This is a genomic window from Marinibacterium sp. SX1, from assembly GCF_050389775.1.
Taxonomy (GTDB): Bacteria; Pseudomonadota; Alphaproteobacteria; order Rhodobacterales; family Rhodobacteraceae; genus Marinibacterium.
Genome location: NZ_CP177144.1, coordinates 2742834 through 2796924 on the forward strand (window position 1 = coordinate 2742834; position 54091 = coordinate 2796924).

Sequence of the window (54091 nt, forward strand, 5' to 3'; positions counted from 1 at the left end):
GTGCGCACCAGCGGCCGGGCGGCGGCGGCGGGAATGACCAGCATGGCGCCGATCAGCAGAACGCCGACAACCTTGATGGCCACGGCCACGACGATGGCCAGGGCCAGGGTCAGCACCATGTCCTCGCGCCGGGGATCGAGCCCCGAGGCATGGGCCAGGTCGGGGTTGAGCGTGGCCGTTAGCAGGGCCTGCCAGCGCCAGGTCATCAGGGCCAGGACGGCCAGCGCGCCTCCCCAGATGACGGCCAGGTCGGCGCGGGTGACGGCCAGGATGTCACCAAAGAGATAGCCCATGGGATCGAGCCGGACCGACGGCAGCAGGGCCACGGCGACCAGCCCGGCAGCCAGGGCGGTATGGGCGGCCACGCCCAGCAGGGTATCCATGGCATGGCCCCGGCCCGACAGGACCGACACGGTGCGGGCCATGGCCAGGGCGGTGACCAGGATGGCGGGCATCAGGGGCAGCGAGAAGCCCAGGGCGATGGCCACGCCGAGCACGGCGGCATGCGAGGTGGCCTCGCCGAAATAGGACATGCGCCGCCAGACGACGAAACAGCCCAGCGGCGCCGCGGCCACGCCGACGCCCAGCCCGGCCAGGGCGGCGCGCAGCAGGAAATCGTCGAGCATCAGCGGCCGGTCCCCTTGTTGGCCCCGGTGTCGGTGCCGGTTTCACCCTCGTCGTTGCGGGCGGTGTCGGGGGCGGGTGGAGCCGTGCCGCCCGGGGCATCAACCGGCCCGGTGTCATGGGCCGGCCCGTGGGCGCAACTTTCGTGGGTACAGCCATCCTGGTCATGGGCGTGGCCGGGGGCGTGATCCTGGTCATGATCGTGGCCATGATCGTGGTGGTGATGATGCGAATGTTCATGGCGATAGAGCGCCAGCGTGCCCTGGGTGCCGCTGCCGAACAGGGCCTGGTATTCCGGGGCCGAGGCAACCAGTTCCGGCGCGCCTTCGCAGCAGATATGGCCATTGACGCACAGCACCCGGTCCGACGCGGCCATGACGACATGCAGATCGTGGCTGATCATGACAATGGCACAGCCCAGCTGCCCGCGGATTTCCTCGATCAGCCGGTAGAAGGCCGCGGCGCCGGGCTGGTCGAGGCCCTGGGTGGCCTCGTCGAGCAGCAGCAATTCCGGCCGGGCCAGCAGGGCGCGGGCGAGCAGCACGCGCTGGAACTGGCCGCCCGACAGGCGGGTCATCTGGCGCAGGGCCAGCCCCTCGGCCCCGGTGCGGGCCAGTGCCGCCCGGGCGGTGGTGCGGTCGATCCGGCGGGGCAGCGACAGGAACCGTTCGACGGTCATCGGCAGGGTCGGGTCGATGGCCAGCTTCTGGGGCACGTAGCCGATGCGCAGGCCGGCCTTGCGGGTCAGCTGGCCCCGGGCCGGGCGGATCGCGCCGATCAGCGCGCGCAGCAGCGAGGATTTGCCCGAGCCGTTGGGGCCGACGATGGTGATGATCTCGCCGGGGCGGACATCCAGGTCGACATCGCGCAGCACATCGCGGCCGTCCAGCGACAGGGCCAGCCCGCGGGCCGAGATCAGCGGGGCCGTCGCGCCCGTTGCCGCCCCGTCGCGGCCACGGATTTGGCGCGCCCGGGCGCGATCGCCGGGCGCGGGTGTGCCGGACAGGGCCGGCGCCGCGGTGCCGGCCGCCGTTGCAGGGCTCATGCCGCGCAGGCCGGGCAGAGGCCTTCGACCTCGACCACCATCCGTTCGATGGAAAACCCGGCGTTGCGCGCGGCATCGCCCAGCTGGCCCTGGGCCAGTTCGGTATCGGCTTCGGCCACCAGCCGGCATTCGCGGCAGATCAGGAAGGCCGGCCGATGCGCCCGGCCCAGGTGGGCGCAGGCGATATAGGCATTGAGCAGCTCGATCCGGTGGGCCAGCCCGTTCTTGACCAGGAAATCCAGCGCCCGGTAGGCCACCGGCGGCTGCGAGCCCAGCCCGTCCTCGGCCAGCATGGGCAGGATGTCATAGGCCCCCAGCGCGCGATGTTCGGCCAGCAGGATTTCCAGCACCCGCTGGCGGACCGGCGTGAATTGCAGCCCTTCCTCGGCACAGAGCGCCTGGGCCCGGGCCATGGTGTCGGTGATGCAATGATCGTGGTCGTGGCGGTGAAAGCCGATGGTGGACATGGGTGGGCCGCTCGTCATTGGGGGTTGATATGTTATAACGGTCCGTCTATGGCGACCGCCACCTGTTATATTGTAACCGCTCGGAAATGTCCATGCGCCACGCCCTGTCCGCCGTCCTGTTCCCCGGCCTGTTGGCCTGTGCCACCGGCGCGGCGGCCGATGTGCCGCGGGTGCTGGCCGATATCGCCCCGGTGCAATCGCTGGTGGCGCGGGTGATGCAGGGCGTGGGCACGCCCGACCTGCTGATCCCGCCGGGCGTGTCGGCCCATGACATGGCGCTGCGGCCGTCGCAGGCCCGGGCGTTGTCGCGGGCCGACCTGGTGGTCTGGGTCGGGCCCGAGATGTCGCCCTGGCTGGGGCGGGCGCTGGAGGCCATCGAAGGCCGCGACATGGTGCTGCTGCGGGTGCCGGGCACCCAGCTTTACGACATGCGCGACGAGGCGCTCTTTGCCGGGCTGGCCGAGGATCACGCGGGCCATGTCGAGGGCCATGACGATCAACATGACCATGGCGCGGATGACGACCATGACGCCCATGGCGTGGACGATGGCCACGACGACCACGGCGCCGATGACGACCACGACGCGGGCGACAGCCACGACGCCCATGGCGCGGACGATGGCCACGACGACCACGGCGCGGACGATGGCCGCGACGCCCACGCCCACGGCGGCCACGACCATGCCCATGACGGCACCGACCCCCACGCCTGGCTCGACCCGCTCAATGCCGCGACCTGGATGGGTGCGCTGGCCGAAACCCTGGCGACGCTCGACCCCGACCATGCCGCGCTCTACCGCGAGAACGCCGCGCAAGGGGCGGGCGAGCTGGCCGCCCTGAGCGCGTCGATCGAGGCCCGGCTGGCCCCGGCACGGGCGACCGGGCTGATCGCCTTCCACGATGCCTTCCAGTATTTCGAAGCGCGCTACGGGCTGACCATGGTGGGATCGATCACCCCGGCCGATGACAGCGACCCGGGCCCGGCGCGCATCTCGGCCCTGCGCGATGCCACCCGCGACGGGGCCGTGGCCTGCGCCTTTTCCGAACCCCAGTTCAACCCCGGCCTGTTGCAGGCCGTGACCGAAGAGGCCGGCCTGCCGGTGGCCATCCTCGATCCGCTGGGCTCCGATCTCGACCCCGGGCCGGATCTCTATCCGACCCTGCTGGGCCAGCTGGCCGATGCGGTGGTGGCCTGCGTGGGTGACGACGCGGGCTGAAGCCCCGCAGCGGGCGCCGCGTGCCTGGCTTCAGGCCGGCAGCGGCACATAGGTCGCATCCAGCCGCGAGCGCAGGTAATCAGCCCCGGTGATCGCCGGGTATTTCGGGGCTCCCGTTCCCGGCAGCGCGGCGATCACGCTGTCGGGATTGGGATCGAGGAAAAAGGCGATCGACCGGCGCGGCCGGGGCGGGGGCAGCACCCGGTGGGGCGTCGAGACATAGATGTCGTTGGACCAGCGCGCCAGGCAATCGCCGATATTGACGACAAAGGCCCCGGGCACATGGGGCACATCGGTCCAGTCGCCCCCGCGCGGCTTGACCTGCAGGCCGGGCACGCCGTCGCACATCAGCAGGGTGATCGACCCATAATCGGTATGCGCCCCGGCCCCGATACCCTCACCTCCGGCCGGGTAGGACAGCACCCGCAGGGTGGCCATGGGTGCGGTGAAATGCGGCGCAAAGAACCCCGGTCCCAGGCCCAGATCCTGCTCGAAAGCCGCGTGCAGATCGCAGCCCAGGCGCAGCACGGCATCGTAATAGCCCAGCATGGCCTCGCGGAACCCGGCCTGGTCGGGCCAGACATTCACCCCCCGGAACGGCTCGCCGGCCAGCACGCGCGGATCGTCGGCGGCCAGGTCGAAGCCCACGTTGAACGCCTCCTTGCGATCCATCTGGCCGCTGGTCTCGTCCAGCGCCTCGGAGCCCATGGCCGCCCAGCCGCGATTGTGGGGCGAGCGGCGGATGTCGAGCGGCGTCTTTTCATCGGTCGGCCGGGCAAAGAAGGTCTCGGCCTGGGCAAACACCCGGTCGATCAGGCTGTCGGCGATGCCATGGCCGGTCAGCAGGAAGAACCCGGTGTCGCGGCAGGCCCGGCCCAGCTCGGGCACAAAGGCCTCGGGCGCGGTGGCATGGCGTTGCCAGTCGAGGATGGGAATATCGGTCATGGGCGCGCTCCCTCTGGGCCGGCGATGGGCGGGTGTCCGGCGATCCTGCCCCGCGACGCGCCCGGCGGGCAGGGCCGGGCAGGCGGAAATGGCGGATCGGTCGGGACGGACTTGCCGGGTGATGCTTTTGCGGGCATGTCGCCTGCCGCGCAGGCAGCCGGCGCGGGGGAGCGGGCCGCAGTGTGGCAGGCCAGATTGACGCCCGGGGGGCGGCGCGGGGATGGTCCCGGCGACGACCACAGGGGGTGCGGGATGACCGTGACGACGATTCAGACGGGCAACGGCCCGCGGGCTTTCTTTTCTTCGGGGACCGAGGCCAAGGTGCCGCCCTTCGAGGAAATTCCGATGATCGATTTCGCGCCGATGGACAGCGCCGATCCGGCAGAGAGGGCTCGGGTCGGCGAGGCCGTGCGCAAGGCCTGCACCGAGGTCGGGTTCTTCTATGCCAAGGGCCATGGCATGCCCCAGGCCGTGATCGACGCGACCTTTGACGCGGCGCACCGGTTCTTCGATTTGCCGATGGACGAGAAACAGGCGATCTCGGTCGAGAAATCCGATGCCATGCGAGGCTATACGCCGCTGCTGGGCGAAAACACCGATCCCGACAACAACGGCGACCTGCACGAAGGCTTCGACCTGGCGCTGGACCTGGCCGAGGACGACCCCGACGTGGCGGCCGGGATCTATGGCTATGCGCCCAACCAATGGCCCGACCTGGCCGATTTTCGCGCCCCGCTGATGGCCTATCACGCCGCGGCCCAGGCCGTGGGCCACAAGATCTTCCGGGCCTTCGCCCTGGCGCTGGAACTGCCCGAGGATTTCTTCCTGGGCAAGATTTCCAAGCCCATGGCCCATATGCGCGTGTTGCATTACCCCGACCAGAACGCCGCGGCGGCGGAAAAGCAGATCGGCATCGGGGCGCATTCGGATTACGAATGTTTCACCATCCTGTGCACCGATGAAAAGCCCGCCCTGCAGGTGCTGAACCAGGCCGGCGACTGGATCCAGGCGCCGCCCGTCCCGGGGGCGTTCATCGTCAATGTCGGTGACCTGATGGCGCGCTGGACCAATGATTACTTTCAGTCGACGGTGCACCGGGCGATCAACCAGACGGGCCGGGAACGCTATTCGATCCCGTTCTTCTTCGGCATCGACAGCCAGGAGGTGATCGAGGTGCTGCCAACCTGCCAGACGCCCGAAAACCCGGCCCGGTACCAGCCGATCAGCTGCGGCGATTACGTGCGCTCGCGGTTCGACGCAACCTATGCCCACCGCATCGGCGAGGCCACCGACTGACACCCGCCAGGGGCCGGGGCGGGTGGGGGCCACGGCCTGCGCCGCGCCCGGCCATCGCCGCCGGAGGGCGCAGGCCCGCCGCCGTCCAGCGAACGGGCCGCCACGCAGACCGCCCGGACAAGAGCACCAACAGGAGACGACCCGCATGACCCAGATCCGCCGCCGCCCGGCCCCGGCGCCGACCCGCCGCGCGCTGATGGCCCTGACCATGGCCGCCGCCATGGGCGCCGCGCTGCCCGCCACGGCCTTCGAGATCGACGGCGCGCCCAAGGTGGCCTTCATCTATGCCGCCACCGCCCGCGACGGCGGCTGGAACGAGGCGCTCGACGATGCGCGCCTGATCGTCGAGGACCAGCTTGGCCTCGACATCGCCACCGTCGAAAGCGTGCCCGAGGAAGCAACGGCCCTGAAGAACGCCATCGACCTCTTTGTCGGCCGGGGGTTCAACGTCATCGTGGCCACGGGCTACGGCTATTCCGAAGGCATCCTGGAAGCCGCCTCGCTGCATCCCGATGTGGCCTTCGTGAATGCGTCGGGCGCGACCAACGCGGCCAATCTCGAAGGGTTCTACACGCGCACCTACCAGGGCTGGTACCTGGCCGGCATGGCCGCGGCGGCCACGTCGCAGAGCGGGCAAATCGGCATCGTCGCGGGCTTTCCGGTGGGCGTGGTCAACTGGGACGTCAACGCCTTTGCCCTGGGCGCCCAGGCCATCGACCCCGAGATCGAGACAACGGTGGTCTACACCAATTCCTGGTGGGATCCGGTCAAGGAAGGCGAGGTGGCCCAGGCCATGCTGGACCAGGGCATCGACGTGATCGGCAACAACCTGTCCTCGGCCGCGCCCTTCATCGCCGCCGAAAAGGCCGGGGCGAAATCGGTGGGCTTTCAGCTGGACATGTCGCAGCACGCGCCCAATGGCCATCTGACCTCGGTGGTGTTCCACTGGGACAAGTACCTGCTGCCGACGCTGGCCGGGCTGCAGGACGGATCCTGGGCGCCGTCGGAATGGGGGGCTTTTCCGGGCATGGCCGATGGCACCGTCGGCCTGACCCCGCTGTCCGATGACGTGCCCGCGGATGTCGCCGCGCGCATCGCCGAGACCGCCGCGGCCATCGAGGCCGGCACGTTCGAGGTCTTTGCCGGGCCGGTCGCGGCCCAGGATGGCACGGTGGTCGTGCCCGAGGGCGAGGTGCTGGATGACGGCGGGCTCTGGGGCATGGAATTCCTGGTCGAGGGCGTGACAGGCACGCTGAACTGAAGGATGATCGGCCGGGGCGGCCCAATCTTGCGGGCCCCGGTCTGATCGCGTGGGGCCGGACGATTGCGTCACGTGGCCCCGCACCGGCCTTGACGCCCCCGCACCGGTCTTAACGGCCCGGAGCTGGCCATAACGGCCCCGCAGCGGCCAAGATGGCCCGGCCGACACGGCCAAACCCGGGCCGCACTGTCCTCTGCCGGAACCGGGCGCAGCCAGTCCCGGCTGCCGAAACCGGGCGCCGATGGCACCACCTGACACGGCCCGAAAGACCCGGGCCGTGGCCCGAACCTGACCCATGGCCCGAAAGACCCGCTGACCTTGCAACATCCCGATCCCCGCGCCGCTCCCGGCTTTGATCCCGCGTCGGTCCCCGGCGCGGTTGCGGCGCTGCGCATCTGCGGGGCGTCGAAGTCCTTTGGTGATCACCGCGTGCTGGATGCGGTCGATTTCACCCTAGCCGCCGGCGAGGTGCATGCCCTGCTGGGCGAGAACGGAGCGGGCAAGTCGACGCTGATGAACATCCTGTCGGGGATCTACCGGGCTGATGCCGGGCGGATCGAGATCGACGGGGCGCCGGCCCGGATCGCCGGGCCGGGCGCGGCGGTGGCCCTGGGCATCGGCATGGTTCACCAGAATTTCAAGCTGGTCATGCCCTTCACCGGGCGCGAGAACCTGCACTTGGCCGCCGCCGGCCTGCCGGTGCGGCCCCGGCGGGCCGTTGTCGATGCCCAGATCGCCGCGCTCGTCGACCGGCTGTCGCGCTCGGGGCTGGACGGGGCGCTGGACCGGCCGGTGGCCGCGCTGTCGGTGGCCGAACAGCAGCGGGTCGAGATCCTCAAGGCGCTGTTGCTGGGCGCGCGGATCCTGGTGCTCGACGAGCCGACGGCCGTGCTGACCGATGCCGAGGCCGACGGGCTGCTGGCCCTGGTGCGCGACCTGGCGGCGCAGGGCCATGCGATCATCTTCATCACCCACAAGCTGCGCGAGGTCATGGCCGCGGGCGACCGGGTGTCGGTGCTGCGCCGGGGGCGCATGGTGCTGGCGCGCCGGCCGGTCGAGGATGTCACCCGCGCCGAGCTGTCCCGGGCGATGATCGGCGCGCAGGGCGTGGCCGCCGTGGCCCGGCCCGGGCGGCCCGATCCGGCGTGCGATCAGGCCACGGACCAAGTGCCGGATCGCGGGGACCGTGAAAGGGACGACAACTGGTGCAGGCGCCCCGGAGACCGGGCGCTGCTGGAACTGGAGGGGCTGAGCGTGGCCGAAGGCGGTGCGCGTTATGTCAGCGACGCCCGGCTGGTGCTGCGCCCGGGCGAGATCCACGGGCTGGCCGGAGTGGGTGGCAATGGCCAGCGCGAGCTGGCCGAGGCGATCATGGGGCTGCGCGGGGCGACCGGCGGGCTGCGGCTGGACGGCGCGCCGCTGGACGGGCTGGACGTGGCCGGGCGGCGGGCGCGCGGCCTGCGCTATGTGCCGGCCGACCGCAGCGCCGATGCGCTGGCGCCCAACCTGTCGCTGGCCGAGAACCTCGGCGCCACGGCCCTGCGTGCGGGCGATCACGGGCGGGTGCTGGTCTCGGCCCGGGCCATGCGGGCGCGGGCGGCGGGGCTGATCGGGCGCTTTGCCATTGCCGGGGCCACCGGCGGCGGGCGGCGGCCGGTGCGGCTGTTGTCGGGGGGCAATGCCCAGAAGGTCGTGCTGGCCCGCGAGCTGGACGATGCGGCCCGGCTGATCCTGGCCCATTCGCCGACGCGCGGGCTGGACGTGGCGGCCTGTGCCTTTGTCCATGGCCAGCTGGCCGCGGCGGCGGCGCGCGGGGCGGGGGTGTTGCTGATCTCGGAGGACCTCGAAGAGATCCTGGCCCTGTCGGACCGGATTTCGGTGATCAGCCGCGGCCGCATCGGCACCAGCGCCGACGGCCGGCCCGACCGGGCCAGGATCGGCGAGCTGATGCTGGGCCATGGATAGGGCGATGACCGGACGGGGCTTGGGGCTGTTGCGGCCCGGGACGCCAGGAAACACTGGCGGCCGGGCAAAGGTCGGCGGGTGGTGCAAGGGAAGGAACGGAGGGCCGGCATGTTCGATGCGGTGACATTGGAGCGCAGGGCGGGCGCGGGGCCGGTGCTGAACGCCCTGGGCTACCTGGGCGCGCTGGCGCTGGGTCTGGGCCTGTCGCTGGCCGTGCTGGTGGCCGCCGGGGTGCCGACGGGCGCGCTGTTCGACGAGCTGGTCGTCCAGGTCTTTCTGTCGCCGGCCGGGCTGGCCAGGACGGTGACCATGGCCACGCCGATGATGCTGGGCGCGCTGGCCGCGGCGCTGTGCCTGCGGCTGAAGTTCTGGAACATCGGCATCGAGGGCCAGCTGTGGCTGGGGGCGATCTGTGCCACGGCCGTGGCGCTGAACGACCTGGGCGGGCCGCTCAGGCTGCCGCTGATGATGCTGGCGGCGATGGTTGGCGGGGCGTCCTGGATCCTGCCGGCCGCCTGGCTGAAGATCCGGCTGGGCGTGTCCGAGGTGATCGTGACGCTGCTGATGTCGAACATGGCCTACCTGCTGATGCAGCACCTGCTGTTCGGGCCTTTCGGTGACCCGACGTTCAACTTTCCGACCTCGCCGGTCTTTGATCCGGGCGAGCGGCTGGCCCGGCTGGGCTGGGGCGATGTCAATGCCGGGCTGGCGCTCGCGCTGCTCGCGGTGGCGGTGGCCTCGCTGGCGCTCGGGGCCACGCGCTTCGGCTTCGCCGCGCGCTTTGTGGGCGACAACCCGCGCGCCGCGCGGACGCTTGGCTTTCCTGTGCGCCGGGTGCTGATGGTGTCGATCCTGGCCGGCGGGGCGATGGCCGGGCTGGCCGGGGGCGTGATCGTGGCAGGCACCGAATTCCGCCTGACCCAGGCGGTGGGGCTGAACATGACATTCAACGGCATCGTCATCGCCGCGCTGGCGCGCAACGCGCCGGGCTGGATACCGCTCTGGGCCCTGTTCATCGCCGGGCTGAACGTGGCAGGCGCCTCGCTGAAGGTGTTCTATGGCGTGTCGGAGGGCATCGTGCTGGTGGTGCAGGGGGTGATCCTGTTGGCGCTGGTCACCGGGAGTTTCGTGACGACGTTCCGGCTGCGGATCGGGCGGAGGGCGGTGGCATGACGATGGCGCTGACGGCCTGGCTGGGGGCGATGCCCGGTTTCATGACGCCGCTGCTGCTGGCCGCGCTGGGGCTGATGCTGTGCGAACGGGCCGGGGTGCTGAACCTCGGTGTGGAAGGCGTCATGGCGCTGGGAGCGATGAGCGGGGCGGCGGCGGCGCTGGCCGGCTGGGGCCCGGGCGCGGCGATGGGGGCCGGGGCGCTGGCCGGGCTGGCCGTGTCGCTGCCCTTCATGATCGCCGTGGTGATCTTTCGCGCGCCGCAGATCCCGGCCGGGCTGGCGCTGGCCGCGCTGGCGCTGGGGGCGTCAGCCGCGCTGGGGCGCGCGGCCTCGCACAAGCCCTTTGCCGGGCTCGGAGACCTGAACTGGCCTGCCGGGCTGGCCGAACTGCCGGTCGTGGGGCGGATGCTGTTCCGCCAGGATGCGGTGGTCTACCTGGCGCTGGTCCTGGCCTTGCTGTTGGGCTGGTGGCTGATGCGCACACGGGCCGGGCTGCGGCTCAGGGCGGTGGGCGAAGACCCGGCAACGGCCGATGCGGCGGGGGTCGATGTGCAGCTGGCCCAGCTGGGCGCGCTGGCCGTGGGCAGCCTGCTGATCGGGGCGGCCGGGGCCTATCTGTCGGTCGGCGGGTCGAACATCTGGACCGAAGGCATGGTGGCCGGGCGGGGCTGGATCGCGCTGGCGCTGGTGGTCTTTGCGCAATGGTCGCCGGTCAGGGCGATCGCCGGGGCGGCACTGTTCGGCGGGGCCGAGGCGCTGATCCCGCGGTTGCAGGCCATGGGCGTCGAGGTGCCGGTCTATCTGCTGTCGATGCTGCCCTATGCGCTGACCATCGCCGTTCTGGTGCTGATGGCCTTTTCGAAGCGCGCGCGCCAGGCCGAGCCGGGGTTTCTGGGGCGGGCCTATATCCGGCAGGATCGCTGAGGCGGGATCGTCGGGGTCGGTTTGCCGGGGCCGGGATAACCGGGGAAGGATCGCTGGCTCTGGATCGTCGGGGCCGGGCCGATGCCGGCGGGGTCGCCGGGGAGAGCCGGGAAGAAGGGTGCGAACAGGGGCCGTGTCGGGGGCGGCGCTGACCTCGGGTCCGGCTGGGGGCGGGACCAGTGGCAGATCCGGCGACAGGGGCGGAACCCCGGGCCGATCAGGCCGCGCGGGCCAGGGCCGCGCCGCCGAACCGGGTGGAAAACACCAGCGTCCAGCCGCTGTCGTAATTGCCATGCAGCTCGACGCCATCGGACAGCCTGTCGAACCCGTCATGGACGAGTTCGACGCGGGTGCCGTTGCCCTCGGGCAGGAAGGTCACGGCCACGCGGGTGGCCTCGCCCGGATCGCGCCCGACATACCAGTCGAAGGCCAGCCGCGCGCCCGGGGTCCAGTCGGTGATCGTGGCCCATTCGGCGGTGCTGCCATCGGGCAGGGTTTCATAGATCTTGCCGCCCTCGTGAGGCTCGACCGTGACATCGGCGGCCGGCTCGCCCTGGATCTGGGCGGTCATCGAGAAACTGTCCAGCGGCCACCAGGAGGCCATGCGCGCGGTGAACAGGGTGAAGGCCGCATCGGGGTCGAGCGGCACGGAGAGGGACTTTTCGATCGGGGCGAGGTCCTTTGGCATGGGTCAGTCTTCCTTGTTCTTGCTTGCGTCATGGGCGGCGGCGGCGAATCCGGCAAGGGCATCGTCCCACAGGCCATCAAGATAGGCCCGCAGTGCCTGAACGCCACCGGGCGACAATTGGTAGAGCCGGCGGGTGCCGGCGCGGTGCATGTGCAGAAGGCCGGCATCGGTGAGCACGCGCAGGTGCTGGGACACCGCCGGGCGCGAGACGGGCAGGCCATCGGCCAGCGCGCCGACCGACAGGGCGCCGGGGCGCAGGCGGCCGACGATGGCCCGGCGGGTGGGATCGGCCAGCGCGGCCAGCATGGCTTCGGGGCCGCCGGGCGGGGCGGGGCGGTCAGCCGGCGCGGGGCGGTCGGGGTCCGGTTGGGCGGTGTCGGTCATCACATGCGGTCACTTGCGTTTGAAGGCGGGCCCGCCGGTCAGCCCGGCGGCACCCCGTTCGGGCCGTGCTCCCCGTGCCCTGGCCGTGTTCTTCGGCCCTTGTTCGTCGGCCCGTGTCGGCGCCGTTTCCTGGGCCTGTCCGCGCGATCCGGGGCCTTGCCACGGTGGCGTCAGGGCATGGAGTCACCCGACACGCGGCCAGGGTACGGGCCACGGAACGGCGCCACCAAAAAGTCACCGGGCGGCCCGGCGGGGAGATTGCCCGCATTTCATGCGTTAGTCATGTCTTACGGTAAGTTTCGGCTTACAAAATGTCAACCGCAAGCCGAACTGGCCCTTGAAGCCCCCCGAAGCGGTGACTAACATCGGCTGAACACCAAAGGGCGCCTCTGCCCGCCACATCCAAAGCAGGCCTTTTCCGACATGCGCGATCCGATCGATACCTACATGAACACCCTTGTCCCCATGGTCGTCGAACAGACCAGCCGGGGCGAACGGGCCTATGACATTTTTTCGCGCCTCCTGAAGGAGCGGATCATCTTCATCAACGGGCCGATCCATGACGGCATGAGCCACCTCATCGTGGCCCAGCTGTTGCACCTTGAGGCCGAGAACCCGTCGAAAGAGATCTCGATCTACATCAACAGCCCCGGCGGCGTGGTGACCAGCGGCCTGTCGATTTACGACACAATGCAGTACATCCGGCCGAAATGTTCGACCCTGGTGATCGGCCAGGCCGCGTCGATGGGCTCGGTCCTGCTGGCCGGGGGCGAGGCGGGCATGCGCTTCTCGCTGCCCAACAGCCGCATCATGGTCCACCAGCCGTCCGGCGGGTTCCAGGGCCAGGCCAGCGACATCATGATTCACGCGGCCGAAACGCAGAAACTGAAAGACCGTCTTTACGACATCTATGTCAAACATACGGGCCAGACGAAGAAGGCCGTGGAGAAGGCGCTTGACCGCGACAACTTCATGTCACCCGAAGAGGCCAAGGAATGGGGCCATATCGATGAGATCGTCGATGCCCGGGACAAGGGAACGGACGGTGCCGCCTGATCGGGTGGCATCGGTAAAATTGTGCCTTGAAGCCATGTCGCATGGGGGGCAATTTAAGATTGTGGTGCCCCCCCATGCTGGCCTAAGCTGGCCGGACAGGTGGGCGGAAGTGCAGACGCGGGTACAGGATTGGACAAGCGGCTGCCCGACAGCAGCGGCCGAAAGGTAGACGATGGCGACGAATTCCAGCGGTGACAACAAGAATACGCTCTACTGCAGCTTCTGCGGCAAGAGCCAGCACGAGGTGCGCAAGCTGATCGCCGGTCCGACGGTGTTCATCTGCGACGAATGCGTCGAGCTGTGCATGGACATCATCCGCGAGGAGACAAAGGCCAGCGGCCTGAAATCCTCGGACGGTGTGCCCACGCCCAAGGACATATGCGAAGTTCTTGACGATTATGTGATAGGCCAGGCCACGGCCAAGCGGGTGCTCTCCGTTGCCGTGCACAACCATTACAAGCGTCTGAACCACGCGCAGAAGGCCGGCAACGATATCGAGCTGGCGAAATCCAACATCCTGCTGATCGGCCCGACGGGCTGCGGCAAGACGCTGCTGGCCCAGACGCTGGCGCGGATCCTGGATGTGCCCTTCACGATGGCCGATGCCACCACGCTGACCGAAGCCGGTTACGTGGGCGAGGATGTGGAAAACATCATCCTCAAGCTGCTGCAGGCCAGCGAGTACAACGTCGAACGCGCGCAGCGCGGCATCGTCTATATCGACGAGGTCGACAAGATCACGCGCAAGTCGGAAAACCCCTCGATCACCCGCGACGTGTCGGGCGAGGGCGTGCAGCAGGCGCTGCTCAAGCTGATGGAAGGCACCGTGGCTTCCGTTCCGCCGCAGGGCGGGCGCAAGCATCCGCAGCAGGAATTCCTGCAGGTGGATACCACGAACATCCTGTTCATCTGCGGCGGCGCCTTTGCCGGGCTCGACAAGATCATCGCGCAGCGGGGCAAGGGCTCGGCCATGGGCTTTGGCGCCGATGTGCGCGACAATGACGAACGCGGCGTGGGCGAGATCTTCAAGGATCTCGAACCCGAGGATCTGCTGAAATTCGGCCTGATCCCGGAATTCGTCGGCCGTCTGCCGGTTCTGGCGACGCTGGAAGACCTGGACGAAGACGCGCTGGTCGAGATCCTGACCAAGCCCAAGAACGCCCTGGTCAAGCAATACCAGCGCCTGTTCGAACTGGAAGACACCGAGCTGCAGTTCACCGACGACGCGCTGAGCGCGATTGCCCGCCGGGCGATCGAGCGCAAGACCGGGGCCCGCGGGCTGCGGTCCATCCTCGAGGACATCCTGCTGGACACGATGTTCGATCTGCCGGGGCTGGACAGCGTGACCAAGGTGGTCGTCAACGAAGAGGCGGCCAATTGCGACGCCGCGCCGCTGATGATCCATGCCGAGGAAAAAGGGTCGGCGACGGCGGGCTGATCCGCGCGCAGAACATCAAGAACACGGTCGATGCCCTTGGGGCGTCGGCCTTTTTCTTGGGAGACCGCCATGAGCGTCAGGCATATTTCAACCGGCTCGCCCTTTGAGGCGCGCATCGGTTACTCGCGGGCCGTCGTGGCAGACGGGCTGGTGCATGTGGCCGGCACCACGGGCTACGATTACGCCACGATGACCATGCCCGAACATGTGACCGACCAGTGCCGCAACGCGCTGGCCACCATCGGGCAGGCGCTGGCCGAGGCCGGGTCCGGCCTGGATGACGTGGTGCGGGTGCGCTACATCCTGCCCGACCGGGCCGATTGGGAACCCTGCTGGCCGATCCTGTCGGAGTGTTTCGCCCGGGCGCTGCCCGCCGCCACGGTCTTTTTCGCGGATCTTCAGAACCCGGAAATGAAGATCGAGATAGAGGTGACGGCGCGGGTTCGCTGACCCGTGTCCCCGTGCCCACTGGACCTCGCCGCGCCGATGGGCCATATCCTTAAGTGCAAGATCCCGGAGAGATGCGATGTCCTTCAAGAACAAGCTCGTCCAAGCCCTCACCTGGTGGAACGGCCAGACGGTCGGCACCCAGATCTGGACCGCCCGGCACGGGCAGAAGGTCGGTGAGGACGGGCAGGGCAATGTGTTTTACAAGACCGCCAATGATGCCAAACGCTGGGTGATCTTCAACGGCGATATCGAGGCCACGCGCATCGATCCCGAATGGCATTCCTGGCTGCATCGCACCTCTGACGTGCCGCCCAGCGAACAGCCCCTGGCACACAAGCCCTGGGAAAAACCCCACCAGGAAAACCTGACCGGCACCGCGCTGGCCTATGCGCCCGCGGGCTCGATCCGCCGGGTCGATCCGGTCGAACGTTCCGATTACGAGGCCTGGAGCCCCGAATAATGTCCCATTCCGTGACCGAAATTTCCGTCGGCGCCGTTGTGCTGGCCGCCGCGGTGGGCTTTGCCGCCTATGCCACCCAGACCACCGGCCTGGGCGTGCGGGGCGGCGGCGCCTATGAACTCAGCGCCTCCTTCCGTTCGCTGGAAGGGGTCAGCGTCGGCACCGATGTGCGCCTGGCCGGCGTCAAGCTGGGAACCGTGACCGGCGTGCATCTCGACCCCGAAACCTATCGCGCGCGCACGACCTTCTCGGTGCAGCAGGGCGTCGAAATTCCCGATGACAGCGCCGTGGTGATTTCCTCCGAGGGCCTACTGGGCGGCAATTTTGTCGAGATCATGCCCGGCGGTTCGCCCTTTTTCTACGAGGCCGGCGACGAGGTCACCGATACCCAGGGCGCGGTCAGCCTGATCTCGCTGCTGGTGAAATTCGTGGCGGGCTCGGGGTCGTCCGAGTGATCCGCAGGGCGCTTGCACTGGGCCTGGCTGCCGTGCTGGGCGTCGCTGCGGTGCCCGGCGGGGCGCAGGATTACGCGGCCTCGGGCACCGGGGCCGAATTGCGCGCGCTGGACAAGGTCAGCGGCCAGACCATCGACATCGAAGTGCCCACGGGCCAATCGGCCCAGGCCTTTGGCCTGGTCGTCGAAATGGCCGAATGCCGCTATCCGTCCGACAACCCGACGGGCGATGCCTATGCCTTCCTGGTGATCCGGGGCGAGCGTTCGGAAGAGGCGCTGTTCGCCGGCTGGATGATCGCCTCGTCGCCCGCGCTGAACGCGCTGGACCATGCCCGTTACGATATCTGGGTGATGCGCTGTATCACGTCCTGAGGCGTGGGCACCGCCGGGCCGGTGAAATCCGACTGGCGCATCAGCGCATCGCGCAGCTTGCGGTGATAGCTCGCGCGTGAGATCTCTTCGGCGCCCAACGAGGCCAGGTGATCGGTGACAAATTGCGTGTCGAACAGGGTGAATCCGCCCTGGCGCAGCCGGTCGACCAGGTAGGCCAGCGCGATCTTGGACGCATCGGTGCGGCGCGAGAACATGCTTTCGCCGAAGAAGGCCGCGCCCAGCACCACGCCATAGACCCCGCCGACCAGTTCGTCACCGTCCCAGACTTCGAGCGAATGGGCATGGCCGCTGTCGAAGAGCGACAGGTAATGTGCCCGGATCTCGCCGTTGATCCAGGTTTCCGTCCGATCCGCGCAGCCGTCGACCACGCCGGCGAAATCCGTATTTATATCAATACGGTATTGCGCTTTCTTCAAGCGTCGCGCGAGGCTGCGAGAGATGTGGAACCGGTCCAGGGGAAAGACACCGCGCCGCTTGGGATCGACCCAGAAGATGTCGGGGTCTTCGCGATGTTCGGCCATGGGAAAGATGCCGATGGAATAGCCATGCAGCAAAAGTTCGGGGGTGAGGCTCATGACCTCGGCCCCCCGGCGCCGCCCGCGGGGCGGGCGGCGTGCGTGATCAGCCCTGGGCGCGCTGCGAATCCAGCCACGTTTCGAGCCAATGGATGTTGTAGTCGCCCGACTGAATGTCCGGCTCTTCCAGCAGCGCATCGAACAGCGGCACGGTCGTGTCGACGCCGTCGACGATCAGCTCGCCAAGGGCGCGCTTGAGCCGGGCCAGGGCTTCGTCCCGGTCGCGGCCATGCACGATCAGCTTGCCGATCAGGCTGTCGTAATAGGGCGGGATCGTGTAGCCGGCGTAAAGCGCGCTGTCCATCCGCACGCCCAGCCCGCCGGGCGCGTGATAGACCGACACCCGGCCCGGGCGGGGCGAGAAATCGGGCAGCTTTTCGGCATTGATGCGCACTTCGATCGAATGGCCGCGGATCGACAGGTCGTCCTGGCCGAAGGACATCGGCAGGCCGGCCGCCACGCGGATCTGTTCGCGCACCAGGTCGACATCAAAGATCGATTCGGTGACCGGGTGTTCGACCTGCAGCCGGGTGTTCATCTCGATGAAATAGAACTGGCCGTTTTCATAGAGAAATTCGATCGTGCCGGCGCCGATATAGTTGATCTTGGCCACGGCCTCGGCACAGATCCGGCCGATCTCGGCGCGTTCCTCGGGGGTGATGCAGGGGCCGGGGGCCTCTTCGAAAACCTTCTGGTGGCGCCGCTGCAGCGAACAATCGCGCTCGCCCAGGTGCACCGCCTTGCCCTTGCCATCGCCAAAGACCTGGATCTCGATGTGGCGCGGCGTGGTGAGGTATTTCTCGATATAGACCTCGTCGTTGCCAAAGGCCGCCTTGGCCTCGGCCCGCGCGGTCATGAAGGCGCTTTCGATTTGCTCGGCGCTTTCGGCCACTTTCATGCCCCGGCCGCCGCCGCCGGCGGTGGCCTTGATGATGACCGGATAGCCCATCTCGCCCGCCAGCTTGCGCGCGCTGTCCAGATCGGGCACGCCGCCGTCGGACCCGGGCACGCAGGGCACGCCCAGGGCCTTCATCGTGTCCTTGGCCGTGATCTTGTCACCCATGGTGCGGATGTGGTCGGCGGTGGGGCCGATGAAGGTCAGCCCGTGGTCCTGCACGATCTGCACGAAGGTCGCGTTTTCCGACAGGAAGCCATAGCCCGGGTGGATCGCCTCGGCGCCGGTGACCTCGCAGGCCGACATGATCGCGGGGATCGACAGGTAGGATTGCGGGCCCGGGGGCGGGCCGATGCAGACGCTTTCGTCGGCCATGCGCACATGCATCGCGTCGCTGTCGGCGGTGGAATGCACCGCCACGGTGGCGATGCCCATCTCGCGCGCGGCGCGGATCACGCGCAGGGCGATCTCGCCCCGGTTGGCGATCAGGATCTTGTTGAACATGCCCGCCTCACTCGATGATGACGAGCGGCGAGCCGTATTCGACCGACGCGCCGTCTTCGACGAGGATGCGCTTGACGGTGCCCGAGCGCGGCGCGGGAATGTGGTTCATAGTCTTCATGGCCTCGACGATCAGCAGCGTGTCGCCTTCGGAGACCTGGGCACCCACGGTGACAAAGGACGGCGCGCCCGGTTCGGGCTGCATGTAGACGGTGCCCACCATGGGCGAGGTCACGGCGCCGGGATGCGACGCGGGATCGGAGGCATCCGCGGCCGGTGCGGCCTCGGCGATGGCGGGGGCCGCTGCGGCGGGGGCGGCCGCCGGGGCATAGACCTGTGCCGGTGCGGGGGCCGCGATCGGGGCGGGCTGGGCACGGCTGACCCGGACGGCAAGGCTGTCGTCCTCGCCATAGTCGCGGGTGACCTCCAGCTCGGTCAGGTCGTTCTCTCGCAGAAGCTCTGCCAGGGCCTTGATAAAGGCCACATCCGAGATGTGCGTGTCTTTCGTCATGAATACCCTCAAGCGATATGTTCGGGCGCCGGCCGATAGGGGTTGCCCGCCTGTTGCGGGCTTATAGGCCAAGCTGTCGCCGGTGAAAAGCGTCCCCCCGCAGGGCGCAAGGATGGCGCGACGGGACCCGAAGGCAAGGGGGGCGGGCGGCATGCGGCGGAAATCCGGCACCGGGCGGCGGGGCGGCTTGGTCGGGCGGGGCGGCGCGTGTTAGCGTCGGTGGGCAAGCGACCCCGGGGGAGGAAAACCATGACGATGACGCTGCAGGTGGCCTATCCGGCGACGGAAGGAAGCCGGTTCGATTACGATTATTACTTCGACGTGCACATGAAGCTGGTCGAGGAGCATATGGGCGGGCAGATCCAGGAGGCCTTTGCCAGCCGCGGCGTGTCGGGGCCACCGGGCCAGCCGACGCCGTTTCATGCCATTGCAACCATGACCTTCGCCGACCAGGCGGCGCTGAACGCGGCGCTGGGGGCATCGGGGCCGGTGATGGAAGATATCCCGAATTTTACCGATTCCGTGCCCCTGATCATGATCGGACAGGTGGGCTGAACGTTGTCCCGGACAGGGCAGCTGCGCTGTCGATGGTCGGGGCGAGGCGGGTGAGCTGAGCGATAATCGGGCCAGCGCGGGACGGCTGTTCCGATGTCCGGAGTGAGGCGCGTGGGCTGTGCCGGCGCCTGGGTCGAGGTTGGTGGGCGGAGCGATGACCGGGCCGATGCAGGGCGGCTGTGCCAATGTCCGGGGTGAGGCGCGTGGGCTGTGCTAATGTCCGGGGTGAGGCGCGTGGGCTGTGCCGACGCCCGGGGCGATGCAGGTGGGCGGAGCGATACTCGGGCCGGTGCGGGGAGGCTGTGCCAATATCCGGGCTGAGGCGCGTGGGCTGTGCCGACGCCCGGGGCGATATAGGTGGACTGAGCGATGTTCGAGCCAGAACTGGTGGGGTGAACGGTAACCTGGCCGGGGCAGGTGGGCTGCGCGATATGCGGGCCAGGGCGTTTCGGATGGACCATATCCGGGGCGCAGCGGGAGGCCGGGCTTGTTTCCCCGGCGGCGGCCGGTTTGCGCGGCCGGTTCTCAGGGCGGAGGTTGGTTGCCGAGGCAGGGCCGGTTGCCGGGTCTATGCCGGCGCGGCGCCGGGCGAAAAGGGTGGACCGGCGCGCGGAACGCGCCGGCCCTGCTCTCGCGAGTGGTGTGGCGGATAGGTCAGATGGCCAGGTATTCGGCCCGCAATTCGTCGTTTTCCAGGACCTCGGCGGCGGTGCCGTCAAAGACGATGCCCCCGGTGTCCAGGATCACCGCGCGGTCGGCCAGTTCAAGCGCGCGCACGGCGTTCTGTTCGACGATGATGGTGGTCATGCCCTGTTCCTTGATGTGGATCAGGATCTTTTCGATCTCGTCGACGATGACCGGGGCCAGGCCTTCGTAAGGCTCGTCGAGTAGCAGCACCTTGATGTCGCGGGCGAGGGCCCGGGCGATGGCCAGCATCTGCTGTTCGCCGCCCGACAGCGTCACGCCTTCCTGCTTGCGGCGTTCGCCGAGGCGGGGGAAGAGGCCGTAGAGCCGGTCGAGCGACCAGCCGACGGGCGGGGCGATCTGGGCCAGCTGGAGGTTTTCCTCGACGGTCAGGCCGGGGATGATGCGCCGGTCCTCGGGCACCAGGCCCAGGCCGACGGTGGCGGCCTCGTGGCTTTTCATCTTGTGCAGGGGCTGGTGGTCCAGCCAGATTTCGCCGTGTCGCACCTCGGGATTGTCGAGCCGGGCGATGGAGCGCAGGGTCGTGGTCTTGCCGGCGCCGTTGCGGCCCAGCAGCGCCAGGATCTCGCCTTCGTGGACGTTGAAGGAAATGCCCTGCACGATGTAGCTTTCGCCGTAATAGGCATGCATGTCCCAGACCGACAGGAAGGCCGGGGCGGTGGTGGCCTGGTTGGCGTTCTTGGAGAAATCGGGTTTGACGTTCATCTCTGGTGTCCTCCGGGCTGAAGGAGGATGGGTTGAGACAACCCATCCTACGGGACGGTAGGCGCGGGACGGGGCGCGTTGCCCCATCCCGGCCGGTTCAGGCGCTTTCGCCCAGGTAGGCTTCGCGGACCTTGGGATTGCCGCGGATGTTCTGCGGCTCGTCCTCGACCAGGGGCGTGCCCTGGGCCAGGACAGTGATCCGGTCGGCCAGCGAGAAGACGACATGCATGTCGTGTTCGATGATGGCGATGGTGATGTCGCGCTGGTCCTTGATCTCTTTGAGCAGGTCGATGGTGTTGTTGGTATCGGCCCGGGCCATGCCGGCGGTGGGTTCGTCCAGCAGCAGCAGGCGCGGGTTCTGGCTGAGGCACATGCCGATCTCCAGCCGGCGCTTGTCGCCGCGCGACATGGCCGCGGCGTGCATGTGGCGCTTGTCGGCCATGTTCATGTCGACGAGCATGGCCTCGGCCGTTTCCAGCACGTCCTTCTGTTTCATGAACTGGCTCATGGCGTTGAGTTCGAAGGCGCCGTCGCGGGTGGCGAAACAGGGGATCATCATGTTTTCCAGCACGGTGAGATCGCCGAAGATCTCGGGCGTCTGGAACACCCGGCTGATGCCCATCTGGTTGATCTCGTAAGGCGTGCGGCCCAGGACCGAATGGCCGTCGAACATGACCGAGCCGGTGTCCGGGATCAGCTTGCCGACCAGGCAGTTCAGCAGGGTCGACTTGCCCGCGCCGTTCGGCCCGATGATGGCGTGCACGGTGTTTTCCTGGACCGAGAGGTTGACGTCGGTCAGGGCCTTGAGCCCGCCGAACCGCTTGCTGACGTCCTTGATGTCGAGAATGCCCATGCGCGGTGCTCCTTATTCGGCGGGTTTGGTGGAGGAGGCGGGGGTTTCGTCGTCGGCCGTTTTCCGGCCGCCTCGGATCCAGCGCAGCAGGCGCTGACCGCCTTCGACCAGGCCGCCGGGCAGGAAGATGACAACCAGCATGAACAGGATGCCCAGCGTCAGGTGCCAGCCCTTGCCGATGAACGGGTGGATGACGAAGACCATGGCGTTTTCAAGCCAGTCGGGCATGAAGGCGAACCATTGGTGCAGGACGTTGTCGTTGATCTTCGAGAAGATGTTCTCGAAATACTTGATGAAGCCCGCGCCCAGGATCGGGCCGATCAGCGTGCCGGCGCCCCCGAGGATGGTCATCAGCACAACCTCGCCCGAGGCGGTCCATTGCATCCGCTCGGCCCCGGCCAGGGGATCCATCGAGGCCATCAGCCCGCCGGCCAGCCCGGCATACATGCCCGAGATGACAAAGGCGGCCAGGGTGTAGGGCCGGGTGTTGAGCCCCGTATAGCCCATGCGCTGCTGGTTGGATTTCACCGCGCGCAGCATCAGGCCGAAGGGCGAGCGGAAGATGCGGATGGCCAGGTAGACCACGACCAGCATGACCACGGCACAGAAATAATACCCGGCGTTGAACTGGAAGAGCCAGGGCCCGACATCAAGCTTGTAGGTCGAATTCATCTCGATCCCGAAGAGATGGGGCACGATGGGGGCGTTTTCGCCCATCAGCACCTGGGGATCGTCGGTATAGACCTGAAGCCCGGTTTCACCGTTGGTGATGGGCGTCAGCACCGAATAGGCTAGGGCAAAGGACATCTGGGCAAAGGCCAGCGTCAGGATCGAGAAGTAGATGCCCGAGCGTCGCAGGCTGACATAACCGATGGCCAGGGCAAAGACGCCCGAGACGACGATGGCCAGCAGGATGCCGGGGATGATCGAATAGCCCAGCAACTTGAACATCCAGACCGTGGCATAAGAACCGATGCCCAGGAAGGCGGCATGACCGAAGCTGAGATAGCCGGTCAGGCCGAAGAGGATGTTGAAGCCCACGGCGAAGATCCCGAAGATCACGAAACGCTGCATCAGGTCGGGATAGCCGGCGTTGAACTGGGCCAGGCCCGAGCCTTCGGGGAAGGGGTTGAGGATGAAGGGCGCCAGCAGCGTCAGCACTGCGACGATGAGCAGGAGCGAGGTGTCTTTCTTGTCGAGACCGAACATGGCTTAGTCCTCCATCACGCCTTTGCGCCCCATCAGACCGCGCGGGCGGGTCAGCAGGACGATGATGGCAACGAGGTAGATGATGATCTGGTTGATGCCGGGAATGGTTGTCGTGGCCCAGGTCGTCGAGGCAAAGCTTTCCAGGATGCCCAGCAGGAACCCGGCCAGCACGGCACCGGGCAGCGAGCCCATGCCGCCGACAACGACAACCACGAAGCTGAGCACGAGGAAATCCATGCCCATGTGGTAGTTTGGCGGGTTGATCGGCCCGTACATCACCCCGGCCAGCCCGGCCACGGCCGCGGCCATGCCGAACATGATGGTGAACCGCCGGTCGATGTTGATGCCCAGCATGCCCACGGTTTCACGATCGGCCATGCCGGCCCGGACGACCATGCCGAAGGTCGTGAACTGGAGGAAGGCAAAGACCGCAAAGATGATCACGGCGGCAAAGCAGAAATAGACGATGCGCCAGATCGGGTAGGGCAGGTCGAGCCCGAAGGCCGCGCCGACATTGGCCACGCCCATCAGCGCGTCCGGCGGGGGCGTCTGGATCGGGTTGGCGCCGAACCACAGCTTGATGATCTCTTGCAGCACGATGGCCAGGCCGAAGGTCACCAGGATCTGGTCGGCATGGGGGCGCTTGTAGAAATGCTTGATCAGCCCGCGTTCCATGGCCAGGCCGATCAGGATCATGACCGGGATGGCCAGCAGGATCGACAGGGGCACCGCCCAGTCGATGATCGTGGCGCCCAGCTCGGGCCCGAACCAGGCCTCGACATAAGGTGTCTTGACCTTCAGCGGATTGCCCAGGAAATCGGTCTTGGTCTCGTCGATGGTTTCGAACGACAGGTTCAGCACCCGTTGCAGCGTCACCGCGCAGAAGGCCCCGATCATGAAGAGCGCGCCATGGGCGAAGTTGACCACGCCGAGCGTGCCGAAGATCAGTGTCAGGCCCAGTGCGATCAGCGCATAGGCCGAGCCCTTGTCGAGCCCGTTGAGGACTTGCAGCAGGATGGCGTCCATCATTGCCCCCGTATCTTGTGAATTGGCGACGAGGCGCTCTCCGGCCGGCGGGCCGGAGAGTCACCGATTGCGTCAATGCCTGTATTCCGTGAAGATTCCGTTCCGACCCGCGCAAAAGGCGGACCGGAACGGCCCGGTGACCGGGGCGATCAGGCGCCCGGGTTGCACGACCCGAGGTTGCCGCCGGCAAACATCGGGTGATCGGGGGCGTATTCAACCTGGCCGCGCGGCGTGATTTCCACGATTTCCAGCAGGTCGAATTCCGAGGTCGGGTTTTCCTTGCCCCTCACGACCAGCACGTCCTTGAAGCACTGGTGGTCCTCGGCGCGGTAGAGCGTCGGCCCGTTGCCCAGCCCGTCGAACTCGAACCCTTCCAGGGCCTCGGCCACGGCGCAGGGGTTGAACGACCCGGCGCGGGTAACGGCATCGGCATAGAGCAGGGTCTGCACGTAGCAGGTATGGGCGGCCTGGCTCGGCGGGAAGCCGTACTTGGTGCCAAAGGATTTCACGAAGGTCTTGGACCCGTCGTCGGGCAACGACCAGTGCCAGTTGGTCGAGCCGAAGATGCCCTTGACGTTCTCGCCGGCACCCCGAGCCATCAGGCGCGAATAGAGCGGCACGACGATTTCAAAGTTCTTGCCGTTGACGACCTTGTCGCGCAGGCCGAACTGCACGGCATTGGTCAGCGAGTTGACCATGTTGCCGCCGTAATGGTTCAGCACCAGCACATCCGCGCCCGAGTTCAGGACCGGCGCGATGTAGGACGAGAAATCGGTCGAGGCCAGCGGGGTCAGCACGTTGTTGACGGTTTCCCAGCCAAGCGCCTCGGTGGCGGCGGCGATGGATTCCTGCTGGGTCCAGCCCCAGGTGTAATCGGCCGTCAGGTGATAGGCCTTGCGGTCATTGCCGTAATTCGCGGCCAGCACCGGGGCCAGCGCGGCGCCCGACATGTAACCGTTGAAGAAATGGCGGAACCCGTTGGCTTTCTTGTCCTTTCCGGTGGTGTCGTTGGAATGGGTCAGCCCGGCCATGAAGATCACGCCGGCTTCCTGGCACAGGCCCTGCACGGCAATCGCCACGCCCGAGGACGAGCCGCCGGTGATCATCACCGCGCCGTCCTTCTCGATCATCGACTTGGCCGAGGCCCGGGCCGCGTCCGACTTGGTCTGGGTGTCGCCGGTGACGAACTCGACCTTCTTGCCCAGGATGCCAGTGCCGTCCAGGGCCTTGGACGAGAAGGTGCTCAGCATGCCGCCGTCGCCGCCGCCGTTGAGATGCTCGACGGCCAGTTCATAGGCCCGCAGCTCGTCCGCGCCCTCGTCGGCATATGCTCCGGTTTGCGGAACGTTGAAGCCCAGCGTCACGGTCGAACCGGTCGGTTCGTTGGTGAAAGCCGCGGCGGAGGATGCGGTGAAGATGGTCGGCAGGGCGACGCCGGCACCGGTGACCGCACCGGTCTTGAGGACACCACGACGGGTGACGTTCTGTTTGGACATGTATTCCTCCCTTGCGTGAATTGGGCGGTTCGGCTCCTCTTCCGCGCCGCCCAGGCACGATTGTGCGCCTTCAGTATTTGCACGGTCAGAAAATGACGCAATAAGTCCCTTGAAGGGCAGGAAAATTTTGTAAATAGATAAACAGAAAATCTGCGCGTCTGTAAAAAAGATTATGCTGCGCTGCAGAAAGCCGTTGAGAAGTCGTAGGAAAGGCAAAGGTTAACGATGGCACGGGAATCCCTGACGGGCAGCCGGATCCGCGAACGCCGTTCCATGGCCGGGCTGAAACAGGCCGACCTGGCCCGACAGATCGGCATTTCCGCGTCCTATCTCAACCTCATCGAGCACAACCGCAGGAGAATCGGCGGCAAGTTGCTTGTCAATATCGCCCAGGCGCTCGGGGTCGAGCCGTCGATGCTGACCGAAGGCGCCGAGGCCACGCTGATCGCCACGCTGCGCGAGGCGGCGGCCGATGCCGAGATCACCGCCGAGGAGACCGACCGGGCCGATGAATTCGCCGGGCGCTTCCCGGCCTGGGCCGAGGTGCTGGCCGGGGCGCACCGGCGGATCGCCTCGCTGGAGCGCACCGTGCAGATCCTCAGCGACCGGCTGACCCATGATCCCCATCTCGCGGCCTCGGTGCATGAATTGCTGTCCACGGCCGCGGCGATCCGGTCGACGGCCTCGATCCTGGCCGAGCCCGGCGAGCTGGAGCGGGAATGGCGCGACCGGTTCCACCGAAATCTCAACGAGGACAGCCTGCGGCTGGCCGAAAGCTGCAAGGCGCTGGTCGATTACCTCGATGAAAGCGGGGTGGCCGAAGAACGGCGCGGGGTGCCGCAGGAAGAGCTTGAGGCCTTTGTCGCGGCCAGCGCCTATCATTACCCCGCGCTCGAAGTGGCGGGGGCGCCGGTCGAGGCCTTGGTGCAGGACAGCCGCGAGCTGACCACCGGGGCGGCGCGCCAGATCGCGACGGACATGCTGACCCGCTATGCCGCCGACGCCCGGCGGATGCCGCTTGACCGGATGCGCGAGGCGCTCGACCGGGTGGGCTTCGCGCCCCTGGCCCTGGCCGAGGTCTTTGCCACCGACCTGGCGTCGGTGCTGCGCCGGCTGGCGGCGATGCCCGGCGACGTGCTGCCCGATCCGGCCGGGCTGGTGATCTGCGACGGGGCGGGCAGCCTGTTGTTCCGAAAGCCGGTCGATGGTTTCGCCGTCCCGCGGTTCGGCGCGACCTGTCCGCTCTGGCCGCTGTTCTCGGCCCTGGCCCGGCCCGCCGCGCCGCTGAAACGGCTGCTGACCCAGGAAGGCCGGGGGGCCGCGGTCTTTGATGCCTTTGCCATCTCCCAGCCCGTGGGCCAGCGCGAATTCAACCGCGATCCACTCTACCAGGCGACGATGCTGGTGCGCCGGGTGCCCGGCGGGCGGGCCGAAACCGCGCCCGATCCGGTGGGCAGCACCTGCCGGGTCTGCCCGCGCAGCGGCTGCCCGGCCCGGCGCGAGCCGTCGATCCTGAGCGAAGGGTTTTGACTTATGCCAATGCGGCCGGATAAGTTCCGGGCCAAAATTGGGCGTCAGCCGGGACAACCCGGCCAGCCCGGGGGAGGAGACACGCTGATGAGCCGGCACGTTCTGCTTATCGAGGATGAACCGAACATCATCGAGGCCATCCGATTCCTGCTGTCGCGCGACGGCTGGCGGGTGGATACCCATGCCGATGGCAGCGATGCGGTCGAGGTGATCCGCCGGGTGTCGCCCGACCTGGTGATCCTGGACATGATGCTGCCGGGCAAGAGCGGGATGGACATCCTGGCCGACCTGCGCGCGCTGGCCGATTTCCGCGATCTGCCGGTGCTGATGCTGACGGCCCGGGGCCAGTCGCGCGATCGCGACATGGCCGAACGGGCCGGGGTCAGCCGGTTCATGACCAAGCCGTTTTCCAATGCCGAGGTGCTGAGCGCCGTGCGCGACCTGGTGGCCGAGGCCCCGGGGCCGTGAGCGGGCCGGCGGGGCAAGGCGAAGGAGGCCCCGGACGGCCGGCCGCCGCCGATGGCGAGGCGGCCCCGGCCGGGGCCGATGAGCGGCCCCCGGCCCGTGCGGATGGGCGGGCAGCGACCGGCGCCGATGTGGGGCAGCCGGCCAGCGCGGCTGACCACCCCCCGGCCGCGCAATCCACCCTCGCCACCGACGACCGCCCGCCGGTCACCGCACGGGTCCGCCCGTCGATCTTCCTCGAACGCAGCAGCTACCGTCGCCGCCGCATGATGGATGCCGCGCGCATCCTGCCGATCCTGGGCGCGCTGCTCTTCCTCTTGCCCCTGCTCTGGCCCCAGCCTGATTACGGCGCGGCGGGCGTGCCGGCTTCGCGGGCCTTCATTTATGTCTTCGGCTGCTGGGCCGTGCTGATCCTGGTGGCCGGGCTGCTCAGCCATTCGGCCCGGCGCTGGCAAGACGAGGAAGCCCGCGAACCGGCCACCGGCGGCGGGCTCTGACGGGGCGGGCAGGGCATGGCATCGCTCAACATCCTGATCATCGTCTGCCTGGCCTATGTCGCCCTGCTGTTCACCGTGGCCTTCCTGGCCGACCGCCGGGCCCGGCGCGACAACACGCCCTGGCTGGGCTCGCCGCTGGTCTACACCCTGTCGCTGTCGATCTACTGCACGGCCTGGACGTTCTACGGCGCCGTCGGCTACGCCGCGTCGTCGGGGCTGGAATATGTCACCATCTACATCGGCCCGACCCTGGTCATGATCGGCTGGTGGTGGGGCCTGCGCAAGCTGGTGCGCATCGGGCGCAGCCAGCGGGTCACCTCGATCGCCGACCTGATCTCGGCCCGCTACGGCAAGTCGAACACCCTGGCCGTGCTGGTCACCATCCTGGCCGTCGTGGGCATCACCCCCTACATCGCCCTGCAATTGCAATCGATCACCCTGTCCTTCGGCATCTTCGCCGGCGCCGACGGGATGGATGCGGCCCAGGGCACGGCCCTGCGCGACGTGGCCGGGGGCACGACCTTCTGGGTGGCCGCCGGGCTGGCCGTCTTTGCCATCCTCTTCGGCACCCGCAACCTCGACGTCAACGAACGCCATTACGGCGTGGTCACGGCCGTCGCGCTGGAAGCCGTGGTCAAGCTGATCGCCCTGCTGGCCGTGGGCATCTTTGTCGTCTGGGGCGTGTCCGACGGCCTGGTCGACACGCTGGCCCGCATCGATGCCTCGGAAATCGGCGACTGGCGCATGGATGGCGGGCGCTGGACGACGATCACTTTCCTTGCCGCCGCCGCCTTTGTCTGCCTGCCCAGGATGTTCCAGGTCATGGTTGTCGAAAACGACGACGAACGCCACCTGCAGACCGCGGCCTGGGCCTTTCCGCTCTACCTGCTGCTGATGAGCCTCTTCGTCCTGCCCATCGCCGTGATCGGCCTGGACATCATGCCCGGCGGGGCCAATCCCGACCTCTTCGTCCTGTCGGTGCCCCTGGCCGAAGGCCGGGGCGGGCTGGCCATGCTGTCCTTCCTCGGCGGCTTTTCCTCGGCCACCTCGATGGTCATCGTCGCGGCCATGGCCCTGTCGACCATGGTGTCGAACCACGTGGTCATGCCGATCTGGTTCAGCCTGCGCCGGGGCGGGGCCAGCTTTTCCGGCGACGTGCGCAGCATCGTCCTGCAGGCCCGGCGGATCTCGATCGCCGGGATCATCGCCCTGGGCTATTTCTATTTCAAGCTGTCGGGCGGCGGCGTGGCCCTGGCCTCGATCGGCCTGGTGTCCTTTGCCGGCATCGCCCAGATCCTGCCGGCCCTGGTCGGCGGCATCTTCTGGCGCGGGGCCAGCCGGGCCGGGGCCATGGCCGGGCTGATCGTGGGCTTTGCCGTCTGGCTTTATACCGCCCTTCTGCCCGGCCTGGGCATCGGCGTCATGCCCCACGAGATCGTCTCGGCCGGGCCTTTCGGCATCGCCTGGCTGCGGCCCTATGCGCTCTTCGGCATCTCGGGGCTGGATCCGCTGGTGCATTCCGCCCTGTGGAGCCTGACCCTGAACACGGCCGTCTTCTGCCTGGTCTCGCTCTTTACCTTCCCCTCGCCGCTGGAACGGCTGCAGGGCGCGCAATTCGTCAATGTCTTCGATCATTCCGCCGGCCCGCGCGGCTGGACCCGCTCGGCCGCCCAGAGCGAGGACCTGATGATCATGTCCCAGCGGATCCTGGGCGCCGGCCAGGCCCAGGCCCTGTTCCAGCGCGAGGCCGAGCGCCAGGGCCTGCCCGGCCATCTGCCCGATCCGACGCCCGATTTCCTCAGCCGGCTGGAACGCGAGCTGGGCGGATCGGTCGGCGCGGCCACGGCCCATGCCATGGTCGGCCAGATCGTCGGCGGCTCGTCGGTGTCGGTCGAGGATCTCATGGCCGTGGCCAATGAATCGGCCCAGATCCTGGAATATTCCAACCAGCTCGAAGCCAAGTCGGCCGAGCTGGCCCGCACCGCCCGGCAATTGCGCGAGGCCAACGAGAAACTGACCCAGATCTCGTTGCAGAAGGACGGGTTCCTCAGCCAGGTCAGCCACGAGCTGCGCACGCCGATGACCTCGATCCGGGCGTTTTCCGAGATCCTGCGCGATCACGACGGTCTGCAGGCCGAGGACCAGAAGCGCTATGCCGCGATCATCCTCGACGAGGCCCTGCGCCTGACCCGGCTGCTTGACGACCTGCTCGATCTCAGCGTGCTGGAAAGCGGCCAGGTCAACCTGAACCTGCGCCAGGGCCTGTTGTGCGACGTGCTGGACCAGGCCGCGGCCACCGCCCTGACCGGGGCCGAACGGCCATTGACCGTGCACCGGCGGAGGGCCGACGAACAGGCCGATCTCTATACCGATCTCGACCGTCTGAAGCAGGTTTTCATAAATCTTGTCACGAATGCGCAGAAGTATTGTGACGCATCCAGCCCGACGCTGACGATATCGGTGCACATGATCGGCGGCCGCGTGGCGGTGGATTTCGTCGACAACGGCAGCGGAATCCCGGCTGATGCGCAATCCATGGTCTTCGAGAAATTCGCCCGCGTGGCGGCGGAAAAGGCCGGTGGGGCCGGGCTGGGCCTGTCGATCTGCCGCGAGATCATGACCCGCCTGGGCGGCGACATCGTCTACCTGCCCGATCGCGGCGGCGGGGCGTTCCGCGTGACCCTGCCCAAGATGCTGCAAGTTGCGGCACAATAGGTGGGGTCGGCCAAAGGGTCCGGCTAATCGGCCTGCGGTAATCGGATCGTAACCCTGTGGGGGCTAGGACTGGATCAACTCCGCGGCGGCCTGGTCCGTCGGTGGGGGAATCGTAGGCAGGACAAGGCAGCGGAGTTGGAATGGTGACGGGCGTCAGGCGCAAATTGGCCACCGGACGCGAAGCCGCGGCGCCGGCGGACCTGGCGCTGCTGCGCGCGTTCCGCAAGGCGTTGCCGCGTGTCGCCGACGAGACGTTCGGCCTGGCCCTGTCGCTGATCGGGGCGCATCAGCGGCGCATCGCCCTGGCCGACCTGTCCGAAGGTCTGGAAGACGGCTGGCTGCTGCTCAGCCTGTCGGCCCCGCCAATGGCCCGGGCCGGCGTGCTGATGGATCCGGTGCTGGTCTCGGCCCTGGTCCAGCACCAGACATTGGGCGCCGTGGCCAAGGAGATCTCTCCCGACCGGCGCCTGACCGGCACCGATGCGGCGCTGGCCGCGCCATTGATCGACGATCTGTTGAAAAAGCTGCGCGGGGCCACGCCTTACGCGGCGTTGCGGGTCGAACGGCGGATGCCCGACGTGCGCAGCCTGCTGTTGCCCTTCGATGCCGAAAGCTACCTGCGGGCCGAGCTGACCGTCGACGTGGCGGTGGGAATGCACCAGGGGCGGATGATCTTCCTGCTGCCCGATGCGCCGCCGCCCGAGCCTGACACCGTCGAACGCGAACCCGGCGAGCCGGTGCTGATGAAAGACACCGCCATGGCCGTTCATGCGGAGCTGCGCGCGGTTCTGGCCCGGGTGTCGCTGCCGCTGGATGTGCTCAACGGGTTGCGGCCGGGACAGGTTCTGCCGCTGGCCGAGGCGCGGATGGAAAAGACCGAGCTGGTGTCCATCGACGGTCGCCGCGTGGGTACGGGGCGGCTGGGCCAGGCCGACGGGTTCCGGGCGGTGCGGATCAATCCCCTCGGCCACAAGCCGCCGCCGCTCGAAGACAGTTTCACGGCCCATGGCGGCCGGTCCCCCGGGCGCATGGGCGAGATGGCGGGCCTGGGCGGTGGTCCGGGGGCGGCCATGGGGCCTGGCGACGATCTGGGTGGTTTCGGCGGGGGAGAACCCGGCGGCATCGGTGACCTGGGGATGATGGGTGATGCCGGGCCAGGGGGCGATGCCGGCATGCTGCCGGACCTGGGCGGGCTTGGCGGCGAGGATCCGGTCGACGGATTCTCGACCGAGGATGCCGCGGCCGAGATATCCGAGCTGGCCGGCCTGCCGTCACTGGGCGATGACGGTGGCCTGCCTGACCTGCCGGACCTGCCCGATCTGCCGGACCCGATGAACGAGCTGGCCGAGCCCATGACCGGTCTGCCCGACCTGGATGGCAACGGGCGATAGGCCGGGCAGGGGCAGGGCGAAAGGTGAGGCAACCGCTTGACACGGCATGGCCCCCGCGTTTGTCGCTCAGGGCTCAGGGCTCAGGGCTCAGGGCTCAGGGCTCAGGGCTCAGGGCTCAGGGCTCAGGGCTCAGGGCTCAGGGCTCAGGGCTCAGGGCTCAGGGCTCAGGGCTCAGGGCTCAGGGCTCAGGGCTCAGGGCTCAGGGCTCAGGGCTCAGGGCTCAGGGCTCAGGGCTCAGGGCTCAGGGCTCAGGGCTCAGGGCTTATTTGCGTGCGGCCTCGTGCACATGCGAAAGACTGGCGCGACGGAGCGGAGATTTGATGTGGAGGTACACAGGCAGAATAGATGTGGAAGCGTCTGGTGTGACCGGCTCAAAGCGGTCGCGGGGCCAACGAGGCTCATGGAGCCAAGAGCGCTTAAGGTTCCGGCGGCGACCAAGGATACAATAATCGTCGTGGGCACAACAGCCGTCGTGGGTGCCGCAGAGGTCGCGGATGCAGCAGAGGTCGCGGATGCAACAGAGGTTGCGGATGCAGCAGAGGCCCGGGTGCAACAGAGGCCGTGGATGCAACAGAGGTTGTGGGCGCAACAATCGCCAAGGACCCAACCGCGGTCAGATGACGACGGCCCGAATGTGCCGGGCCCGGGCGTCATCGCGCCGGGCCTCGCGGCAATCGGCTCAGCCCTCCAGGGCGGGGCGCAGCTGTTCCAGGTTGTAGCCGGCCTCGGCCGCCTGGCCCAGGATCTGGTCGGCCGGCATCTCGCCCGCCTGGCCCAGGGCCCAGCAGATCGTCGACCGCGTGCCCGAGGCGCAATAGGCCAGCACCGGGCCGTCCGCATCGTCGATGTAACACCGTTGCAAGGCGACATTCTCGGGCGTCATGGTCTGATGGGTCAGCGGCAGGATCTGGAAATCCAGCCCGGCCTCGCGGGCCGCCGCGGCCATGGCCTCGGCATGGTGGCTGGGCGGAATTTCCGCGTCCGGCCGGTTGCAGATCACGCGCTTGAACCCGGCCTGGGCGATCAGGGGCAGATCGGCCATGTCGATCTGGGGGCTGACACTGTAAGTGTCGGTAATCTTGCGCAATTCCATTCAGGAAGCCTCCGCCAAACGGTCGATCCGAGCCCCGATCGCGGGGGCCGCCCTCATGCCTACCAGCATCGCGGCCATGAAGACAAGGCCACCGGCCCCGCCATAGCCCAGCGAGGCCACCGCCGGCCCCGGGCACAACCCGGCCAACCCCCAGCCCATGCCGAAAAGCACCGATCCCAGCACCAGCCGGTGTCCGATGCGAGGCGCGGGCGGCGGCGGAAAATCGCCCCCGGCCAGGGGCTTGCGCCCGCGGGTCAGCCGCCAGGCCAGAATCATCGGCAAAATCGCCCCGCCCATGACAAAGGCCAGCGTCGGATCCCATTGGCCAAAGACATCCAACCAACCCTGGACCTTGTCGGTATCGGTCATGCTCGACAGGAACAGCCCGGCGCCGAACAGCCCTCCGGCGAGGATCGAGAACACCAAGCGCATCAGATCACCCCCAGAAAATGACGGAACACCACCACGGTCAGCCCGCCGGCCAGGATGTAGAACACGGTGGCCACGATCCCGCGCAGCGAAAAGCGCGAGATGCCGCAGACGCCATGGCCCGAGGTGCAGCCATTTGCGATGCGCGTGCCGATCCCCACCAGCAAGCCGGCCGCGATGATCACTGCCCAGCTTTTTGTCAGGTGGGTGTCTGCCGTCCGCCCGGTCAGCAGGAACAGCACCAGCGGCACGGCGAACATGGCCGCCAGGAAGCCCAGCCGGTCGCGGGCCGTGTTCCGGCCGCTGCCGTCGACCAGCCCGCCGATGATGCCGCTGGCCCCCATGATCCGGCCGACGCCCAGCAGGTAGACCGCCCCGCCCGTGCCGATCAGAAGCCCGCCGAGCAGGCCATAAATCCAGTCAATCTGCATGGATCCGCAAGTCCCTTTCTTGGTCGTCCCCATCTTGCCACCGAGAATCACCAGTCCTGCGGCGCGCACCCGCATCCGCCCGAACCTCGGGGATCAGGCCGCGCGAGTGCCCGGAAAACCGGCAAGAGCCCGCCACCGGCCCGGTTGCGTGGGCCAGCGGCGCAGGTCGGCACCGGCGCGGATCCGCAACAGAAGCGTCGGGATTCTCTGGGTAATACATATACGTATTTTTGAATGTGACACAAGAGCGATACTTCGCTGACCGGAATTGAGGCATGTCAAGGAAGTGTTAGCACCTTAGTCTATATTGCCATGTGACGCGGCCGGGTGAGGGCGCGCGTCGCGTAACCAGGGGAGGACGACATGAGCGATCTGAATAAGGTGGCGCGGGACCTCGAGGTCCGCATCAACGGGGCCACGGCTGCCGGCCGCATTGCCCTTCAGCCCGAGCTGGAAGGGCTCTTGCGCAGGATGGAACGCGACGGCCAGCATGTGCCGGCGCGGCTGCGCAATCTTGACGCGGAACTGGTCAGCGAAGTCATCGAGGCCCGGTTCGACAACGTGCCGCTCTAGGGCGGGCCGACCAGACCCCCAATATCAAGTACCCCCAAGATCATGCATCGCGCCGGCCCTCCGGCGCGATGTTGTCATGACTGGGGGCAGGCCACAGCCGGCAGGTCACAGGGAAGAGGCCCGCGGCAAACTGGAACGGGGCGGGGCGATCAGCCCAGGAAGATGCCCAGGATCACCAGCATCAGCCCGATGACCGACACGAAGAGCGCGCCGAGGTTGTAGGGCAGCACGGCCTGGACCGCCGCACGCAACTCCTCGTCGTCGCTGGTGCGTCGGCGCGCCTGCATCACGCGCAGGATCGACCAGATCAGCCCGGCCAGACCCAGGATCGACAGGGCGGCGCCCGCCCAGACCATCATTTCCATCAGACGCGCCCCCTTCACTGATCGCGACCCGCGGCTAACCGATCGCGGGGCAGGGCGCAAGGCCCGGCCCGCGGGGCTTGCGATACGGGCCGGGGGAGGGTAATCGCGATACGCCATTCATGACAATGCGCCCGAGCAGGCCGGAACCGGCAAACCACAGGCACAACGGAGATCCCGATGGACGAGACCCCGACCGAAGCGAATTACCGCGTGACCGCAGACGAACTGCGCCAGTTCATCGAACGCTACGAACGGCTGGAACAGGAAAAGAAGGATCTGGCCGAGCACCAGAAAGAGGTCATGTCCGAGGCCAAGGCCCGGGGCTATGACACCAAGGTCATGCGCAAGATCATCGCCCTGCGCAAGCGCGACAAGGACGACATCGCCGAGGAAGAGGCGGTGCTTGAGCTCTACAAGGAAGCGCTTGGCATGATGTAAGCTGGGCCGGTCCGCCGCGCCCGCCAGGGGCGCCGGACCGCCCGCCATGCCACACCGTCGCGCGCCGGTCCCCGGGGCGCGACACCGAAGCCTCAGGGCGCGATGACCGTCACGCCCGGGATCTGCCGCACGGCTTCGAAATCGGCGTCGTAGATATCGGTCATTTCCTCGACCAGCGCATCCGACCAGCCGGGCATTTCCAGCTCTTCGATGAGCTCGTCTTCCAGCGCGTATTTTTCCATGAAGATGGCCATGACGCGCCGTTTCTGCTCTTCGGTCATCACCGGGTGATCGGCCAGGTAGGCGCGGAACCGCCGCATGCCCTCGGTCGAGATGATCGCGCCCAGCAGGTCGAAGCTGCCGATGACCTTCTCGCCCTCGGGCAGGCCGGCCATGGCCCGGATGATCGAGCCCCAGATCAGCGGGGTATCCTCGTTGCACCAGACGGTGATCGGGATGGCCGGGTTCAAAACGCGCATGGCGGTGATGCTTTCCGACCAGCGGATGTCGCGCGGATCGACGCCTTCGAGGAAATCGTCCAGCTCTTCGCGCGGCGATTCCCGGTAGATCGCGGGCAGCAGGGTGGCCGGATTGCGCAGGCCCATGAAGATTTCCAGGTCGTCATCGGGAAACAGCCGGCGCATCTGGCTGATCTTTTCCTGGGCATTGGGATAGAGCAGCCCGTCACGCAGGGCGGCACGGGGGGCGCCGAAGAAATGGGCGTTGGACAGGATCATCCGCCCGGCCTTCTCGTCGTCGAGAATGGCATCCAGCAGGACGTCGCGGGCCTCGTCGCGCGGGGTCGTGCCGCGCATGGCGTTCAGCGTGTCCTTGAGCAGCTTCTTGTAGCGCCCGGGCCCGGGCACGGCGACCCCGCGGCGCGAGAAGTCTTCCTTGTTGCGCAGGAGGCATTTGATCAGGCGGTCGTCTTCGGTGAAATGCGCGCCGGTGTGAAGGATGATCTGCATGGCTGCCGATTGGGCCTGACGTGTAAGCGGTGGATTGTCCCGAGGTAATACGTCACCGGGGTCCGGTCAAACCCGTTCGGCTGCCGCGGGCGGCGATGCGCCACGGATTGCGGCTTGCGAAGGCCGTGGTTTCGCAGTATCCGGTCGCCCACGCCCCTATAGCTCAGCTGGTAGAGCAACTGATTTGTAATCAGTAGGTCCGCGGTTCGAGTCCGTGTGGGGGCACCACTCATCATTGATATTATTGAGGAAAATCAGTCTTTAGGCTGATGGTCCCCCATCTGGTCCCCCACGCCGGTGATGAAATCCATCACCTCTTGCACCACAACAAAGGTCAAGCCAGCGCGTTTGTGGAGACGAATGTGCCCCTTTTCCGCCCACCGATAGAGAGTGGCCCGTGAAATTCCGAATGTCTCTTTCGCTTGGCTCGGCCGGCACGTAACTGGTGTGGCCATCAGATCACCCCCAGTGCAGCAGCGCCGAAGATGGCCGCCAGGGTGGCGGGTGCGCCGATGGCCCATGCGATGAGCGCGGCCGTCAGCTGGTCGATGGTCATCATGCTGCGATGTCCTCCATGGCGTGCGCGCTCCATTGTGCCGCGGCTGCGTTCATCATGCCGGGAAAGGACCGGCTGCGCAGTCGCGCCCGATCGGGCCCCGGGGGCATCCGGTGGACGCGGTTCCACCGGCGCCAGTCTTCCGTCCCGCGATCGGGCTCCTCCAGGGGGGCGGTCTCGACCAGCTCAGGCAGTCCGCGCAGATACCAGCCGGTCGCCTTGTAGGCCGGTTCTCCGAACCAGTGCGGCTGAACCATCTGTGGGGCGGGCAAGTCGCTCGGCATCCGGTCCCGAGCGAGGTCGTTCATTTCCGGGTTCTCGATCGCGACCCGCTCAATCGGTGCAGACCAGCAGGCGGTAAAGATGCTGACGCCTTCCTCGAATTCAGCGCGCATGTCCGGCCAGGTGCGTCCCCGCGGCAGCTGCTTCGGAGGCGTCCATTTGCCTGGTCCGCTCATCCAGCGCCGGCCGGAGCGGCACAGGCGTGTGCAGGGCGGATGCATGACGGCCAGCAGGTCCCAGCCTTCTGCCAGGATGCCGTCGCGGATGTCGCACAGAATGTGGCGGTTGTTGCCATCCTCAGCCGGCGCGATATCGCAGGACCAAACGTCGTGGCCGAGAGCGGCGAATGCCCTTCGTGCGATGCCGCTGGTCTCGCAGCCGATCAGGACGCGCATCGAATTCATTCCGCCGCCGCCCGTGGCTGGGCTTGAACCTGCCGAAGCAGGCCCCGAATGCGATCTGCGGCGATCGCGTTGCGGCTTCCCCCGGACAACTTGGCCCGGGTTCGGCATTCCTCAGACAGTTCGACAAGGTCGACCTGGTCGACCACTGTCTTGAGGTCGAGCTTGAGGAAACGCTGGTCCGTTGCAAGAGCTCGAAACCACGCTGTCAGGATTGATCCGCCAAAGAGGGACGGATCGTCTGCGCCATGCTCAGAGTTCTTGAGCGCCGCCAGGCCGGTGGTCACCACGGCGGCTTCGCCCGCCTCCACGGTCTTTGCGATCAGCCTTATGGCGTAGACCTCGCCGGGGAGTTTGGCGGATGCCGTCTTGTTCGACGTCATGAGCGTGCACCCGGCCGCCGAAACCGCCTCGTGCGCATCAACAGCCCAGGCCTCACGTGCTGCAAAGGCGGCTCGGTAGACCTGGAATAGGGTGATGTTCATGACCGTGCCGTTTATGGCGGAGAACGCGGCCGCCTGTTCGGACAGGGTCATCGGAACGACCATGCAGGGAACCTCGCGGATTCCGCATAGCGCGGCTGCATGGGCCCGGTGCTGGCCGTCAATGATTGCGAATTTCCCAGAGCCGGCCGGCGCGACCTGGCAGGCGCCGAACCGTTGCCAAGAGAAGTTGCTGCCGATCTTGGTAATCTGGCGCCAATTGCTGACCAGCAGCGGGCGCTGGTACGTGTCATCGAGGATCAGCCGGCTGACCGGGATCCATCGCAACTCGGGCGGTGGACCTGGGTTGCAGCTCAGTTGCGGCCTGCTGCCAGTGTCGACGGTTCGAACGCTCATGCCGGTCTCCTGTCGGTTGGCCGCGGCGGGGCCGCCGGGGAGGAAAAAGCCCCGCCGCGTCATCCCCGCCCGCTCCTTCTCGGGCGTGGATCTCGGTGTTGGAAAAGGGCCGGGGCCTGGGCCCCGGCCAAGTGGGCCGCTTGCGGGCAGATGTGGGACGCAGCGGCCAGCAGTCTCAGGTGTCGTCGATGACGTCGCGATCGACGGCCCGCCCGCCGACGATGCCGGCGGCGGCATAGGCCGCGCCCGCGGCCGTGGCGAAGAGGATCGAGATCCGGGCCCCGGCCTCGTCCTGGATGACCAGGCGGTGTTCGCCGCCGATCTCCCGGGCTTCGGCCGTCAGTGCCCTGCACATGCTGAACGTGAAGTTCATGCGGCGGCCGGGCGGGCCGCGCGGAAGGCGGCGGTGTTGCGGATCAGGTCGCGGCGGCGCTCGACAGTCTCCTGTTCGGTCGCGAGGCGGGCCCAGGCCAGGATCGCGCCATAGGCGCTGCCGTGGCGGCCGGTCTGGTGGCCGTAGAGGCGCAAGCTTGTGCCCTGTTCGGTTTCGTCCAGGTCCATGGGCTGCCAGCGCAGGATGGCGCGCAGGTCGTCTTCGGTGTGGCCGGCCGAGGCGGCTAGCAGGATGCGCTCGCCCAGATCGTAGGCGCGGCGCTGGCGGCGGGTCGTGGTGGGGTTGGTCATGTTGGGCTCCGTCAGGCGCGGCCGAAGAAGAGCGGCAGGCCGGTCTCTTCCGCTATGCGGGTTGCGATTTGTTCGAAGTAGGCGCGGCGCATGTATTCGACCCTGCGCCAGGCAAAGCCCAGTTGCAGGCCTGCCGGTGTGGGCTTCCAACGAAACAGGCATTCGAGCTGAACGGGTTCTTCGCCATGGTAGAGCGGAATGTTCAGGAAGAAGCTGCGCGGGATGACGATGTCGCCCTTCACGTGCGTCTCGGTTTCGTAGCTGAACGCTCGGTCGCCGTTTTCGAGGCGCGTCTTGGATGAAAATTTGGCGCCCTGACTGGCTTCCAGATCCCTGCTGATCTCGATCATGACGCTGGGTTCGGGGTCGGCGATGTCGACGGCATTCTCCTCCAGGAAGCGGGCAAATTCTTCCTGTGTATGCATCGGGCCTTCGGCCCCGTTCCAGCGGGCGTATTCTTCCGATGCGCGCAACACGAACGTCACCCGGTGGTCATCGTGGCTTGGTGACAGGGGGTTCTCGGCGGCGTTGTGGTGGTGCCAGTCAAGCCGGGCCGTGATCGCGCCGCTGTCATTGTCTGCGATCAGCACCGAATTGTCCGAGCGGAACCGGTTGATGTAGGCGATGGCCGATTCCGCCTTGTCGACCGTCACGCTTTGGCTGATTTGCGGCGGCAATGCATAGTCATCCTCGATGACCTGGGCGGTGAACCCGCGCGGCAGCATGAGGATCTTGTTTCCGTTGTGCCCGTCGACGACGGGGGCGGACACGCGGGCGGCTTCCAGCGCGGCGTCCAAGGCCCGGACTGGGTGCGCGGCAGCGGCGGTGCTTGCATGGTCTTCCATGGGTTGGCTCCTCTTGGTCATTCGGCTGCCCTCTCGCGGCTGCCGATGTAGTCTTCGATGTCGGTTTGGTTCGGGTCGGATCGGCTCAAGCGGCCGTGATTGGCCCAGTAGATGCCGGTACCGATCGCGCGGGCCGGCACCTTCACCGTCACGGTCGGATTGATCTCGATCTGGCCGGCCTTGTTGACCGAGACCGCCATGTTCATCGTCAGGCTCCCCTTGCCGCCGCGCTCTTCCAGCGCGTCGACCAGCTCGGCGAGGCGGTCGTCGGCTTCGGAGATCAGCGCGCCGCGACGGAACGACTGCAGGAAGGTCAGAAAGTTGAGGTCTTCGGGTTTCGCCATGTCGGTCTCCCATCGGGTTTGCCGCGAGCTGCCCGGCGTCTTCGGCGGCTCCGTACCTGACGGCACACTAAGTTCACAAAAACTGGACTGTCAACAAAAATGTCCAGAAATATTGGACTTTGACTGAGCTTGAGGCGAATCCATCTGCGCTCAGGGCCGGAGTGGCGTGTGAGCTTGGCGGCCTCGTTTGGCCCCTTAAGTCGTTGGGTGTGGGTGGATGGGGTGGGAAACAATGCCCGGGGGGCTGTGTGATAGTTCACACTGGCAACTAAAAGCGCTCCGCCCGAGGTTGCGGCGAAGCGCTTTGCTCTACCTTGCACGTATTAAGGAAGGTCACCGATTGTTGTTTTGGGGGGAGATTGATGTCTAAAATTACAATGATTTTGGTTAGGGGTGCTGTCTTTCTCGATGTCGATCTGAACTGGATTTTCGATCCCATTCATCGTTGGCGCGCTGGAGGGCGTCAAACAGTCTTTCTTGGACGTCGCCGGGCAGCTGGGCGACGTCGCCGTTCATCATGAAGTTAAAGTCGATGCGATAAGCCCGATATAGGTGGGTCATGACATCTCTGTTCGGGTAGCTAATCCCGTTTTCGGCGTTGCTATAGACGGTTTTCGATACGCCGCATTCTTTGGCAATTTCCTGGGCTTGCTTCCCGGTAAAAAGGCGGGCCGCGCGCAGGCGGATGGCGCAGGCTGCGAGGCCTGTGTCTGATGTCCTGGCTAGGCGCGTCATGGTCTCGAAGTGCATGTCAGGCTTATACCTGTGATCCAAAAAACTTGAACTGCCGTCGGTCTGGATATTGAAAGTTCATTTTTTTTGGATTAACGCTTGGGTATGAGACCAGTTCAAGACATCGCGACAGTCGCAGACCTTTGCGAGTTGATTGGCCGAAAGGCCATACAGGACCGCGTTGGCGTAGGGAAAACGGCCGTCAGCGCTGCCGTCTCCAGTGGCCAGTTGCCGGCCAGGTGGTTCTTGGCGATCCGTGCGCTCTGCGATGAGCGCGGTGTCGCATGTCCGGAGAGGTTGTTCAGTTTCCTCGATGTGCGCGATCCCGGCGAAGCGGAGACGGTCGAATGACCGCCCCCGTCCGTTCCTTTCCTGTCCAAAACCACCATTCACATCCAATGGATAGGACACGGCGTGTGGAAAAGTCTTTCAGAAAATCGGCGCTTCCCAGCGAAGAGCAGCCGCTCAAGGACCTGGTGATCAAGGCCCTGTGGGCCGAGTTTTCCGGCCATGACAGCGAGCAGGGGCTGGCGGAGGAGGCACGGCTTTACTTCAGGGACAAGAAGGGCGAGCCGATCTCGGCCCGAACGATCCGGTACTGGCTGCGCGGCGACACCCTGCCGAGCGCGCTGCATCTGTCGGCTCTGATCACGATGCAGCCGGGGTTGTTCCTCGGCCATCTGCTGGGGAGGCGGGACTCATGAGGGCGTGGTTGGGCCACTGGCTTCTGGCCATGTCCCGGCGGCCGGCCCGTTGGGGCTGGCCCAAGGTGTCACGGTGCCTGTTCTGCGCCGGTGAAAAACTTTTCAAGGCCGGGAAGGCAGGGAATTCATGACCTGTCCGGTCGGAACCGAGATCCCCGCGCCGCAGGGGGCAAGCTGCGGCATGAGCGCGGACGGGCGCGAAACCCGGTCGTGTTTAACCCCCCTGAATGAGAACGGCTCGGGCCTTCGGGCCCGGGCCACCTCGGGCGGGGTTTCCTTATGAGCGGCGCGCAGGCGATCCGGCCGATAGAAACTGTCGATCTGCCGGCCGGCCAGTGGGTCTGGCGGATCACCCGCCACCCCGAGACGGGTGTGGCTTTCGGCATTCACGAGCCGGAGCTGCGGATCGAGCGGGCGCTGATTTCGGGTTTTACCGATGAGCGCACCGCGGCGCAGTTGCGGCGGCTTGCTGATGAAATCGACCGAATGCGCGGGCGGCTGTGACCTCGGGGTCACTGCATGCCTGCGCGTGAACGACAACCAGGAGGGGTGCATGTCCATCAGTTTCCTGCGGCCGAGGCCGACTGGATCAAACCCGAAGCTTCCGCTCTGTCGACTGCATCTGCAGCGCTGTTGTGGGGCCTGCGTGCATTTCACCGGTCCCCGGATCCGTTGCGTGGCGGCCTGCGCGAAGCGTGGTCTTGAGGGCGTGAACGGCGGTCGGGTTGTCGATTGCGAATATTGGTCGCGAAAGAGCGAGGGGCAGTGATGGGTGATGTTTCCCCGCCTCGGCGCTTGTCTTGCGGCGCCTATGATCCGGTGTCCTTATGGTGCTGGTTGCGCGCATGGGATCACATGCCGGATCCGGAGGTGGCAGATCGCCTGGAGCTGGAGCTCCACCGCGTTGCCTACTTGCGATCCGAGGGCGGCAATGCCGCGCTGCGCCGGGATGCCGAGGTCGCGCGGCCGGGGCTGTTCGCCAAGGGGCGGCGCCCGATCCCGATCGGCTTCGGGTTGGAGTGGTCGGAAGCGCGGCGCCAGTCCGATCTCATGGAAAAGTATCGCGTGGCGGACGTCACGATCAGGCGCTGGCGGACAGACGCCTGCCTGCCGATGCGGTCACCCGGGCCGAACATCAAGGTGCCAGACGGATTTGTCGCGGCATACGAATCCGGGGCGCCGCTTGCCTATTTTCTGAGGGTGTTCGGGATGTCACCGGACACGGTGTATCGCAAGGCGCGACGCCTTGGCCTGTCTGTCGAGGGCAGGTATGCGGCGCGATTGAAGCGCGTGGTCCTGCGACGCCGGGCGCGAGAGAGGCGGCGCAAGCTGGCAAAGCAGATGGAGGTGTCGCCGGTCGTGCCCGAGGGAAGCGAGGCGCATAGCCCGCCGGCGGACCGGCTACCCGTCGCGCCGGTCGCGCCGCGGTCGCGCAAATTGTGCTGTGCGCCTCGGGCCAAGCAGCAGGATGAGGTGGGCATGAATGTGCCCGCGGCGCTGCGCGAGGTCGTGCTGGCAACCGGGGGGCGCTATGCCGGGCTGGCCGATGTAGCCGCCGACCAGGGGCTCACCCTGGCGCGGGTCCAGCAGATCTGGCACGCGGCGCGCGGGGCGTCGGCATGACGGCGGCGGCGCAGATGCGGGTGATATCGTCTGAGCAGTGGCGAGACGCGCGGTTCCAATGGCTGGAGGCCGTTCGGCGGGACCGGAGCCTGACGACGACGGTCCGCCTCGTGGCGCATTCCCTGGCGCTTGATTTTGCGCATCACAGGACCGGCGAATGCTATCCATCGGCCGCGGCCGTGGGGCGGGACATGGGGCTGTCGACCGACACAGTGAAGCGGGCCTTTGCCGATCTGGTGGCCGCTGGATGGATTTCGCGGGTCAGGGGAGGTGCCGGCGGGCGAGGCAAGGCGGCTGAGATCCAGTTCCTCTCCAAGGCCCGGATCGTTGCAATAAAGAGGGGCACCGGTGCCCCCGTTTCCGGGCGCCGAAAGGGGGGCGCGGATGCCCCCGTTTCCAGTGCCTCAAAGGGGGGAGCCGGTGCACCTGTTTCCCGATTCCAAAGGGGGGCACCGGTGCGTGAAAAGGGGGGCACCTGTCCCCCTCCCTATATAGAACCATATTTTAACCATAGGGGTCCGGCTGCGGATTTGGACGCAAAATCCGAGTTCTGGGAAGGCAAGATTCTGGCCGGTTCCTTCATCCCGCAAAATGCCATCACGAGAGCCGTTGTCGAGCGGATCAGGGAGCGGGGTCTCGTTGGCGACGATGTGCTCAAGCGGAAGGGGTTGATCTGATGGCAACGGCGGAACGAGCAGAGAAAGGCGAGGATGGGGCTGGCAGCAACAGGGACCGGATCCGGTCTCTGCTTTTCGATGGTCTCGGGTTTCGGCTGAAGCGGGGCGTCGATGCCGAGGCGCACGCTCAGGCGCTGGACCGGTTGGCCGACGACCTGGCCTATCTCGACGACGTCGAGCTGCAGGCGCTGCGGCGAATGGTCGAGGTTCATGGCGAGGGGGCGGCTCGAAACATCTGGCCCGGCCTGGCGACCTTCCGGGGCATGGCCCAGATCATCCGGCCGCGGCCCGTCGAAGAGCTGCCGGCGCTGCGGCGCTGGTTCGCGTCGGTGGAGGGGCCGAAGGCGCTCAAAGCCGGGACGCTGGTCGAGACGGCCGATTTCTTCGAGCGCCGCCGGCGGCCGCCGACACGTCCAGGCGAGATGAACCTGATCGCGGAGAATGCCCGGCGCAACGAGCGCCGGCTTGCGGTTTTCGATGAGCGGGTGTCGCTCGGCCGGGCGGTGGACCCGGATGAGCGCGCCTGGGCGGAGCGCTACCGGGCGCGGCTGGGTGACTTGAGGGCGATCGTTGAGACAGGCGAGGTGGGAAAATGAGCTATGAGCGCGGGCAGATTGTGCCGCTGGACTACGAGCGGGCGCCCTTTGGCGCACCGATGGCCCCTTGCTGGTTCATCCTTCTGGTGCCGCCGCAGAAGGAGGCGGGGGCCGCTGCCTGGGCCCGCAGGGCTGGGGCCTTGGAGACCTGGTTCCCGACCGAGAAGGCTTGGCGGTTCCGGGGTGGCAAGGCTGCGGCGCGGCGCAACAAGGTCGAGTATCGGCGTTTGATCGCGCCGGGATATGTGTTCGTTCTGACTGACCGGGTGCCGGCCTGGGACGTGATCCGGCAGCGCTCGATCGGCCGGGTGTCGGGCGTGGTCAGCCGGGATGGTGCGGCCTGCGCAATTGCGACAGATGAGCTGGCGAACATGGCGCAAGTCCCTCAGCGACTGGAGCGCATGAGGCGTGCCGAGGACGAGCGTCGACGCTTTGCGCGACAGGCGAAACACCCTGTTGCAGGGCAGATGGCCCGGATCTGCGAGGGCCCCATGAGCGGTTTCATGGTCGATGTGGAGCGGGTCCACGCGGGAATTGCTCACTGGATTATCAAGGGGATACGCGGGAACTGCAGGGTCGATGCCATGGAGAGGGTTGACGGATAGCGAATCTGTCAGCATTTTTTGGGGCAATTCCGTGAGTAGCCGCCTGGACCGGTCGATAAGCGTGAAGATGCCTGCCCGCCTTGCAATAGCACCCCGGGCAGTGCTGATGCGTAAGCCATGACATAGCGCAAGATAACGCCGGCGGTTCTCGCCGGCTTTTCCATTTTCAGACCCAGCGGCCGGAGCAGACGTCCCTCGGATGTGGCCCCTGGTGCGGGGCCGGCAGGGCAGCGCCGGCCCCGGTCGGATACGCGACCCGTCTGCCGTTCACGCGAAGGATTGTTCCCATGCTGATGATGCCGATCGACGTCTCCGATTTCGAACGCGGCACCACCAGCTTCGAGCGCAAGCAGATGCCCTATGCCACGATGCTGGCGCTGAACGAGACGGCCGGCGAAGTGTTGGAGCATCAGAAGGACCGGATGCGCGTGGTCTTCGATCGTCCGACGCGCTTTGCGCTCAATGCGTTCATGGTCTGGCGGGCCAAGAAGTCGGACCTGCGGGCGGAGATCAAGGAACGGCCATCGGTCTCCGATCGCCACTTTCTGAAGGTGCAGGAACGCGGGGGGCAGCGTCCGCAGACCGGGCTTGAGCGCCTTCTGGATTCTCGGCTGGCCTATGGCGGGCAGATCTCTGCAGCGATCCCCGCCTCCGGCGCCCGGACGAACGTGGCGGGCAACTGGACGCCGGGCGAACGGAACCAGGTGCTGTCGGCCATCCAGTCCCAGCGGGACGGCGCCGCCAACACCACCGAGGCGTCGCGCTCGCGGCACAAGAAGCGGGCGCAATACTTCGTACCCTCCGAGGGATCGAAGCTGTCGGCCGGGGTGTGGAAGCGCTCGGGCAAGAAGAAGTTGTCCAAGGTGCTGCACTTCACGAAATCCATGCCGGCATACCGGAAGCGCCTGGGGTTCTACGACGGAGCGCAGGATGTGTTCCGCGCCAAGTTCCCGGTGAACTTTCGGAAGGCCTTCGCCAAGGCTCTGGCCTCGGCCCGGTAGCCAATGGGTCCTTCCTGGCGCCCCCGCCGCACGGGGGTAATTCGCACCCCGAACGGTTCGTGTTTCTGCATGCCGTTGGGGGGTGTGGTTGGGGTTGTTGTTGTTGTTCAAGGGGATGCGATCCGGCCGGGCCGGGGTGTGACGTGATGGACGAATTTGAGATTGCAGATCTGCGGGCGCGCCATCCGCTGCCTGACGGCATGCAGGACTCGATCGTGAACCGGTCACAGCTGGCCCTGGCGCTGAACGTGAGCGAGCCGACCGTCAGCAAGTACCTCGCCCAGGGGCTGCCCTGCGCGGAAGAAGGCGGCAACGGGCGCGAGTATGCGTTCAGCCTGGCCGATTGTTATGCCTGGCGCATGGCGCGCGACGCGGCGGCGCTTGCCCGGAAACGGGAGGGCGACCAGGCGGCCGCGGCCATGAACAGCCTGTTCCGCAACCTCGATGAGGATGAGCCCACCGCCGGCATGTCGGCCAAGGAGATCGCCGAGGCGTCCGATGCGGAGTGGCGTTGGCAGCGCGCGGCGGAAGGCCGGCGCGAGCTGGTGCGGGTGTCCAAGGTTCGCGAGCTGTTCGAGGGGGCGCTCGTGGAGATCCGAAACACCATGATCGCGATCCCGGACTTCGCGGAAATGGAGTTCGGCCTGAGCCCGGAGCAGGTGCAGAAGATCGAAGGGCGGTGTGATGCCGTGCTCGAACTGGCCCGGGCCCGGCTGGACGACATGCTGGCCCAGCCGGGTGACGTGGTTGCGATCAAGGGGCAGGAGCGCGACCAGGCATGATCCTGATGCCGGACCGTCGGATCGGTGCGCCTCTGGAGTTTCGCCCGCTGCCGGCGCTGGCCGACAGCCGCGAGATCCTGGCGGATGCGCTGCCGCTCCTGGAGCCGCCCAGCCGGATGACGGTGACGGAAGCCGCGGAGCGATATGTCCGTGTCCAGTCCCAGGGCGCCTGGACGCATTACGATCGCGAGGCGACGCCCTACATGGTCGAGCCGACCGACAGCGTGCGCTCGCGCCTGTTCAGGACGACGGCCTTCATGGGGCCGTCCCAGTCGGGCAAGACAATGGCCCTTCAGACCATCGCGCTGCATGCCGTGACGTGCGAGCCGAACCCGGTTCTGATCGTGCACATGTCGCGGCCTGAGCGCGACAAGTGGGTCGAGGAAAAACTCAACCCGCTGATCCTGAACAGCCCCGAGATCCACGACCGGCTGGGCAAGGGGCGGGACGACAGCACCTTCAGCCGCAAGCGGTTCCTCGGCATGCGGCTGACGATCGGCTATCCGACGCCGCAGGTGCTTTCGGGCGGCACCTACCAGCTGGTCCTGCTGACGGATCTGGACCACATGCCGCTTGTCCTGGGCGGCGCGGACAATCCGGAAGGCAGCCCGCCACGCATGGCGCGCCAGCGGATCCGCACCTTCCTGTCGCGGGGCGCGGTGTTCGCCGAGTCCTCGCCGGCCTATCCCGCGCTGGATCCGTCCTGGTCCGCGCCGGCGGAGACGCCGCATGCCTTGCCGCCCGTCGCGGGGGGCATTGCGCAGCTCTACAACCAGGGGACGCGGGCGCGGCTGTACTGGGAATGTCCCTGCTGCGGCGAGGAGTTCGAGCCGCGCTTCTCGCTGTTGCACTATGACCAGGAGATGGAGCCTGGCGCGGCGGGTCGGGACGCGGTGATGATCTGTCCGCACAATGGCTGCGTCATCGAGCATCGGCAGAAGGTCGCGTTGAACCGCGCGATCCTGAAGGACCGCGGGGGATGGCGGCACGAGGCCACCGACGGCCGACTCGTCGCACTGCACGATCGCGACATCCGAAAGACCGAGGTGGTCTCCTATGCGTTGAACGGGGCGGCCGCCGCGTTCTCGACATGGGCCGAGCTGGTGGAAAGCTTCGAGGCTGCGCGTCGCAAGTTCCTGACGCTCGGCGATGACACGGACCTGGCGACGCATAGCTACACCGAGGTCGGTTTGCCCTATGTGCGGCCGCGTCGGGATGACGATACCGAGCTGGACGCCCAGTTCCTCAAGGATCACGCGGCCCCGGGCGCCCGGGGCATCGTTCCGTCCTGGGCCGCGTTCATCACGGTCACGGTCGACGTCCAGGGCAGCTACTTTCCGGTCCAGGTGACGGCCTGGGGGGCGGATGGGCAATCCCAGATTGTCGACCGCTTCGATCTCACGCAGCCGCCGGTCGGCGCGCCGGGCGGGCAGGAGCGCAAGCTGGATCCGGGAAAATGGGGTGAGGATTGGGATGTCCTGGCGCCCCTGGCGGAACGGGCCTGGCCGGTCGAGGGGGCCGATCACGGCTTGAAGGCCGCGGCGCTGGTTGTGGATTTCCAGGGCGCGCCGGGCGTGTCCGACAATGCGGAGGCGTTCTGGCATGGCCGGCGTGACGCGGGGCAGGGGCGTCGCTGGTTCCTGAGCCGGGGCCAGCCCGGCTGGAAGGCCGCCCGGTTCTGGTATGGCGCCCCCGAGCGCAAATCGGGCGGTGGCAAGGGGCGGAAGATCAAGCTGCTGACGATCGGGACCGACCGGATGAAGGACACGGTGTCCTCGGCCTTCCTCAAGGCGTCGGGCGATGGGGCCGGGGCCATGCGCATCGGGCAGTGGATGCTTGCGACCGAGCATGCCGACTGGATTGCGGAATTCGTGGCCGAGGAACGGCTCGGCAAGGGCTGGGACAAGAAGGCCGGTCAGGTGAGGAACGAGGGGTTCGACCTTTGTGTCCAAGCGCGGGCGGTGGCTGAACACCTGGGTCTCCTGAAGCTGTCCTCGGGCCCGGCGCGGTCGTGGGCTACGCCGGGGGCCGGGAACAGCCTGGCGGTCGACCTGCGCACGGCAGGCGCCGGCGGGCCGCAGGCGGATGCCCGTGCCGATGCTCGGGAGACCGATCCGCCTGCCCGAAAGAAACAAAAGTCCCGGGGCGGATACCGGGTCACGAAAATGAACTTCCTCGAACGTTGAACAGGCTGGCATGGCGTACACGCAGACCGACATCGACAAGCTGAAGAAGGCGATCGCCCGCGGTGCCCTTGAGGTGCAGCAGGGCAACGAGCGCGTGCGCTTCGATTCCCTGGACAAGATGCGCGAGCGTGTCCGGCTGATGGAAGCCGAAGTGAACGGATCGACCCGGACCAGCGGTTTCAGAACCCTGACCCCGCGGACAGGCCGGGGGCTCTGAATCCATGGCAGGCATGAACGGTGGCATGAACTGGCTCGACCAGGCGATCACGCTTGTCGCGCCGGGATGGGGCGAGCGGCGCCTTGCGGCGCGGTCGCGTCTGAAGGTGCGCATGAACTACGATGGGGCCACGCGGGGCCGGCGGTCCGGCGGCTGGGCTGCCCCGTCGACGTCGGCGGACGCCGCCGGCACGCTGGGCGGGGCGCGGATCCGCATGCGGGACCTGGCGCGCGACATGGTGCGCAACCGGCCTTTCGCGGCCCGCGGGGTGTCGGTGATCCTGGGCAACGTGGTCGCAAACGGGATCCTGCCGTCGGTTGCCGCTGCTGACGCCGGTGTTCGGCAGGATGCGCAATCGGTGGTCGCCGAGCATCTTCTGTCCCCATGGCTGGATGCGCAGGGTGTCCTGTCGCTGCCGGCCATGCAGCGCGCGGTGATGTCGAACGTCGTCCAGGACGGGGAAATCCTGGTCCGTCGCCGGTGGCGGCAGGGGACGTTCGCCCGCGGATTGGCGCTGCCCTTCCAGGTCGAGCTGCTGGAGGCGGATTACCTGAACACCTGGTTGACGTCCTGGGGGCAGAACGAGGTGATCGAGGGGGTCGAATACGGCCCGACCGGCGCGGTCGTGGCCTATCACCTGTATCGACAGCACCCGGGCGGCGCGTCGCGGCGCATGAACCTTGAGAGCGTCCGCGTGCCTGCGACCGACATCCTGCATATTCGCCGGATCGATCGAGCCGGCCAGACGCGCGGGGTCAGTTGGTTCGCGCCGGTTCTTCTGACCCTCGGCGACTTGGCGGATTACCAGGAAGGCGAACTGCTGAAGCAGAAGATCGCGGCGCTGATGGCGGGGTTCATCACCAGTGACGACGACGATTACGAGCCGTCGAACGAGGACGGCGAGGCATTGGCCGAGGGGATCGGGCTGGCCTCGATTGAGCCCGGAACCTTCACCGAGCTTCCTCGGAACAAGTCGATCATCTTCTCCACGCCGCCGAAGATCGAGGGCTATGACGGTTTCATGCGGCAGACGCTGTCGGCGATCGCGATGGGACTGGGCATCACCTACGAGGCGCTGGCCGGCGACCTGTCCAAGGTGAACTTTTCCTCGGCGCGCATGGGCCGGATGGAAATGGACCGGAATGTCGAGGCCTGGCAGCAGCTGATCATGATCGACCAGTTCTGCAACGGGATCGGGCGCTGGGTCGCCGATGCCTGGGCCATCCGTTTCGGCGCGCCGCCGGGGTTCTCGCTGACCTGGACGCCCCCACGACGCCCGCTGATCGACCCCCGCGAGATGACCGCGCTGATTGCCGAGATCGATGCCGGGCTGAACAGCACGCAGCGCGGCATCCGCCAACTGGGCCGAGACCCCGAGGTGATCCGGCGCGAGCGTGCAGAGGACGCGCGGCATGCGCCCGCGCGCCCGCTCGGTGCGGCGTCGGGACCGGTCCCGGTCGCGGACGACGATGACGATGAAGATGATGAAGAGGAGCAAGAGACATGAACCCGGAAGATCTGATCATCGCGCCGGGCCAGATCGCGCTCGACGGATATGTCGCGGCCGACGAGGACGCGCGGTTCATGGATGGTGGCGGTTTTTCACCTGCGATGGTGCGCAACGCTCTCCGGCTGGTGCAGGGCGACGTGACGATCTGGGTCAACTCGCGGGGTGGAGATCCCCATGCCGGTGAAGCGATCCGAGCCATGATCGCCGGACACGCGGGCGAGACGCGGGTCATCGTGGCCGGGATGGCCGCCTCGGCGGCGTCCCTGCTGATCATGGGCGCGGCCCGGATCGAGATGACGGCCGGATCGCTGATCATGATCCATGACCCGCATTCCGTCGTCTTTGGCGATGCCGCTTCCCTGAGATCGCAGGCGGACGCGCTGGATGTCATGGCCGCCACCTATGCCCGGGTCTACGCCGCCCGGGCCGGAATGGGCGAGGAGGAGGTCCGCGACCTGATGCGGTCGGAAACCTGGTTCTCGCCCGACGCGGCAATTGCCACAGGCTTTGCCGACGCGATCTTCCGTCCGACCGAAATCGATGTCCCCGCGGAAATGTCCGCGCCGGCCGCCGGCCAGCGTGTCGACGAGGCGGCCGCACGCCGCGTGGTGGCCGCGATGTGTCGCAACGAGATTTCCCGCCCCGGCGCGGAATTCACGGCCGTTCCCGGCCACAACCAAGGGCCCGCAATGGCCGCAACAGGAGTTCCCGACATGGAACCTGAAGAAGACGCCGTCGTGACGGTGACCCCCGATGCCCCTGCCGCTCCGGCGCCGACCGCCCCGACCCAGCGCATGCATCTGTCCGAGCCCGCCGGTGGCCAGTCGGCCGACGCCGTGCGCGCGGCGGAGCGGACCCGCAACCGCCAGATCATGACCGCGGCCCGGCCGCACCTCGCCGCGGGTGCCTTTGACGAGGCCTTTGTCGACGGCCTGATCGACAGCGGTGTCAGCTACGAAATGGCCTCGGCGCAGATGCTGGAACGCCTGGCCGCCGCGCAGCCCGACATCGAAATGGCAAGCCGCTCGCGCCAGGCTTCGACGATCGTCCGCGACGAGCGCGACACCCGCCGCGAGGGCCTGACCATCGCGATGTCGGCCCGGCTGTCGGGCGATGCGATCGAGGATGATCGGGCCCGCCCCTATGCCTCGATGTCGATGCACGAGATGGCGGCGGCCGCGCTTGGCCGTTCGGCGCCCGGCTTCGGCAGCTTCGACAGCCGCGAACGGGTGCTGATGGATGCGTTCCACACGTCGAGCGATTTCCCGAACATCCTGTCGACCTCCGTCAACCGGATCCTTGAACGGCAGTACGAACTGACCGGGCGGACCTTCACGCAGATCTCCCGCGAGATGACGTTCAACGATTTCCGGACCCATGACGTCGTTCGCCCGGATGAATTCCCGACGCTGACCAAGATCAACGAGACCGGCGAGATCAAGTTCGGCTCGATCGGCGACAGCAAGGAAACCGTGGCCCTGGCCAGCTATGGCACCGGCCTGTCCATCAGCCGGCAGGCGCTGGTCAACGATGACCTGGGCGCGATCCAGGATGTCCTCGACAGCGCCGCCTCCATTGTCCCGGAGTTCGAGGAATCGACCTTCTGGACGGTCTTCCTTCAGAACAGCGCCCTGGCTGATGGCGTTGCCATGTTCCATGCCGATCATGGCAACCTCGCGGGCTCGGGCAGCGCGATCTCGGTCACGGCGATCTCGGCAGGCCGTAAGGCGTTGCGCCAGATGAAGGCGGCCGACGGCAAGCGGGTCATTTCCATGAACGCGCCGACCATCCTGCTGGTCGGCCCGGCGCAGGAAACGGCGGCGGAGCAGTTCGTCGCCCAGGCGATCGTTCCGACCAAGGCATCCGACACCAACCCCTTCACCGGCAAGCTGACGGTGGTCGTGACCGAGGAGATCACCGACAATTCCTGGTATCTGCTGGTCCCGCCCGCCAAGCGGACGGTCAACTTCCGGCACGGGTATCTGCGCGATCGCTCGATGCCGCGTGTCCGCGTGGCCGAGCCCTTCGGCCAGCAGGGTCTGAAGATGACGCTGGAGCACGATTTCGGCGTCGGCGGTGTCAACTACCGCGGCGGTTTCAAGAACCCCGGCGCCTGACGGCTGGCGGACCCTCAACTGACGGGCGGCCCGCGGGCCCCCGTTCCCTTGACCTGCGCGGCAAAGGCCGCCGAGACGGAGAAAGATCATGAAAAACTATTCGCACCCGGGGGAGACGCTGACCGTCACCGCCCCGGCAGCTGTCGTGTCCGGCGCCGGTGTGCTGGTCGGCGCGATTTTCGGCGTGGCCCAGTTCAGCGCCGCCTCTGGCGATCCCGTGGAGATCAAGCGGCGTGGCGTCTTTTCCCTGCCCAAGACGGGGGCGCAGGCCTGGACGCAGGGCGATGCGCTGTTCTGGGACACCGCCGAAGCCGAGGTCACGTCGGTGGGCACGGGAAACGTGCATGTCGGTTTCGCTCCGGAGGATGTCGGCGCCTCGGCCGAGGCCGGCGCGGTTCTTCTGACCGGTGCGGCGCAGTCGGTCGCGGCCTATGTGGCCGACGCAAGCTCGGGCAGTGCCGGTGAGGTCAACGCGCTCCGCGATGCCCTGGTCGACGCGGGGCTGATGGCGTCCAGCTGATGACCGGTCTGTTCGATGGCCTGGCCTCGGTGATCCTCGATACGCTGGGCGACGACGTGACAGTTTCCACGGAGGCGCATGGCGACCAGGTCATCCAGGCCAAGTTCCGCGAGCAGCCGATCGAGGTGACGGACGGCGAGGGCCATACGGTGCTGATCGTGGCGCCCACCCTCTGGGTGTCCCGGGCCGTGCTCGACGGTATCCGGCGCGATGATCTGGTCATGCCGGCCATCACCCCCGGCCGGACCTTCCGGGTCGTCAACGTGCAGCCCTCGGGGTCGCCGGGCGCGGATGCCCTGATCGTCTGCGAGCTGGAAGAGGAATTCGCGTGATGCACCGGCGATCCGAGTACCGCGCCATCGCGAAAGCGGCCCTGTCGGCCCATGCGGACCTGGCGAGTTTCACGGTCATGTCCGCATGGGCGCGCGACATCGATCCCAAGACGTTGCCGGTCTTCGGGGTGGCAACGCCGGGGGAAACCAAGAGGCTCGACAGTCTCGACACGTCGGAGCGTGCCTGCACGCTGATGGTCGTCCTGAAGATCCTGGGCGGCGACGACATCGAGGATCGTCTCGATGTGCTGGGGGATGCGGCGGAGGCAGCGATCCTGTCGGCAATGGCGCAGCAGCTCGGGCCGGAGCGCCCCTGCACGCTGACCGATACCGAGGTGGTGGTCGATGGCGGCGGCACCCGCCGCGTCGGCAC

60 protein-coding genes, 1 tRNA gene and 1 pseudogene (2 of these 62 only partly in view) are annotated in these 54091 nt (G+C 67.2%); 36 read left to right on the forward strand and 26 right to left on the reverse strand.

Going from position 1 to position 54091, the window contains the following annotated elements; translation table 11 throughout:
* The 3 genes and pseudogenes from ACK3BB_RS12310 to ACK3BB_RS12320 form a co-directional block, all read right to left on the reverse strand.
* Positions 1 to 626 carry the 5' portion of a metal ABC transporter permease gene (locus ACK3BB_RS12310; protein ID WP_428924937.1) on the reverse strand. Its footprint begins 181 nt before the window's first position, so the window shows 626 of its 807 coding nt (coding positions 1-626); it begins with the start codon at positions 624 to 626; its stop codon lies off the left edge, out of view.
* A gap of 170 nt (positions 627 to 796) precedes the next feature.
* Positions 797 to 1543: pseudogene (locus tag ACK3BB_RS12315) on the reverse strand (ATP-binding cassette domain-containing protein); the annotation flags it as partial.
* 122 nt (positions 1544 to 1665) lie between these two features.
* Complete coding sequence (locus ACK3BB_RS12320; protein WP_428924938.1) at positions 1666 to 2136, reverse strand: Fur family transcriptional regulator; 471 nt, start codon at positions 2134 to 2136, stop codon at positions 1666 to 1668.
* 92 nt (positions 2137 to 2228) lie between these two features.
* Between ACK3BB_RS12320 and ACK3BB_RS12325 the strand changes: the two genes are divergently transcribed.
* Positions 2229 to 3353, forward strand: coding sequence for a zinc ABC transporter substrate-binding protein (locus ACK3BB_RS12325; RefSeq protein ID WP_428924939.1), 1125 nt, complete (start codon positions 2229 to 2231; stop codon positions 3351 to 3353).
* A gap of 30 nt (positions 3354 to 3383) precedes the next feature.
* On the opposite strand, the gene ACK3BB_RS12330 is transcribed toward ACK3BB_RS12325, so the two are convergent.
* Positions 3384 to 4298, reverse strand: a complete 915-nt coding sequence (locus tag ACK3BB_RS12330) for an isopenicillin N synthase family dioxygenase (RefSeq protein WP_428924940.1) — start codon at positions 4296 to 4298, stop codon at positions 3384 to 3386.
* A 252-nt stretch (positions 4299 to 4550) separates the two neighbouring features.
* Here ACK3BB_RS12330 and ACK3BB_RS12335 point away from each other — a divergent pair, with 252 nt between their 5' ends.
* The 5 genes from ACK3BB_RS12335 to ACK3BB_RS12355 all read left to right on the forward strand — a co-directional run bounded on the left by ACK3BB_RS12335 (position 4551) and on the right by ACK3BB_RS12355 (position 10916).
* Positions 4551 to 5594, forward strand: coding sequence for an isopenicillin N synthase family dioxygenase (locus tag ACK3BB_RS12335; protein ID WP_428924941.1), 1044 nt, complete (start codon positions 4551 to 4553; stop codon positions 5592 to 5594).
* A gap of 145 nt (positions 5595 to 5739) precedes the next feature.
* The gene (locus tag ACK3BB_RS12340; protein WP_428924942.1) at positions 5740 to 6855 is read left to right on the forward strand and encodes a BMP family ABC transporter substrate-binding protein; all 1116 of its coding nucleotides are present in this window, start codon (positions 5740 to 5742) and stop codon (positions 6853 to 6855) included.
* Between the two features lie 318 nt (positions 6856 to 7173).
* Positions 7174 to 8820: an ABC transporter ATP-binding protein gene (locus ACK3BB_RS12345; RefSeq protein ID WP_428924943.1), complete on the forward strand. Its 1647-nt coding sequence runs from the start codon at positions 7174 to 7176 to the stop codon at positions 8818 to 8820.
* A gap of 108 nt (positions 8821 to 8928) precedes the next feature.
* A complete protein-coding gene (locus ACK3BB_RS12350) occupies positions 8929 to 9993 on the forward strand; it encodes an ABC transporter permease (protein WP_428924944.1) in 1065 nt (354 codons plus the stop codon).
* Positions 9990 to 10916 carry an ABC transporter permease gene (locus tag ACK3BB_RS12355; RefSeq protein WP_428924945.1) on the forward strand — a complete coding sequence of 309 codons (927 nt, stop codon included), beginning with the start codon at positions 9990 to 9992 and terminating at the stop codon, positions 10914 to 10916. The genes ACK3BB_RS12350 and ACK3BB_RS12355 overlap by 4 nt, the downstream gene beginning before the upstream one ends.
* Before the next feature lie 217 nt (positions 10917 to 11133).
* Here ACK3BB_RS12355 and ACK3BB_RS12360 read toward each other — a convergent pair whose 3' ends face one another.
* Together ACK3BB_RS12360 and ACK3BB_RS12365 are read right to left on the reverse strand one after the other, a co-directional pair.
* Positions 11134 to 11604, reverse strand: coding sequence for an SRPBCC domain-containing protein (locus tag ACK3BB_RS12360; protein ID WP_428924946.1), 471 nt, complete (start codon positions 11602 to 11604; stop codon positions 11134 to 11136).
* 3 nt (positions 11605 to 11607) lie between these two features.
* Positions 11608 to 11988 carry an ArsR/SmtB family transcription factor gene (locus tag ACK3BB_RS12365; RefSeq protein WP_428924947.1) on the reverse strand — a complete coding sequence of 127 codons (381 nt, stop codon included), beginning with the start codon at positions 11986 to 11988 and terminating at the stop codon, positions 11608 to 11610.
* 423 nt (positions 11989 to 12411) lie between these two features.
* Between ACK3BB_RS12365 and ACK3BB_RS12370 the strand changes: the two genes are divergently transcribed.
* From ACK3BB_RS12370 to ACK3BB_RS12395, 6 genes are all read left to right on the forward strand, one after another.
* Complete coding sequence (locus ACK3BB_RS12370; RefSeq protein WP_428924948.1) at positions 12412 to 13044, forward strand: ATP-dependent Clp protease proteolytic subunit; 633 nt, start codon at positions 12412 to 12414, stop codon at positions 13042 to 13044.
* A gap of 172 nt (positions 13045 to 13216) precedes the next feature.
* Positions 13217 to 14482 carry an ATP-dependent Clp protease ATP-binding subunit ClpX gene (clpX, locus tag ACK3BB_RS12375; RefSeq protein WP_428924949.1) on the forward strand — a complete coding sequence of 422 codons (1266 nt, stop codon included), beginning with the start codon at positions 13217 to 13219 and terminating at the stop codon, positions 14480 to 14482.
* Positions 14483 to 14551: 69 nt separating this feature from the next.
* Entirely contained in the window at positions 14552 to 14932 is a 381-nt protein-coding gene (locus ACK3BB_RS12380; RefSeq protein WP_428924950.1) for a RidA family protein, read from the forward strand.
* 76 nt (positions 14933 to 15008) lie between these two features.
* Entirely contained in the window at positions 15009 to 15392 is a 384-nt protein-coding gene (locus ACK3BB_RS12385; RefSeq protein ID WP_428924951.1) for an NADH:ubiquinone oxidoreductase subunit NDUFA12, read from the forward strand.
* A complete protein-coding gene (gene mlaD / locus ACK3BB_RS12390) occupies positions 15392 to 15847 on the forward strand; it encodes an outer membrane lipid asymmetry maintenance protein MlaD (RefSeq protein WP_428924952.1) in 456 nt (151 codons plus the stop codon). The genes ACK3BB_RS12385 and mlaD overlap by 1 nt, the downstream gene beginning before the upstream one ends.
* On the forward strand, positions 15847 to 16218 hold the full coding sequence (locus ACK3BB_RS12395) for a DUF2155 domain-containing protein (RefSeq protein WP_428928730.1): 372 nt from the start codon (positions 15847 to 15849) through the stop codon (positions 16216 to 16218). The genes mlaD and ACK3BB_RS12395 overlap by 1 nt, the downstream gene beginning before the upstream one ends.
* Here ACK3BB_RS12395 and aat read toward each other — a convergent pair.
* From aat to accB, 3 genes are read right to left on the reverse strand one after another with little or no spacing between them, the layout of a single operon-like run.
* A complete protein-coding gene (aat, locus tag ACK3BB_RS12400) occupies positions 16182 to 16814 on the reverse strand; it encodes a leucyl/phenylalanyl-tRNA--protein transferase (RefSeq protein WP_428924953.1) in 633 nt (210 codons plus the stop codon). The two genes, ACK3BB_RS12395 and aat, sit on opposite strands and share 37 nt — an antisense overlap.
* Before the next feature lie 46 nt (positions 16815 to 16860).
* Entirely contained in the window at positions 16861 to 18213 is a 1353-nt protein-coding gene (gene accC, locus ACK3BB_RS12405) for an acetyl-CoA carboxylase biotin carboxylase subunit (protein WP_428924954.1), read from the reverse strand.
* A gap of 7 nt (positions 18214 to 18220) precedes the next feature.
* Positions 18221 to 18721: an acetyl-CoA carboxylase biotin carboxyl carrier protein gene (gene accB, locus ACK3BB_RS12410; protein WP_428924955.1), complete on the reverse strand. Its 501-nt coding sequence runs from the start codon at positions 18719 to 18721 to the stop codon at positions 18221 to 18223.
* Positions 18722 to 18970: 249 nt separating this feature from the next.
* On the opposite strand from accB, the gene ACK3BB_RS12415 reads away from it, so the two are divergent.
* Complete coding sequence (locus tag ACK3BB_RS12415) at positions 18971 to 19276, forward strand: EthD family reductase (RefSeq protein ID WP_428924956.1); 306 nt, start codon at positions 18971 to 18973, stop codon at positions 19274 to 19276.
* A gap of 654 nt (positions 19277 to 19930) precedes the next feature.
* Here the strand turns inward: ACK3BB_RS12415 and ACK3BB_RS12420 are convergent.
* The 5 genes from ACK3BB_RS12420 to ACK3BB_RS12440 form a co-directional block, all read right to left on the reverse strand.
* The gene (locus ACK3BB_RS12420; protein ID WP_428924957.1) at positions 19931 to 20686 is read right to left on the reverse strand and encodes an ABC transporter ATP-binding protein; all 756 of its coding nucleotides are present in this window, start codon (positions 20684 to 20686) and stop codon (positions 19931 to 19933) included.
* 97 nt (positions 20687 to 20783) lie between these two features.
* Positions 20784 to 21539 carry an ABC transporter ATP-binding protein gene (locus ACK3BB_RS12425; RefSeq protein ID WP_428924958.1) on the reverse strand — a complete coding sequence of 252 codons (756 nt, stop codon included), beginning with the start codon at positions 21537 to 21539 and terminating at the stop codon, positions 20784 to 20786.
* A 12-nt stretch (positions 21540 to 21551) separates the two neighbouring features.
* Positions 21552 to 22748 carry a branched-chain amino acid ABC transporter permease gene (locus tag ACK3BB_RS12430; protein WP_428924959.1) on the reverse strand — a complete coding sequence of 399 codons (1197 nt, stop codon included), beginning with the start codon at positions 22746 to 22748 and terminating at the stop codon, positions 21552 to 21554.
* Positions 22749 to 22751: 3 nt separating this feature from the next.
* A complete protein-coding gene (locus tag ACK3BB_RS12435) occupies positions 22752 to 23774 on the reverse strand; it encodes a branched-chain amino acid ABC transporter permease (RefSeq protein ID WP_428928731.1) in 1023 nt (340 codons plus the stop codon).
* A 149-nt stretch (positions 23775 to 23923) separates the two neighbouring features.
* Positions 23924 to 25270, reverse strand: a complete 1347-nt coding sequence (locus ACK3BB_RS12440) for a substrate-binding protein (RefSeq protein ID WP_428924960.1) — start codon at positions 25268 to 25270, stop codon at positions 23924 to 23926.
* A 225-nt stretch (positions 25271 to 25495) separates the two neighbouring features.
* Between ACK3BB_RS12440 and ACK3BB_RS12445 the strand changes: the two genes are divergently transcribed.
* The 5 genes from ACK3BB_RS12445 to ACK3BB_RS12465 all read left to right on the forward strand — a co-directional run bounded on the left by ACK3BB_RS12445 (position 25496) and on the right by ACK3BB_RS12465 (position 31868).
* A complete protein-coding gene (locus ACK3BB_RS12445) occupies positions 25496 to 26800 on the forward strand; it encodes a helix-turn-helix domain-containing protein (protein ID WP_428924961.1) in 1305 nt (434 codons plus the stop codon).
* Between the two features lie 87 nt (positions 26801 to 26887).
* Positions 26888 to 27268 (forward strand): response regulator transcription factor, encoded by a 381-nt coding sequence (locus ACK3BB_RS12450; RefSeq protein ID WP_428924962.1) that lies wholly within the window; start codon positions 26888 to 26890, stop codon positions 27266 to 27268.
* A 128-nt stretch (positions 27269 to 27396) separates the two neighbouring features.
* The gene (locus ACK3BB_RS12455) at positions 27397 to 27762 is read left to right on the forward strand and encodes a hypothetical protein (protein ID WP_428924963.1); all 366 of its coding nucleotides are present in this window, start codon (positions 27397 to 27399) and stop codon (positions 27760 to 27762) included.
* A gap of 15 nt (positions 27763 to 27777) precedes the next feature.
* Positions 27778 to 30477, forward strand: coding sequence for an ATP-binding protein (locus tag ACK3BB_RS12460; protein WP_428924964.1), 2700 nt, complete (start codon positions 27778 to 27780; stop codon positions 30475 to 30477).
* Positions 30478 to 30641: 164 nt separating this feature from the next.
* Positions 30642 to 31868, forward strand: coding sequence for a FliM/FliN family flagellar motor C-terminal domain-containing protein (locus tag ACK3BB_RS12465; protein WP_428924965.1), 1227 nt, complete (start codon positions 30642 to 30644; stop codon positions 31866 to 31868).
* A gap of 679 nt (positions 31869 to 32547) precedes the next feature.
* Here the strand turns inward: ACK3BB_RS12465 and ACK3BB_RS12470 are convergent.
* Genes ACK3BB_RS12470 through ACK3BB_RS12480 form a run of 3 tightly spaced genes read right to left on the reverse strand, consistent with a single transcriptional unit; the run spans position 32548 to position 33821 of the window.
* Positions 32548 to 32961 (reverse strand): TIGR01244 family sulfur transferase, encoded by a 414-nt coding sequence (locus ACK3BB_RS12470; RefSeq protein ID WP_428924966.1) that lies wholly within the window; start codon positions 32959 to 32961, stop codon positions 32548 to 32550.
* Positions 32962 to 33393, reverse strand: coding sequence for a DUF6691 family protein (locus tag ACK3BB_RS12475; protein WP_428924967.1), 432 nt, complete (start codon positions 33391 to 33393; stop codon positions 32962 to 32964).
* Positions 33393 to 33821: a YeeE/YedE family protein gene (locus tag ACK3BB_RS12480; protein ID WP_428924968.1), complete on the reverse strand. Its 429-nt coding sequence runs from the start codon at positions 33819 to 33821 to the stop codon at positions 33393 to 33395. Before ACK3BB_RS12480 ends, ACK3BB_RS12475 begins: the two co-directional genes overlap by 1 nt.
* 363 nt (positions 33822 to 34184) lie before the next feature.
* Between ACK3BB_RS12480 and ACK3BB_RS12485 the strand changes: the two genes are divergently transcribed.
* On the forward strand, positions 34185 to 34394 hold the full coding sequence (locus ACK3BB_RS12485; RefSeq protein WP_428924969.1) for a hypothetical protein: 210 nt from the start codon (positions 34185 to 34187) through the stop codon (positions 34392 to 34394).
* A 149-nt stretch (positions 34395 to 34543) separates the two neighbouring features.
* On the opposite strand, the gene ACK3BB_RS12490 is transcribed toward ACK3BB_RS12485, so the two are convergent.
* Positions 34544 to 34762: a hypothetical protein gene (locus ACK3BB_RS12490; protein WP_428928732.1), complete on the reverse strand. Its 219-nt coding sequence runs from the start codon at positions 34760 to 34762 to the stop codon at positions 34544 to 34546.
* A 174-nt stretch (positions 34763 to 34936) separates the two neighbouring features.
* Between ACK3BB_RS12490 and ACK3BB_RS12495 the strand changes: the two genes are divergently transcribed.
* A complete protein-coding gene (locus ACK3BB_RS12495; protein WP_428924970.1) occupies positions 34937 to 35197 on the forward strand; it encodes a DUF2312 domain-containing protein in 261 nt (86 codons plus the stop codon).
* Positions 35198 to 35289: 92 nt separating this feature from the next.
* Here the strand turns inward: ACK3BB_RS12495 and ACK3BB_RS12500 are convergent, their stop codons facing one another.
* Positions 35290 to 36165, reverse strand: a complete 876-nt coding sequence (locus ACK3BB_RS12500; protein WP_428924971.1) for a hypothetical protein — start codon at positions 36163 to 36165, stop codon at positions 35290 to 35292.
* A gap of 152 nt (positions 36166 to 36317) precedes the next feature.
* On the opposite strand from ACK3BB_RS12500, the gene ACK3BB_RS12505 reads away from it, so the two are divergent.
* Positions 36318 to 36393: transfer RNA gene (locus tag ACK3BB_RS12505), tRNA-Thr, on the forward strand.
* 327 nt (positions 36394 to 36720) lie between these two features.
* On the opposite strand, the gene ACK3BB_RS12510 is transcribed toward ACK3BB_RS12505, so the two are convergent.
* The 7 genes from ACK3BB_RS12510 to ACK3BB_RS12540 all read right to left on the reverse strand — a co-directional run bounded on the left by ACK3BB_RS12510 (position 36721) and on the right by ACK3BB_RS12540 (position 40866).
* Positions 36721 to 37398: a hypothetical protein gene (locus tag ACK3BB_RS12510; RefSeq protein WP_428924972.1), complete on the reverse strand. Its 678-nt coding sequence runs from the start codon at positions 37396 to 37398 to the stop codon at positions 36721 to 36723.
* Positions 37399 to 37403: 5 nt separating this feature from the next.
* Positions 37404 to 38243 (reverse strand): ParB N-terminal domain-containing protein, encoded by an 840-nt coding sequence (locus ACK3BB_RS12515; protein ID WP_428924973.1) that lies wholly within the window; start codon positions 38241 to 38243, stop codon positions 37404 to 37406.
* 175 nt (positions 38244 to 38418) lie between these two features.
* Complete coding sequence (locus ACK3BB_RS12520) at positions 38419 to 38616, reverse strand: hypothetical protein (protein ID WP_428924974.1); 198 nt, start codon at positions 38614 to 38616, stop codon at positions 38419 to 38421.
* Positions 38613 to 38927 (reverse strand): hypothetical protein, encoded by a 315-nt coding sequence (locus ACK3BB_RS12525; RefSeq protein ID WP_428924975.1) that lies wholly within the window; start codon positions 38925 to 38927, stop codon positions 38613 to 38615. Before ACK3BB_RS12525 ends, ACK3BB_RS12520 begins: the two co-directional genes overlap by 4 nt.
* An 11-nt stretch (positions 38928 to 38938) precedes the next feature.
* Positions 38939 to 39772 carry a DUF2303 family protein gene (locus ACK3BB_RS12530; RefSeq protein WP_428924976.1) on the reverse strand — a complete coding sequence of 278 codons (834 nt, stop codon included), beginning with the start codon at positions 39770 to 39772 and terminating at the stop codon, positions 38939 to 38941.
* 17 nt (positions 39773 to 39789) lie between these two features.
* A complete protein-coding gene (locus tag ACK3BB_RS12535) occupies positions 39790 to 40116 on the reverse strand; it encodes a hypothetical protein (protein ID WP_428924977.1) in 327 nt (108 codons plus the stop codon).
* A 387-nt stretch (positions 40117 to 40503) separates the two neighbouring features.
* Positions 40504 to 40866 carry a helix-turn-helix domain-containing protein gene (locus ACK3BB_RS12540; protein ID WP_428924978.1) on the reverse strand — a complete coding sequence of 121 codons (363 nt, stop codon included), beginning with the start codon at positions 40864 to 40866 and terminating at the stop codon, positions 40504 to 40506.
* 398 nt (positions 40867 to 41264) lie between these two features.
* Between ACK3BB_RS12540 and ACK3BB_RS12545 the strand changes: the two genes are divergently transcribed.
* From ACK3BB_RS12545 to ACK3BB_RS12615, 15 genes are all read left to right on the forward strand, one after another.
* Positions 41265 to 41552: a hypothetical protein gene (locus tag ACK3BB_RS12545; protein ID WP_428924979.1), complete on the forward strand. Its 288-nt coding sequence runs from the start codon at positions 41265 to 41267 to the stop codon at positions 41550 to 41552.
* A 279-nt stretch (positions 41553 to 41831) separates the two neighbouring features.
* A complete protein-coding gene (locus ACK3BB_RS12550; protein WP_428924980.1) occupies positions 41832 to 42056 on the forward strand; it encodes a hypothetical protein in 225 nt (74 codons plus the stop codon).
* A gap of 351 nt (positions 42057 to 42407) precedes the next feature.
* Positions 42408 to 43175, forward strand: coding sequence for a hypothetical protein (locus ACK3BB_RS12555; RefSeq protein WP_428924981.1), 768 nt, complete (start codon positions 42408 to 42410; stop codon positions 43173 to 43175).
* A 14-nt stretch (positions 43176 to 43189) separates the two neighbouring features.
* On the forward strand, positions 43190 to 43852 hold the full coding sequence (locus tag ACK3BB_RS12560) for a helix-turn-helix domain-containing protein (protein ID WP_428928733.1): 663 nt from the start codon (positions 43190 to 43192) through the stop codon (positions 43850 to 43852).
* A complete protein-coding gene (locus tag ACK3BB_RS12565; protein WP_428924982.1) occupies positions 43852 to 44448 on the forward strand; it encodes a hypothetical protein in 597 nt (198 codons plus the stop codon). The genes ACK3BB_RS12560 and ACK3BB_RS12565 overlap by 1 nt, the downstream gene beginning before the upstream one ends.
* Positions 44445 to 45053: a transcription termination/antitermination protein NusG gene (nusG, locus tag ACK3BB_RS12570; protein WP_428924983.1), complete on the forward strand. Its 609-nt coding sequence runs from the start codon at positions 44445 to 44447 to the stop codon at positions 45051 to 45053. The genes ACK3BB_RS12565 and nusG overlap by 4 nt, the downstream gene beginning before the upstream one ends.
* Before the next feature lie 287 nt (positions 45054 to 45340).
* Positions 45341 to 46054, forward strand: coding sequence for a hypothetical protein (locus ACK3BB_RS12575; RefSeq protein WP_428924984.1), 714 nt, complete (start codon positions 45341 to 45343; stop codon positions 46052 to 46054).
* A 146-nt stretch (positions 46055 to 46200) separates the two neighbouring features.
* A complete protein-coding gene (locus ACK3BB_RS12580) occupies positions 46201 to 46836 on the forward strand; it encodes a hypothetical protein (protein WP_428924985.1) in 636 nt (211 codons plus the stop codon).
* On the forward strand, positions 46833 to 49022 hold the full coding sequence (locus ACK3BB_RS12585) for a terminase gpA endonuclease subunit (RefSeq protein WP_428924986.1): 2190 nt from the start codon (positions 46833 to 46835) through the stop codon (positions 49020 to 49022). The genes ACK3BB_RS12580 and ACK3BB_RS12585 overlap by 4 nt, the downstream gene beginning before the upstream one ends.
* 10 nt (positions 49023 to 49032) lie before the next feature.
* A complete protein-coding gene (locus ACK3BB_RS12590; protein WP_428924987.1) occupies positions 49033 to 49239 on the forward strand; it encodes a phage head-tail joining protein in 207 nt (68 codons plus the stop codon).
* Between the two features lie 25 nt (positions 49240 to 49264).
* Entirely contained in the window at positions 49265 to 50746 is a 1482-nt protein-coding gene (locus tag ACK3BB_RS12595) for a phage portal protein (protein ID WP_428924988.1), read from the forward strand.
* A complete protein-coding gene (locus ACK3BB_RS12600; RefSeq protein WP_428924989.1) occupies positions 50743 to 52866 on the forward strand; it encodes a head maturation protease, ClpP-related in 2124 nt (707 codons plus the stop codon). The genes ACK3BB_RS12595 and ACK3BB_RS12600 overlap by 4 nt, the downstream gene beginning before the upstream one ends.
* 88 nt (positions 52867 to 52954) lie before the next feature.
* A complete protein-coding gene (locus ACK3BB_RS12605) occupies positions 52955 to 53386 on the forward strand; it encodes a DUF2190 family protein (protein WP_428924990.1) in 432 nt (143 codons plus the stop codon).
* Positions 53386 to 53718: a head-tail joining protein gene (locus ACK3BB_RS12610; RefSeq protein WP_428924991.1), complete on the forward strand. Its 333-nt coding sequence runs from the start codon at positions 53386 to 53388 to the stop codon at positions 53716 to 53718. The genes ACK3BB_RS12605 and ACK3BB_RS12610 overlap by 1 nt, the downstream gene beginning before the upstream one ends.
* Positions 53718 to 54091 carry the 5' portion of a hypothetical protein gene (locus tag ACK3BB_RS12615; RefSeq protein WP_428924992.1) on the forward strand. The gene runs 58 nt beyond the window's last position, so 374 of the gene's 432 nt are visible here — the first part of the coding sequence; it begins with the start codon at positions 53718 to 53720; its stop codon lies off the right edge, out of view. The genes ACK3BB_RS12610 and ACK3BB_RS12615 overlap by 1 nt, the downstream gene beginning before the upstream one ends.

Bases quoted from the DNA above. Each gene is read 5' to 3' on its own strand.
- ACK3BB_RS12520 (WP_428924974.1), bottom strand. From the start codon at position 38,616: ATGAACTTCACGTTCAGCATGTGCAGGGCACTGACGGCCGAAGCCCGG.
- ACK3BB_RS12495 (WP_428924970.1), top strand. From the start codon at position 34,937: ATGGACGAGACCCCGACCGAAGCGAATTACCGCGTGACCGCAGACGAA.
- ACK3BB_RS12515 (WP_428924973.1), bottom strand. From the start codon at position 38,243: ATGAGCGTTCGAACCGTCGACACTGGCAGCAGGCCGCAACTGAGCTGC.
- ACK3BB_RS12370 (WP_428924948.1), top strand. From the start codon at position 12,412: ATGCGCGATCCGATCGATACCTACATGAACACCCTTGTCCCCATGGTC.
- nusG (WP_428924983.1), top strand. From the start codon at position 44,445: ATGAGCTATGAGCGCGGGCAGATTGTGCCGCTGGACTACGAGCGGGCG.
- ACK3BB_RS12435 (WP_428928731.1), bottom strand. From the start codon at position 23,774: ATGGACGCCATCCTGCTGCAAGTCCTCAACGGGCTCGACAAGGGCTCG.
- aat (WP_428924953.1), bottom strand. From the start codon at position 16,814: ATGAGCCTCACCCCCGAACTTTTGCTGCATGGCTATTCCATCGGCATC.
- ACK3BB_RS12550 (WP_428924980.1), top strand. From the start codon at position 41,832: ATGAGCGGCGCGCAGGCGATCCGGCCGATAGAAACTGTCGATCTGCCG.
- clpX (WP_428924949.1), top strand. From the start codon at position 13,217: ATGGCGACGAATTCCAGCGGTGACAACAAGAATACGCTCTACTGCAGC.
- ACK3BB_RS12420 (WP_428924957.1), bottom strand. From the start codon at position 20,686: ATGAACGTCAAACCCGATTTCTCCAAGAACGCCAACCAGGCCACCACC.
- ACK3BB_RS12525 (WP_428924975.1), bottom strand. From the start codon at position 38,927: ATGACCAACCCCACCACGACCCGCCGCCAGCGCCGCGCCTACGATCTG.
- ACK3BB_RS12355 (WP_428924945.1), top strand. From the start codon at position 9,990: ATGACGATGGCGCTGACGGCCTGGCTGGGGGCGATGCCCGGTTTCATG.
- mlaD (WP_428924952.1), top strand. From the start codon at position 15,392: ATGTCCCATTCCGTGACCGAAATTTCCGTCGGCGCCGTTGTGCTGGCC.
- ACK3BB_RS12380 (WP_428924950.1), top strand. From the start codon at position 14,552: ATGAGCGTCAGGCATATTTCAACCGGCTCGCCCTTTGAGGCGCGCATC.
- accB (WP_428924955.1), bottom strand. From the start codon at position 18,721: ATGACGAAAGACACGCACATCTCGGATGTGGCCTTTATCAAGGCCCTG.
- ACK3BB_RS12610 (WP_428924991.1), top strand. From the start codon at position 53,386: ATGACCGGTCTGTTCGATGGCCTGGCCTCGGTGATCCTCGATACGCTG.
- ACK3BB_RS12500 (WP_428924971.1), bottom strand. From the start codon at position 36,165: ATGCAGATCATCCTTCACACCGGCGCGCATTTCACCGAAGACGACCGC.
- ACK3BB_RS12540 (WP_428924978.1), bottom strand. From the start codon at position 40,866: ATGCACTTCGAGACCATGACGCGCCTAGCCAGGACATCAGACACAGGC.
- ACK3BB_RS12585 (WP_428924986.1), top strand. From the start codon at position 46,833: ATGATCCTGATGCCGGACCGTCGGATCGGTGCGCCTCTGGAGTTTCGC.
- ACK3BB_RS12605 (WP_428924990.1), top strand. From the start codon at position 52,955: ATGAAAAACTATTCGCACCCGGGGGAGACGCTGACCGTCACCGCCCCG.
- ACK3BB_RS12440 (WP_428924960.1), bottom strand. From the start codon at position 25,270: ATGTCCAAACAGAACGTCACCCGTCGTGGTGTCCTCAAGACCGGTGCG.
- ACK3BB_RS12365 (WP_428924947.1), bottom strand. From the start codon at position 11,988: ATGACCGACACCGCCCAACCGGACCCCGACCGCCCCGCGCCGGCTGAC.
- ACK3BB_RS12360 (WP_428924946.1), bottom strand. From the start codon at position 11,604: ATGCCAAAGGACCTCGCCCCGATCGAAAAGTCCCTCTCCGTGCCGCTC.
- ACK3BB_RS12565 (WP_428924982.1), top strand. From the start codon at position 43,852: ATGGCAACGGCGGAACGAGCAGAGAAAGGCGAGGATGGGGCTGGCAGC.
- ACK3BB_RS12595 (WP_428924988.1), top strand. From the start codon at position 49,265: ATGAACTGGCTCGACCAGGCGATCACGCTTGTCGCGCCGGGATGGGGC.
- ACK3BB_RS12575 (WP_428924984.1), top strand. From the start codon at position 45,341: ATGCTGATGATGCCGATCGACGTCTCCGATTTCGAACGCGGCACCACC.
- ACK3BB_RS12480 (WP_428924968.1), bottom strand. From the start codon at position 33,821: ATGCAGATTGACTGGATTTATGGCCTGCTCGGCGGGCTTCTGATCGGC.
- accC (WP_428924954.1), bottom strand. From the start codon at position 18,213: ATGTTCAACAAGATCCTGATCGCCAACCGGGGCGAGATCGCCCTGCGC.
- ACK3BB_RS12580 (WP_428924985.1), top strand. From the start codon at position 46,201: ATGGACGAATTTGAGATTGCAGATCTGCGGGCGCGCCATCCGCTGCCT.
- ACK3BB_RS12560 (WP_428928733.1), top strand. From the start codon at position 43,190: ATGCGGGTGATATCGTCTGAGCAGTGGCGAGACGCGCGGTTCCAATGG.
- ACK3BB_RS12320 (WP_428924938.1), bottom strand. From the start codon at position 2,136: ATGTCCACCATCGGCTTTCACCGCCACGACCACGATCATTGCATCACC.
- ACK3BB_RS12385 (WP_428924951.1), top strand. From the start codon at position 15,009: ATGTCCTTCAAGAACAAGCTCGTCCAAGCCCTCACCTGGTGGAACGGC.
- ACK3BB_RS12470 (WP_428924966.1), bottom strand. From the start codon at position 32,961: ATGGAATTGCGCAAGATTACCGACACTTACAGTGTCAGCCCCCAGATC.
- ACK3BB_RS12475 (WP_428924967.1), bottom strand. From the start codon at position 33,393: ATGCGCTTGGTGTTCTCGATCCTCGCCGGAGGGCTGTTCGGCGCCGGG.
- ACK3BB_RS12460 (WP_428924964.1), top strand. From the start codon at position 27,778: ATGGCATCGCTCAACATCCTGATCATCGTCTGCCTGGCCTATGTCGCC.
- ACK3BB_RS12590 (WP_428924987.1), top strand. From the start codon at position 49,033: ATGGCGTACACGCAGACCGACATCGACAAGCTGAAGAAGGCGATCGCC.
- ACK3BB_RS12330 (WP_428924940.1), bottom strand. From the start codon at position 4,298: ATGACCGATATTCCCATCCTCGACTGGCAACGCCATGCCACCGCGCCC.
- ACK3BB_RS12530 (WP_428924976.1), bottom strand. From the start codon at position 39,772: ATGGAAGACCATGCAAGCACCGCCGCTGCCGCGCACCCAGTCCGGGCC.
- ACK3BB_RS12450 (WP_428924962.1), top strand. From the start codon at position 26,888: ATGAGCCGGCACGTTCTGCTTATCGAGGATGAACCGAACATCATCGAG.
- ACK3BB_RS12335 (WP_428924941.1), top strand. From the start codon at position 4,551: ATGACCGTGACGACGATTCAGACGGGCAACGGCCCGCGGGCTTTCTTT.
- ACK3BB_RS12445 (WP_428924961.1), top strand. From the start codon at position 25,496: ATGGCACGGGAATCCCTGACGGGCAGCCGGATCCGCGAACGCCGTTCC.
- ACK3BB_RS12535 (WP_428924977.1), bottom strand. From the start codon at position 40,116: ATGGCGAAACCCGAAGACCTCAACTTTCTGACCTTCCTGCAGTCGTTC.
- ACK3BB_RS12430 (WP_428924959.1), bottom strand. From the start codon at position 22,748: ATGTTCGGTCTCGACAAGAAAGACACCTCGCTCCTGCTCATCGTCGCA.
- ACK3BB_RS12340 (WP_428924942.1), top strand. From the start codon at position 5,740: ATGACCCAGATCCGCCGCCGCCCGGCCCCGGCGCCGACCCGCCGCGCG.
- ACK3BB_RS12510 (WP_428924972.1), bottom strand. From the start codon at position 37,398: ATGCGCGTCCTGATCGGCTGCGAGACCAGCGGCATCGCACGAAGGGCA.
- ACK3BB_RS12415 (WP_428924956.1), top strand. From the start codon at position 18,971: ATGACGATGACGCTGCAGGTGGCCTATCCGGCGACGGAAGGAAGCCGG.
- ACK3BB_RS12425 (WP_428924958.1), bottom strand. From the start codon at position 21,539: ATGGGCATTCTCGACATCAAGGACGTCAGCAAGCGGTTCGGCGGGCTC.
- ACK3BB_RS12485 (WP_428924969.1), top strand. From the start codon at position 34,185: ATGAGCGATCTGAATAAGGTGGCGCGGGACCTCGAGGTCCGCATCAAC.
- ACK3BB_RS12350 (WP_428924944.1), top strand. From the start codon at position 8,929: ATGTTCGATGCGGTGACATTGGAGCGCAGGGCGGGCGCGGGGCCGGTG.
- ACK3BB_RS12600 (WP_428924989.1), top strand. From the start codon at position 50,743: ATGAACCCGGAAGATCTGATCATCGCGCCGGGCCAGATCGCGCTCGAC.
- ACK3BB_RS12325 (WP_428924939.1), top strand. From the start codon at position 2,229: ATGCGCCACGCCCTGTCCGCCGTCCTGTTCCCCGGCCTGTTGGCCTGT.
- ACK3BB_RS12555 (WP_428924981.1), top strand. From the start codon at position 42,408: ATGCCGGATCCGGAGGTGGCAGATCGCCTGGAGCTGGAGCTCCACCGC.